Origin of the sequence: Pseudomonas sp. UBA5666, assembly GCF_002420785.1 — a bacterium.
Taxonomy (GTDB): Bacteria; Pseudomonadota; Gammaproteobacteria; order Pseudomonadales; family Pseudomonadaceae; genus Aquipseudomonas; species Aquipseudomonas fulva.
The window spans coordinates 57,274-113,618 of sequence record NZ_DIIQ01000051.1 but is presented as its reverse complement, the minus strand read 5'-3'; the positions used below and the strand labels follow the sequence as shown (position 1 = coordinate 113,618).

General features: G+C 62.8%; 51 protein-coding genes and 2 pseudogenes (1 of these 53 running past the window's edge). 30 read left to right on the top strand and 23 right to left on the bottom strand.

Annotated elements, in window-relative coordinates; genetic code table 11:
• Positions 1–112: 112 nt before the first annotated feature.
• The 6 genes from bglX (at position 113) to B2Y33_RS22275 (ending at position 8,587) form a co-directional block, all read left to right on the top strand.
• Positions 113–2,404 (top strand): beta-glucosidase BglX, encoded by a 2,292-nt coding sequence (gene bglX / locus B2Y33_RS22300; RefSeq protein ID WP_206405675.1) that lies wholly within the window; start codon positions 113–115, stop codon positions 2,402–2,404.
• A gap of 103 nt (positions 2,405–2,507) precedes the next feature.
• On the top strand, positions 2,508–4,265 hold the full coding sequence (locus B2Y33_RS22295) for a sensor histidine kinase (protein ID WP_206405674.1): 1,758 nt from the start codon (positions 2,508–2,510) through the stop codon (positions 4,263–4,265).
• Positions 4,259–5,593: a sigma-54-dependent transcriptional regulator gene (locus B2Y33_RS22290; RefSeq protein WP_206405673.1), complete on the top strand. Its 1,335-nt coding sequence runs from the start codon at positions 4,259–4,261 to the stop codon at positions 5,591–5,593. Before B2Y33_RS22295 ends, B2Y33_RS22290 begins: the two co-directional genes overlap by 7 nt.
• A gap of 242 nt (positions 5,594–5,835) precedes the next feature.
• Positions 5,836–7,155 carry an MFS transporter gene (locus B2Y33_RS22285; RefSeq protein ID WP_023534430.1) on the top strand — a complete coding sequence of 440 codons (1,320 nt, stop codon included), beginning with the start codon at positions 5,836–5,838 and terminating at the stop codon, positions 7,153–7,155.
• Between the two features lie 382 nt (positions 7,156–7,537).
• A complete protein-coding gene (locus B2Y33_RS22280; RefSeq protein WP_206405672.1) occupies positions 7,538–7,864 on the top strand; it encodes a hypothetical protein in 327 nt (108 codons plus the stop codon).
• A gap of 117 nt (positions 7,865–7,981) precedes the next feature.
• On the top strand, positions 7,982–8,587 hold the full coding sequence (locus B2Y33_RS22275; RefSeq protein WP_206405671.1) for a flavin reductase family protein: 606 nt from the start codon (positions 7,982–7,984) through the stop codon (positions 8,585–8,587).
• Here the strand turns inward: B2Y33_RS22275 and B2Y33_RS22270 are convergent, their stop codons facing one another.
• Together B2Y33_RS22270 and B2Y33_RS22265 are read right to left on the bottom strand one after the other, a co-directional pair.
• Positions 8,588–8,821: a hypothetical protein gene (locus tag B2Y33_RS22270; protein ID WP_104926680.1), complete on the bottom strand. Its 234-nt coding sequence runs from the start codon at positions 8,819–8,821 to the stop codon at positions 8,588–8,590. It lies immediately after the preceding gene.
• A 90-nt stretch (positions 8,822–8,911) separates the two neighbouring features.
• Positions 8,912–9,205 carry an antibiotic biosynthesis monooxygenase family protein gene (locus B2Y33_RS22265; protein WP_059183290.1) on the bottom strand — a complete coding sequence of 98 codons (294 nt, stop codon included), beginning with the start codon at positions 9,203–9,205 and terminating at the stop codon, positions 8,912–8,914.
• A gap of 197 nt (positions 9,206–9,402) precedes the next feature.
• Between B2Y33_RS22265 and B2Y33_RS22260 the strand changes: the two genes are divergently transcribed.
• A complete protein-coding gene (locus tag B2Y33_RS22260) occupies positions 9,403–10,323 on the top strand; it encodes an AraC family transcriptional regulator (RefSeq protein WP_206405670.1) in 921 nt (306 codons plus the stop codon).
• Between the two features lie 45 nt (positions 10,324–10,368).
• Here the strand turns inward: B2Y33_RS22260 and B2Y33_RS22255 are convergent, their stop codons facing one another.
• Positions 10,369–11,253, bottom strand: a complete 885-nt coding sequence (locus B2Y33_RS22255) for an MBL fold metallo-hydrolase (RefSeq protein WP_206405669.1) — start codon at positions 11,251–11,253, stop codon at positions 10,369–10,371.
• A gap of 102 nt (positions 11,254–11,355) precedes the next feature.
• Between B2Y33_RS22255 and B2Y33_RS22250 the strand changes: the two genes are divergently transcribed.
• Positions 11,356–12,261, top strand: coding sequence for a LysR family transcriptional regulator (locus B2Y33_RS22250; RefSeq protein ID WP_110607310.1), 906 nt, complete (start codon positions 11,356–11,358; stop codon positions 12,259–12,261).
• 8 nt (positions 12,262–12,269) lie between these two features.
• Here B2Y33_RS22250 and B2Y33_RS22245 read toward each other — a convergent pair whose 3' ends face one another.
• The gene (locus B2Y33_RS22245) at positions 12,270–13,139 is read right to left on the bottom strand and encodes an isocitrate lyase/PEP mutase family protein (RefSeq protein WP_206405668.1); all 870 of its coding nucleotides are present in this window, start codon (positions 13,137–13,139) and stop codon (positions 12,270–12,272) included.
• Between the two features lie 417 nt (positions 13,140–13,556).
• Here B2Y33_RS22245 and B2Y33_RS22240 point away from each other — a divergent pair, with 417 nt between their 5' ends.
• Positions 13,557–15,008, top strand: a complete 1,452-nt coding sequence (locus tag B2Y33_RS22240; protein WP_206405667.1) for an MDR family MFS transporter — start codon at positions 13,557–13,559, stop codon at positions 15,006–15,008.
• 77 nt (positions 15,009–15,085) lie between these two features.
• Here the strand turns inward: B2Y33_RS22240 and ttgR are convergent, their stop codons facing one another.
• Positions 15,086–15,718 (bottom strand): efflux transport transcriptional regulator TtgR, encoded by a 633-nt coding sequence (gene ttgR, locus B2Y33_RS22235; protein ID WP_023534320.1) that lies wholly within the window; start codon positions 15,716–15,718, stop codon positions 15,086–15,088.
• 255 nt (positions 15,719–15,973) lie between these two features.
• Between ttgR and B2Y33_RS22230 the strand changes: the two genes are divergently transcribed.
• The 4 genes from B2Y33_RS22230 to B2Y33_RS22215 all read left to right on the top strand — a co-directional run bounded on the left by B2Y33_RS22230 (position 15,974) and on the right by B2Y33_RS22215 (position 22,427).
• The gene (locus tag B2Y33_RS22230; RefSeq protein ID WP_027914542.1) at positions 15,974–17,140 is read left to right on the top strand and encodes an efflux RND transporter periplasmic adaptor subunit; all 1,167 of its coding nucleotides are present in this window, start codon (positions 15,974–15,976) and stop codon (positions 17,138–17,140) included.
• A gap of 3 nt (positions 17,141–17,143) precedes the next feature.
• Positions 17,144–20,296 carry a multidrug efflux RND transporter permease subunit TtgB gene (gene ttgB / locus B2Y33_RS22225; RefSeq protein ID WP_027914541.1) on the top strand — a complete coding sequence of 1,051 codons (3,153 nt, stop codon included), beginning with the start codon at positions 17,144–17,146 and terminating at the stop codon, positions 20,294–20,296.
• Entirely contained in the window at positions 20,293–21,747 is a 1,455-nt protein-coding gene (locus B2Y33_RS22220; protein WP_027914540.1) for an AdeC/AdeK/OprM family multidrug efflux complex outer membrane factor, read from the top strand. The genes ttgB and B2Y33_RS22220 overlap by 4 nt, the downstream gene beginning before the upstream one ends.
• A 158-nt stretch (positions 21,748–21,905) precedes the next feature.
• Positions 21,906–22,427: a DUF962 domain-containing protein gene (locus tag B2Y33_RS22215; protein WP_104926679.1), complete on the top strand. Its 522-nt coding sequence runs from the start codon at positions 21,906–21,908 to the stop codon at positions 22,425–22,427.
• Between the two features lie 66 nt (positions 22,428–22,493).
• Here B2Y33_RS22215 and B2Y33_RS22210 read toward each other — a convergent pair whose 3' ends face one another.
• The 3 genes from B2Y33_RS22210 to pcaR form a co-directional block, all read right to left on the bottom strand.
• Positions 22,494–23,783 carry an MFS family transporter gene (locus B2Y33_RS22210; RefSeq protein ID WP_023534482.1) on the bottom strand — a complete coding sequence of 430 codons (1,290 nt, stop codon included), beginning with the start codon at positions 23,781–23,783 and terminating at the stop codon, positions 22,494–22,496.
• A gap of 137 nt (positions 23,784–23,920) precedes the next feature.
• Positions 23,921–25,123 carry a 3-oxoadipyl-CoA thiolase gene (gene pcaF / locus B2Y33_RS22205; RefSeq protein ID WP_206405666.1) on the bottom strand — a complete coding sequence of 401 codons (1,203 nt, stop codon included), beginning with the start codon at positions 25,121–25,123 and terminating at the stop codon, positions 23,921–23,923.
• A 184-nt stretch (positions 25,124–25,307) separates the two neighbouring features.
• Positions 25,308–26,183, bottom strand: a complete 876-nt coding sequence (gene pcaR / locus B2Y33_RS22200) for a pca regulon transcriptional regulator PcaR (RefSeq protein ID WP_230396010.1) — start codon at positions 26,181–26,183, stop codon at positions 25,308–25,310.
• A gap of 431 nt (positions 26,184–26,614) precedes the next feature.
• Between pcaR and B2Y33_RS22195 the strand changes: the two genes are divergently transcribed.
• Together B2Y33_RS22195 and B2Y33_RS22190 are read left to right on the top strand one after the other, a co-directional pair.
• Complete coding sequence (locus B2Y33_RS22195) at positions 26,615–26,815, top strand: hypothetical protein (protein WP_027914536.1); 201 nt, start codon at positions 26,615–26,617, stop codon at positions 26,813–26,815.
• Positions 26,816–27,119: 304 nt separating this feature from the next.
• A complete protein-coding gene (locus B2Y33_RS22190) occupies positions 27,120–28,592 on the top strand; it encodes an inorganic phosphate transporter (RefSeq protein WP_023534437.1) in 1,473 nt (490 codons plus the stop codon).
• A gap of 66 nt (positions 28,593–28,658) precedes the next feature.
• Here B2Y33_RS22190 and B2Y33_RS22185 read toward each other — a convergent pair whose 3' ends face one another.
• On the bottom strand, positions 28,659–30,134 hold the full coding sequence (locus B2Y33_RS22185) for a helicase HerA-like domain-containing protein (RefSeq protein WP_027914535.1): 1,476 nt from the start codon (positions 30,132–30,134) through the stop codon (positions 28,659–28,661).
• Positions 30,135–30,301: 167 nt separating this feature from the next.
• Here B2Y33_RS22185 and B2Y33_RS23335 point away from each other — a divergent pair.
• The 5 genes and pseudogenes from B2Y33_RS23335 to B2Y33_RS22165 form a co-directional block, all read left to right on the top strand.
• Positions 30,302–31,318: pseudogene (locus tag B2Y33_RS23335) on the top strand (HAMP domain-containing protein); the annotation flags it as partial.
• A gap of 93 nt (positions 31,319–31,411) precedes the next feature.
• Entirely contained in the window at positions 31,412–32,176 is a 765-nt protein-coding gene (locus B2Y33_RS23330; RefSeq protein ID WP_371259667.1) for a methyl-accepting chemotaxis protein, read from the top strand.
• A 165-nt stretch (positions 32,177–32,341) separates the two neighbouring features.
• Entirely contained in the window at positions 32,342–33,463 is a 1,122-nt protein-coding gene (locus tag B2Y33_RS22175; protein WP_027914533.1) for a glycosyltransferase family 4 protein, read from the top strand.
• The gene (locus B2Y33_RS22170; protein WP_027914532.1) at positions 33,456–34,220 is read left to right on the top strand and encodes a DUF2334 domain-containing protein; all 765 of its coding nucleotides are present in this window, start codon (positions 33,456–33,458) and stop codon (positions 34,218–34,220) included. Before B2Y33_RS22175 ends, B2Y33_RS22170 begins: the two co-directional genes overlap by 8 nt.
• Positions 34,217–35,209 (top strand): lysylphosphatidylglycerol synthase transmembrane domain-containing protein, encoded by a 993-nt coding sequence (locus B2Y33_RS22165; protein WP_088522922.1) that lies wholly within the window; start codon positions 34,217–34,219, stop codon positions 35,207–35,209. Before B2Y33_RS22170 ends, B2Y33_RS22165 begins: the two co-directional genes overlap by 4 nt.
• A 182-nt stretch (positions 35,210–35,391) precedes the next feature.
• On the opposite strand, the gene purU is transcribed toward B2Y33_RS22165, so the two are convergent.
• Positions 35,392–36,243, bottom strand: coding sequence for a formyltetrahydrofolate deformylase (gene purU / locus B2Y33_RS22160; protein WP_027914530.1), 852 nt, complete (start codon positions 36,241–36,243; stop codon positions 35,392–35,394).
• Between the two features lie 280 nt (positions 36,244–36,523).
• Here purU and mvaT point away from each other — a divergent pair, with 280 nt between their 5' ends.
• Positions 36,524–36,901, top strand: coding sequence for a histone-like nucleoid-structuring protein MvaT (mvaT, locus tag B2Y33_RS22155; protein ID WP_023534419.1), 378 nt, complete (start codon positions 36,524–36,526; stop codon positions 36,899–36,901).
• A gap of 69 nt (positions 36,902–36,970) precedes the next feature.
• On the opposite strand, the gene sbcB is transcribed toward mvaT, so the two are convergent.
• From sbcB to B2Y33_RS22140, 3 genes are all read right to left on the bottom strand, one after another.
• On the bottom strand, positions 36,971–38,404 hold the full coding sequence (gene sbcB, locus B2Y33_RS22150; protein ID WP_049696488.1) for an exodeoxyribonuclease I: 1,434 nt from the start codon (positions 38,402–38,404) through the stop codon (positions 36,971–36,973).
• Positions 38,405–38,564: 160 nt separating this feature from the next.
• A complete protein-coding gene (locus B2Y33_RS22145; protein WP_206405665.1) occupies positions 38,565–38,930 on the bottom strand; it encodes a PilZ domain-containing protein in 366 nt (121 codons plus the stop codon).
• Between the two features lie 115 nt (positions 38,931–39,045).
• A complete protein-coding gene (locus B2Y33_RS22140) occupies positions 39,046–39,432 on the bottom strand; it encodes a hypothetical protein (RefSeq protein ID WP_023534272.1) in 387 nt (128 codons plus the stop codon).
• 212 nt (positions 39,433–39,644) lie between these two features.
• Between B2Y33_RS22140 and pyk the strand changes: the two genes are divergently transcribed.
• A complete protein-coding gene (pyk, locus tag B2Y33_RS22135) occupies positions 39,645–41,099 on the top strand; it encodes a pyruvate kinase (protein WP_027914526.1) in 1,455 nt (484 codons plus the stop codon).
• Between the two features lie 80 nt (positions 41,100–41,179).
• On the opposite strand, the gene B2Y33_RS22130 is transcribed toward pyk, so the two are convergent.
• Positions 41,180–42,100 carry an iron-sulfur-binding ferredoxin reductase gene (locus tag B2Y33_RS22130; RefSeq protein WP_206405664.1) on the bottom strand — a complete coding sequence of 307 codons (921 nt, stop codon included), beginning with the start codon at positions 42,098–42,100 and terminating at the stop codon, positions 41,180–41,182.
• Positions 42,101–42,380: 280 nt separating this feature from the next.
• Here B2Y33_RS22130 and B2Y33_RS22125 point away from each other — a divergent pair, with 280 nt between their 5' ends.
• Positions 42,381–43,904, top strand: a complete 1,524-nt coding sequence (locus B2Y33_RS22125) for a fumarate hydratase (protein ID WP_206405663.1) — start codon at positions 42,381–42,383, stop codon at positions 43,902–43,904.
• Between the two features lie 106 nt (positions 43,905–44,010).
• On the opposite strand, the gene B2Y33_RS22120 is transcribed toward B2Y33_RS22125, so the two are convergent.
• Both B2Y33_RS22120 and B2Y33_RS22115 read right to left on the bottom strand, forming a co-directional pair.
• Complete coding sequence (locus tag B2Y33_RS22120; protein ID WP_206405661.1) at positions 44,011–44,880, bottom strand: carbon-nitrogen hydrolase family protein; 870 nt, start codon at positions 44,878–44,880, stop codon at positions 44,011–44,013.
• Positions 44,877–45,467 (bottom strand): GNAT family N-acetyltransferase, encoded by a 591-nt coding sequence (locus B2Y33_RS22115; RefSeq protein WP_110607297.1) that lies wholly within the window; start codon positions 45,465–45,467, stop codon positions 44,877–44,879. Before B2Y33_RS22115 ends, B2Y33_RS22120 begins: the two co-directional genes overlap by 4 nt.
• 115 nt (positions 45,468–45,582) lie before the next feature.
• On the opposite strand from B2Y33_RS22115, the gene B2Y33_RS22110 reads away from it, so the two are divergent.
• Positions 45,583–45,981, top strand: a complete 399-nt coding sequence (locus tag B2Y33_RS22110) for a nuclear transport factor 2 family protein (RefSeq protein ID WP_027914521.1) — start codon at positions 45,583–45,585, stop codon at positions 45,979–45,981.
• A gap of 25 nt (positions 45,982–46,006) precedes the next feature.
• On the opposite strand, the gene B2Y33_RS22105 is transcribed toward B2Y33_RS22110, so the two are convergent.
• The 3 genes from B2Y33_RS22105 to B2Y33_RS22095 are packed head-to-tail and all read right to left on the bottom strand — an operon-like array spanning position 46,007 to position 48,377.
• Positions 46,007–46,585 carry a DJ-1/PfpI family protein gene (locus B2Y33_RS22105; protein WP_206405660.1) on the bottom strand — a complete coding sequence of 193 codons (579 nt, stop codon included), beginning with the start codon at positions 46,583–46,585 and terminating at the stop codon, positions 46,007–46,009.
• Between the two features lie 51 nt (positions 46,586–46,636).
• Positions 46,637–47,794 carry a phospholipase D-like domain-containing protein gene (locus tag B2Y33_RS22100; protein WP_027914519.1) on the bottom strand — a complete coding sequence of 386 codons (1,158 nt, stop codon included), beginning with the start codon at positions 47,792–47,794 and terminating at the stop codon, positions 46,637–46,639.
• Between the two features lies 1 nt (position 47,795).
• On the bottom strand, positions 47,796–48,377 hold the full coding sequence (locus B2Y33_RS22095) for a YceI family protein (protein ID WP_206405659.1): 582 nt from the start codon (positions 48,375–48,377) through the stop codon (positions 47,796–47,798).
• 206 nt (positions 48,378–48,583) lie between these two features.
• Between B2Y33_RS22095 and B2Y33_RS22090 the strand changes: the two genes are divergently transcribed.
• Complete coding sequence (locus B2Y33_RS22090; protein ID WP_196129060.1) at positions 48,584–49,339, top strand: GNAT family N-acetyltransferase; 756 nt, start codon at positions 48,584–48,586, stop codon at positions 49,337–49,339.
• Positions 49,336–50,127, top strand: coding sequence for a lysophospholipid acyltransferase family protein (locus B2Y33_RS22085; protein ID WP_288633428.1), 792 nt, complete (start codon positions 49,336–49,338; stop codon positions 50,125–50,127). Before B2Y33_RS22090 ends, B2Y33_RS22085 begins: the two co-directional genes overlap by 4 nt.
• A 14-nt stretch (positions 50,128–50,141) precedes the next feature.
• Here B2Y33_RS22085 and B2Y33_RS22080 read toward each other — a convergent pair whose 3' ends face one another.
• Positions 50,142–50,738, bottom strand: a complete 597-nt coding sequence (locus tag B2Y33_RS22080; protein ID WP_027914515.1) for an ACP phosphodiesterase — start codon at positions 50,736–50,738, stop codon at positions 50,142–50,144.
• A 144-nt stretch (positions 50,739–50,882) separates the two neighbouring features.
• On the opposite strand from B2Y33_RS22080, the pseudogene B2Y33_RS22075 reads away from it, so the two are divergent.
• Together B2Y33_RS22075 and B2Y33_RS22070 are read left to right on the top strand one after the other, a co-directional pair.
• Positions 50,883–51,184, top strand: a pseudogene (locus tag B2Y33_RS22075) (ArsR/SmtB family transcription factor).
• 16 nt (positions 51,185–51,200) lie between these two features.
• Positions 51,201–52,250 (top strand): alkene reductase, encoded by a 1,050-nt coding sequence (locus tag B2Y33_RS22070; RefSeq protein ID WP_027914514.1) that lies wholly within the window; start codon positions 51,201–51,203, stop codon positions 52,248–52,250.
• Positions 52,251–52,292: 42 nt separating this feature from the next.
• Here B2Y33_RS22070 and B2Y33_RS22065 read toward each other — a convergent pair whose 3' ends face one another.
• From B2Y33_RS22065 to B2Y33_RS22055, 3 genes are all read right to left on the bottom strand, one after another.
• Positions 52,293–53,120, bottom strand: a complete 828-nt coding sequence (locus tag B2Y33_RS22065) for an ATPase (RefSeq protein ID WP_206405658.1) — start codon at positions 53,118–53,120, stop codon at positions 52,293–52,295.
• A gap of 85 nt (positions 53,121–53,205) precedes the next feature.
• Positions 53,206–54,201 (bottom strand): NAD-dependent epimerase/dehydratase family protein, encoded by a 996-nt coding sequence (locus B2Y33_RS22060; protein WP_125921914.1) that lies wholly within the window; start codon positions 54,199–54,201, stop codon positions 53,206–53,208.
• A gap of 50 nt (positions 54,202–54,251) precedes the next feature.
• Positions 54,252–55,142 (bottom strand): LysR family transcriptional regulator ArgP, encoded by an 891-nt coding sequence (locus tag B2Y33_RS22055; RefSeq protein WP_288633425.1) that lies wholly within the window; start codon positions 55,140–55,142, stop codon positions 54,252–54,254.
• Positions 55,143–55,233: 91 nt separating this feature from the next.
• Between B2Y33_RS22055 and B2Y33_RS22050 the strand changes: the two genes are divergently transcribed.
• Together B2Y33_RS22050 and B2Y33_RS22045 are read left to right on the top strand one after the other, a co-directional pair.
• Complete coding sequence (locus tag B2Y33_RS22050) at positions 55,234–55,833, top strand: LysE/ArgO family amino acid transporter (protein ID WP_206405657.1); 600 nt, start codon at positions 55,234–55,236, stop codon at positions 55,831–55,833.
• Positions 55,834–56,084: 251 nt separating this feature from the next.
• A protein-coding gene (locus B2Y33_RS22045) for a superoxide dismutase (protein WP_206405656.1) crosses the window boundary here: on the top strand, positions 56,085–56,345 show its start. It continues 336 nt past the right edge of the window; 261 of the gene's 597 nt are visible here — the first part of the coding sequence; it begins with the start codon at positions 56,085–56,087; its stop codon lies off the right edge, out of view.

The following is a 56,345-nucleotide window of genomic DNA, read 5'->3' as shown; positions in this document are numbered from 1 at the left end:
GCATAATCCGCCGCAGGAAGATCTGCGTGCAAATCGTACAACAACAGCCGCCCGAAAACTTCGCCCGTGCGTGTGTCACCGTTGACCGTGCATCGGCCCCCTTACGGAATTCATGATGAAACTGTCTCTGCTGGGCCTGGCCATGGGCCTCGTCAGCCAGGCGGCTGTCGCCGCCACTTCCGCGCCGCCGCTCGAGAAAAAACAGGCCTTCATCGACCATCTGATCAGCCAGATGACCGAGGCCGAAAAAATCGGGCAGCTGCGCCTGATCAGCATCAGCCCTGAAATGCCCCGGGAGAAAATCCGCGAAGAGATCGCCGCCGGACGCATCGGAGGCACGTTCAATTCGCGCACGGCACCGGAAAACCGGCCAATGCAGGACGCGGCCATGCGCAGCCGGTTGAAGATCCCGATGTTCTTCGCCTACGACACGGTACATGGCGAGCGCACCATCTTCCCCATCGGCCTGGGCATGGCCGCCACCTGGGACATGGACGCCGTCGCCAAGGTCGGCCGCACGGCGGCCATCGAAGCGGCTGCCGACGCACTGGACATGACCTTCGCGCCGATGGTCGACATCGCCCGGGATCCGCGCTGGGGTCGCACCAGCGAGGGCTTTGGCGAAGACACGTACCTGACGGCGAAGATCGGCCAGGTGATGGTCCGCGCGTTCCAGGGCAGCAGCCCGGCCAACCCGGACAGCATCATGGCCATCGTCAAGCATTTCGCCCTTTACGGCGCGGTGGAAGGCGGGCGTGACTACAACACGGTCGATATGAGCCTGCCGAAGATGTACAACGATTACCTGCCGCCCTACCGCGCTGCGATCGATGCCGGCGCCGGTGGGGTGATGGTTGCGCTGAACTCGATCAACGGCGTGCCGGCCACCTCCAACACCTGGCTGATGAACGACGTGCTGCGCAAGGAGTGGGGGTTCAAGGGCGTTACCATCAGCGATCATGGCGCCATCCAGGAGCTGATCCGCCATGGCGTGGCGCGCGACGGTCGCGAGGCTGCCAAACTCGCGATCAAGGCGGGCATCGACATGAGCATGAACGACACCTTGTACGGCGAAGAGCTACCAGGGTTGCTCAAGGCGGGCGACGTGAGCCAGGCGGAGCTGGATCAGGCCGTACGCGAAGTGCTGGGCGCCAAGTACGACATGGGCCTGTTCAAGGACCCCTACGTGCGCATCGCCGCGGCGCAGAACGACCTCAAGGACTACTACGGCGAGGATCGCCTGCACCGCGACGCCGCGCGCGACGTGGCGCGCCGCAGCCTGGTGCTGCTGGAAAACCGCAAGCAGACACTGCCGCTGAGCAAAGACGCCACCATCGCCCTGGTCGGTCCCCTTGCCGACGCACCGATCGACATGATGGGCAGCTGGGCGGCCGACGGGCGGCCCAACCACTCGGTCACGGTGCGCGAAGGGCTGCGCCGCGCCATCGAGGGCAAGGGCAAGCTGGTCTACGCCAAGGGCTCTAACGTCACCGGTGACAAGGCCATTCTCGACTACCTGAACTTCCTCAACTTCGATGCGCCGGAAATCGTCGACGACCCTCGACCACCTGCAGTGCTCATCGACGAAGCGGTCAAGGCCGCGCAGCAGGCGGATGTGGTCGTGGCCGTGGTCGGCGAATCGCGCGGCATGTCCCATGAATCTTCCAGCCGCACCACGCTGCAGGTGCCGGCCAACCAGCGCGCGTTGATCGAGGCCTTGAAGGCCACCGGTAAACCGCTGGTACTGGTACTGATGAATGGCCGGCCGCTGTCCATCGGCTGGGAGCGCGAGCAGGCCGACGCCCTGCTCGAAACCTGGTTCGCCGGTACCGAAGGCGGTAACGCCATCGCCGACGTGCTGTTCGGCGACTACAACCCCTCCGGCAAGCTACCGATCACGTTCCCACGTTCGGTCGGGCAGATTCCGATGTACTACAACCACACCCGTATCGGTCGTCCGTTCACGCCTGGCAAACCCGGCAACTACACTTCGCAGTATTTCGAAGAACCCAATGGGCCGCTGTATCCCTTCGGTTATGGCCTGAGCTACAGCACGTTCGAACTGTCGGGGCTCGCGCTTTCAGGCAACAAGCTCAAGCGCGGGGACACGTTGCAAGCCAGCGTCGTGGTGCGCAATACCGGCAAGGTGGCTGGCGAGACGGTGGTGCAACTGTACGTGCAAGATGTGTCCGCCTCGATGAGTCGCCCGGTCAAGGAGTTGAAGAACTTCCAGAAGCTCATGCTCAAGCCCGGCGAAACACGGACCGTGACCTTCAGCATCAGCGAAGAAGACTTGAAGTTCTACAATGGCCAGCTGCAGCGCGTTGCCGAGCCCGGGACCTTCAACGTCCAGGTGGGCCTGGATTCCGAGGCGGTGCAACAGCAGGGCTTTGAACTGCTGTAAGTGTCGACCCTTGACGGCCATTTCGCGGACAACCGGAGCGGCGGTGCAGCGCTCCGGTTCCGCCAAAGCGGGCCCCTTCCCCACCCATGCGGATCTGCTCCCAATGCCTTTTTCCTTTCGCGCCCTGCGTCTGGGCCTGATCACCCTGGTGATCGTGCTGGGTACCGTGCTTTGTGCCAGTTGGGCCATGCACCAGGCCAAACGCCAGGCCATGGAGGCGGACGCCCGCCGGGCCAGCCAGCAACTGGGGCTGTACGCCAATGCCTTGCACACACTCATCGACCGCTATCGGGCCCTGCCAGCGGTGCTGGCCCTGGACCCGGAACTGATCGACGCGTTGCGCGGCCCGGTCCAGGAGCAAACGCAGGCTGCCCTGAACCGCAAACTCGAGCGCATCAACGGTGCAGCCAACTCCTCCACCCTCGAACTGCTCGACCGCAACGGGCTGGCCGTGGCGGCCAGCAACTGGCGGCTGCCAACCAGTTACGTGGGCTCCAACTACGGCTTTCGCCCTTATTTCAAGCAAACCCGTAGCCTGGGTAACGGCCGCTTCTATGCCGTTGGCGTGACCAGCGGGGTGCCTGGCTACTTTCTGTCCAGCGCGGTGAATGACGAACAGGGCCGTTTTCTCGGCGCCATGGTGGTCAAGCTGGAATTTCCCGAGCTCGAGCGAGAATGGCGCCAGGGCAGCGACATCCTGCTGGTCAGCGATGCCCGTGGCATTACCTTCATTGCCAACCAGGACGGCTGGCGCTACCGGGAATTGCGCCCGCTGGACGGCGCCGACCGGGCCGAACTGGCGCAGACCCGCCAGTACGACAAACACCCGCTGATACCGCTGATGCACCAGGTGCTGACGCGTTTCGCTGAAAACAGCACACTCAGCCGGGTGCAGGCACCGCAAGGCGAGACCGAGTTCCTGTGGGAAAGCCTGCCGCTGGAAAGCGAGCAATGGACCCTGCACCTGCTGCGCAGGCCCCAGGTCGGAACCGACGCGCGCAATGCTGGCCTGGGTGCTGCAGCGGTATGGTTGAGCCTGGTATTCGCTGCTTTGCTGGTTGGCCAGCGCCTGCGCCTGTCGCGCCTGCGCCAACGCAGCCGCGAGGAGCTCGAGCGCCAGGTCGAGGAGCGCACCCGCGAGCTGCGCACGGCGCAGGAAGGCCTGGTGCAAACGGCCAAGCTGGCTGCCCTGGGGCAGATGTCCGCTGCCATGGCGCACGAAATCAACCAGCCCCTCACGACCCAGCGCATGCAGCTTGAAACCCTGAAACTGCTGCTGGACCACGGGCGTTACGACGAGGCTCGCCAGGCCCTGGAGCCGCTGGAGCAGATGTTGACGCGCATGGCGTCGCTGACCGGGCACTTGAAGACGTTTGCCCGTAACAGCCCCGGTGGCTTGCGCGAGCGCCTGGACTTGGCCGGCGTTGTCGACCAGGCGCTGGATTTGTTGCAGGCACGCCTGCATGCCCTGGACGTGCAGTTGGCCCTGTACCTGGCTCGTCCGGCGTGGGTGCGCGGCGACGCCATCCGCTTGGAACAGGTGCTGATCAACCTGCTGAGCAACGCGTTGGACGCCATGGCAGACAAGCGCTACCGGCGCCTGGAAATCCGCATCGAGCCCGATGCGCAGCACTGGCGCTTGAGCGTGCTCGATTCGGGGGGCGGCATCGCGGCCGAGGACCTGCCCAGGATCTTCGACCCCTTCTTCACCACCAAGCCCGTAGGGGACGGCCTGGGCTTGGGCCTGGCGATCTCCTATGGCATCGTGCACGACGCCGGTGGGCAGCTGCTGGCCGAAAACGTACCGGGCGGCGCGCGCCTGAGCATCACCTTGCCTCGCGATCAGGAGCCTGCATGTTGAACTCAGTGATGGTCATAGACGATGAAGCCAGTATCCGTACGGCAGTCGAGCAATGGCTGAGCCTGTCGGGCTTCGAGGTCCAGGTCTTTGCCCGTGCCGATGAGGGCCTGGTGCACATCGGCCGGGACTATCCAGGCGTGATCATCAGCGACGTGCGCATGCCTGGCATGGACGGCCTGCAACTGCTCGAACGGCTGCAGGCCGACGATCCGGACCTGCCTGTGATCCTGCTCACCGGTCACGGTGACGTGCCCATGGCGGTCGAGGCCATGCGCAGCGGCGCCTACGATTTCCTGGAAAAGCCCTTCACCCCCCAGCACCTGCTCGGCAGCCTTCGCCGGGCGTTGGAAAAACGCCAATTGGTGCTGGAAAATCGACGCCTGCATCAGCAGGCAGACCTCAGGACGCGCCTTGAAACCACGCTGCTTGGGGTATCACCAGGCATGCAGCAGTTGCGCCGCCAGGTACTGGATTTGGCCGCGTTGCCGGTGAACGTGCTGATTCGCGGCGAAACCGGCAGCGGCAAGGAGCAGGTCGCCCGCTGCCTGCACGACTTTGGCCCACGCGCCAGCAAACCTTTCGTTGCGCTCAACTGCGCGGCCATTCCCGAAGCCTTGTTCGAGGCCGAGCTGTTCGGCCATGAAAGCGGCGCCTTCACCGGCGCCCAGGGCAAACGCATCGGCAGGCTGGAATATGCCGATGGTGGCACGGTCTTTCTCGATGAAATCGAAAGCATGCCCCTGGCGCAACAGGCCAAGTTGCTGCGGGTGATCCAGGACCAGAAGATCGAGCGCCTGGGTGCGAATCAGAGCATCCGCGTAGACCTGCGCATCATTGCCGCCACCAAGCCCGACCTGTTCGACGAAGCCCGGGCCGGACGTTTTCGCGAGGACCTGGCCTACCGCCTGAACGTTGCAGAGCTGCGCCTGCCGCCCCTGCGGGAAAGGCGGGAAGACATCGTCCTGTTGTTCGAGCATTTCGCACAGGTAGCCGCGTCCCGGATTGGCCGTACGGCCCTGCCGCAGTCGGGCCTGCAGTTGGCTCAACTGCTGACCCATGATTGGCCAGGCAATGTGCGTGAACTGGCCAACGCGGCGGAGCGCCACGTGCTGGGACTTGGTTCGCCCATGCCAGAACAGGCGCCTGCCGGGCAGTCGTTGGCTGAGCGCTTGGAAGCATTCGAGGCGCAGTGCCTGCGTGCTTCACTGCGCCAACATGCCGGTGAGATCAAGGCGGTGATGCAGGACCTGCAAATGCCCCGCCGTACCTTGAACGAGAAAATGCAGCGTCATGGGCTGGTGCGGGACGAATTCGTCAACGCACCGTAAGCGGAAACTCGCCGACGTCTACGCCCTAATGAGCGGGATCTTGCCTATGCAGGTGAACTGGCCTGCCGCGGATCTCTCCCTCAGTGCGTCGCACGTTCGGCTCAACGCCATGATTCATACGGGTTTCACCCAAGCGCGCACCCAAACGAAGCAATCGCGCCTCTTTTTGGCACACCTTCTGCAAAAGCCACTGCAAGCTGCGCCCTGCGCGCTTTCACAACAACAATGAGAAGGTGTCCCTGATGGATAACGCTACCTCCCTGCCTACCGGGGCGGCCGCAACGCCTGCCGCGCCAAGAACCACTGCCAGTCGCCTCAAGTCGATCTTCAGCGGTTCGATCGGCAACATGGTCGAATGGTACGACTGGTACGTCTATGCAGCGTTCTCGCTGTATTTCGCCAAGGCTTTCTTCCCGGCCGGCGATTCCACCGCTCAACTGCTCAACACCGCCGCCATTTTTGCCGTGGGCTTTTTGATGCGCCCGATTGGTGGCTGGCTGATGGGCATGTATGCCGACCGCAAGGGCCGCAAGGCTGCACTGATGGCCTCGGTGCTGCTGATGTGCGCAGGCTCGCTGGTGATCGCCCTCACCCCCGGCTATGAAACCATCGGTGTGGCAGCGCCGGTCCTGCTGGTGGTCGCTCGCTTGATGCAAGGGTTGTCGGTGGGCGGTGAGTACGGCACCTCGGCCACCTACCTGAGCGAAATGGCCAGCAAGGAGCGTCGAGGCTTCTTCTCCAGCTTCCAGTACGTGACGCTGATTTCGGGCCAGCTCATCGCCCTGGCGGTACTGATCGTTCTGCAACAGACCCTGACCACCGAGCAGTTGTACGCCTGGGGCTGGCGTGTGCCGTTCGTGATCGGTGCCCTGTGTGCAGTGGTGGCCCTCTACCTGCGACGGGGCATGGAAGAAACCGCGTCGTTCACCAAGAAGGAGAAAGCCAAGGAAAGCCTGATGCGCACCTTGATGCGCCACCCCAAGGAACTGCTGACCGTGGTCGGCCTGACCATGGGCGGTACCCTGGCCTTCTACACCTACACCACCTACATGCAGAAATACCTGGTCAACACAGTCGGGATGAGCATCAGCGATTCGACCACCATCTCGGCCGCGACGCTGTTCCTGTTCATGTGCCTGCAACCCCTGGTGGGTGGGCTGTCGGACAAGATCGGCCGGCGCCCTATCCTGATTGCCTTCGGGGTGCTCGGTACGCTGTTCACGGTGCCGATCCTCAGCACCCTGCACACCATCCAGACCTGGTGGGGCGCGTTCTTCCTGATCATGGCCGCGTTGATCATCGTCAGCGGCTACACCTCGATCAACGCGGTGGTGAAGGCTGAGCTGTTCCCCACCGAAATCCGCGCCCTGGGCGTTGGCCTGCCCTACGCCCTGACCGTGTCCATCTTCGGCGGTACGGCCGAATACGTGGCCTTGTGGTTCAAGAGCGCCGGCATGGAAAGCGGCTTCTACTGGTACGTCACAGGCTGCATCGCCTGCTCGCTGTTGGTGTACGCCACCATGAAGGACACCAAGCAGCATTCGCGGATCACCACCGACTAAGCCCATCCCACGCTTAGCACTGCTTCGGGCGCCTAGAGGGCGCCCGATTTCGTTTGGCCACGCCGGGCCTCGTCGGATCATCCAGGCGCCAGCCCTCCTCTGCAGGCCCAGCTTGCACCTTCCCTTCCCGCACTGGCACGACGTTCGTCCGACGCGCTTGGCTTAATGGCCCATTAATCACACTCCGGCACATTACCCCATCAGCAAAAGCGCCAGTACCTGCGCCTCGAAACTCCCTGGGCTGCCTGCGTTCCAGCCCAGGTGCGCGCTCCAATCAATCGGATAAATAGATTATTAAGCACGATTTTTAGCGCTTTTTAATCGTATTAATCGGCGTAGCATTCATTTTATCGAAACGACACACCTACTCTGGAGCATCCCCATGAAAAGCAAATTCATCCTGACCCTCGCCCTTTTCGCATTTGCCGCAGGCGCATCCGCCGAAGATGGATTCGATCGCACCCATGCGCATACCTTCGCAGCGGCGCCTGCTCAGGCCACCGGCTATGCCGAGGACGGCTTTGACCGCACAGGTGGTCAGCGCTTCGCAGAAGACGGTTTTGACCGCACCGGTGGCCAGCGCTTCGCAGAAGACGGTTTCGACCGCACCGGTGCCCAGCGCTTCGCCGAAGATGGTTTCGACCGCACCGGTGCCCAGCGCTTCGCCGAAGACGGTTTCGACCGCACCAACGCCCATGGCATTAGCTGATAGTAGCCATGCGCACTCAGCCCGGCTTTCGCCGGGCTCCAGCATTCCCAGTTGGCCTCAGGCTTGGCACACTGGTCGCCTCTCAAACCAGGAGGTGGGCCGGCAAGCCCAGCGCAGATGTATTACTACGAACCCGCCAAAGGCCATGGCCTACCCCATGATCCATTCAACGCCATCGTCGGCCCTCGCCCGATCGGCTGGATATCTTCGCAGGACCAGCAAGGCCATTTGAATCTCGCGCCTTACAGCTTCTTCAACGCCTTCAACTACATTCCACCGATCATCGGTTTCTGCAGCGTCGGGCGCAAAGACAGCCTGAACAATATCGAGCAAACCGGTGAATTCGTCTGGAACCTGGCCACCCGCCCCCTGGCCGAGCAGATGAACCTGAGCTGCTCGGCGGTATCGCCTGAGGTGAACGAGTTCGAACTCAGCGGCCTGACGGCCACGCCGTCGAGCGTGGTACAGGTGCCACGGGTAGGGGAAACCCCTGTGGCGTTCGAATGCAAGGTGACGCAGATCGTGCAACTGCAGCGCGCCGACCAGGCGTTGGTACCGAGCTGGTTGATCCTGGGCGAAGTGGTGGCGGTGCACATCGCCGAGCGCCTGCTCAAGGACGGCATCTACGATACCGCAGCGGCCGAGCCCATCCTGCGTGGCGGTGGCCCGGCGGACTATTTCGAGCTGGGCAATCTGTTCAAGATGCCCAGGCCCAAAGCCTGATCACCAGATCAGCTCACCCGCCTCGCCGACACCTTGCAGGCGTTGCAACTCGCTCGTGGCCGCCTCGTCCGCAGCCACGGCGCCCTTGAACACTTGCCCATCGAGCACCTTGTGAAAGCGCGGTGCACCGCCCATGCCCATGGCCTTGACGGCAATGGCTGCGTGGTAGCCACCGCCTTCGGCCGGCACCATTGCCGACACGGCTTCGAACTGGGGAAACTCTCTACGTGCCATCTTTGCCATACGCCTCGTGGGTGAAACCTGGATGGTACCCACTGGCTCGATGATGCGGCAATCACTGGCCTGGGCGCTCGTAAGGCAGGCTCAACCAAACGTGTGCAGATCCAGACTGCTCACCACCTGGGACTGCACCAACTCGCCGAACACATTCAGCGTCGGCGAAGCGAAGTAGCCATTCATCGCCTGCTGGTCCTGCCAGCTACCGCTCAATAACCACAGGTCGTCATCAGCCTGCGAGCGTTGCACCGAAAAACTCAGGCAACCCGGGGTGTGCAGCGACGGCACCAACAGGTCGCGCAAGCGTGCGCCCAGTTCGGCCGAGCGCCCGCTGCTGGCGCGAATCAAGGCAAGGTGGGTGACCGGTTGTTGTAGCCTCATTGCACACTCTCCCTGAAGCAGCCATCGAATACCTGGCTTGCAAGGCTAGGGCCTGGGCGCGTTGCGCGTTAGGCCATTACTGCACACCGATTGCCTGATTCTGCATCGCGGCAGGATCAGGCAATCGATCTGCAGTATTCGACTAGCTTCGGCGGTTGCCCAAACCTATTCTGCGTCGGTCAGCAGAGGAAAGCCCCATGTCCATCGCCCCGTCCCTTGATCCGCACCTGGAGGTCCAGCGCCAGGAGTTGGCCGACTTGATCGCTCGCCATGCAGGCGACCCTTATGGGCCGGCCTCGGCCATCGACAACCTGTTCCTGGTGCGCTACACCGAGAACATTCGCTCGGTACCTACCCTGGCGCAACCTGCGCTGTGCATTCTGGCCCAGGGCAGCAAAAGCCTGTTCCTCGGGGACGAACAGTACGCCTACGACCCGCTGCACTACATGGTGGTTTCGGTCACCTTGCCGCTGAGCGCGGTCAGGCTCGACGCCAGCCCGCAGCGCCCGAGCCTGGGGTTGCGCATGGACCTGGACCCTGCCGAGATCAGCCAGCTGATCGCCGACAGCGGTCCGATGCTGGTACCCAATCGCCCGTATGGGCGCGGCCTGTACGTGGAAAAAACCGACGGCGCGCTGCTCGATGCCTTGCTGCGCCTGCTCCGCCTGCTCGACACGCCACGCGACATCGCCATGCTGGCACCGCTGGTGCGCAGGGAGATTCTCTACCGCCTGCTGCGCGGCCCGCAGGGCTACCGGCTGTACGAAATTGCCTTGGCCAACAGCCAGACCCACCGCGTGTGCCAGGCCATCAGCTGGCTCAACGACAACTATCAGCGGCCACTGCGCATCGAGGACCTGGCCCGCGAGGTCAACCTCAGCGTTTCCACCCTGCACCATCGCTTCAAGGCGGTGACTTCGATGAGCCCGCTGCAGTACCAGAAGCAACTGCGCTTGCAAGAAGCCCGGCGGCTGATGCTCAACGATGGCCTTGAGGCCGCCGTGGCGGCCTATCGAGTGGGCTACGAGAGCCCTTCGCAATTCAGCCGTGAGTACAGCCGGCTCTACGGCGCACCGCCTATTCGTGACATGGCCAGGCTGCGGTCCAGCGCGGTATAGCAAGACCGAGATCACCGCAGCGCTGCATTGCATACGCGCGCACCGTCACTGGAGGGGCCACTGCATCTCGCCCTTGGCCACCTTGGCGCTGAGCGCCAGCGCACTCTCATCGCCCAACCCCGGATAGCGTCGTTTCATGGCCTCGACCAGCGCAGCCGCATCGTTTGCTGCGCGCGCCTGCGCCTCGAAGGTGCGGATGTAATCGGCGGTAAAGCCAACGGACTGCGGTGAGTAATCACTGGCACCGACGAAGTGCCCGGGCACCACGGTTTGCGGCGCAAGCGCCTGGATGTCCGCCAGGGTTTGCAGCCAATGGGCACGCGAGGACGCCGATTGTGTGTCGGCCATCCACACATGAATGTTCTGCGAAACCACGACCCCGCCAACCACTGCCTTGATCGAAGGTATCCAGACAAAGCTGCGGTCCGGCTGCGGTCCTTCAAGGCCACGCACCTCCAGCACCTGGTCCTCGAGCAGCAGGCGGTTGCCTGTCAACGCCTTGGGCAGCACCAGCCGCTCAGGTTTTTGCGCCCCCATTTCAGGCCCCCAGTACGCCAGTTTGGCCTCCATGGTGTTGCGGATGTGTTCGACCGTGGCGGCCGAGGCCAACACCTCGGCGTCAGGGAACGCCTGGGTCAAGGTTGCCAGGCCGAAGTAATAATCGGGGTCACCCTGGCTGATGTAGATCGTCGTCAAGCGCTTGCCACTCGCACGGATACGCTGCACCAGTTGCCGGGCGTGATCAGTGCCAAATTGTGCATCGATCAACACGGCGTCACGCTGGCCGCTCACGATCACCGAGCTGACCGCAAACGGCGCATCGGCGCCGGGGTTGTACACGTCCAATTGCAAGGGAGCGGCGGCCAGCAGTGGGGCGGCACAGGCCAGGCATCCGAGCACCAGGCCACGCAAGGGAGAAAGGAGTGTCATCGCAGGCATCCGTCAGAGTGGAAATGCCTGCAGCTTAAGGGGCGACACCCTGCAGAAAAATGCCATGCTTGCACATGGTTTGTTTCTGAAATCGGGCAAATGATGGATCGTTTAACAGCTATGCGCGTTTTCGTCACGGTAGTGGACCTTGGCAGTCAGTCGGCGGCGGCCGAGCACCTGCAGCTCTCGCGCCCCGTGGTCTCTCGGTACCTGGCACAGCTCGAAGCGTGGGTGGGCGCGCGGCTGATGCAGCGCACCACGCGCCGGCTCAGCCTGACTGCCGCAGGCCAGGACCTCCTGCCGCGCTGCAGGCAATTGCTGGAGTTGGCCAGCGAACTGCAAGGAGCCGTACAACAGCAAGACCAGACACCGCGGGGGACATTGCGTATCAGCGTCAGTACGTCATTTGGACAGGCGCAGCTGGCCGATGCCGTGGCCGCCTATGTGCGTCAGTACCCATTGGTAAAAGTCGACCTGCAGATGCTCGATCGCACTGTGAACCTGGTGGACGAACGCATCGACCTGGCCATCCGCAACAGCAACGACCTGGACCCCAGCCTGGTTGCCCGCCGCCTGAGCGTATGCCGCTCGGTGATCTGCGCCGCGCCCGCCTACCTGGCCGAGCACGGCACACCCGAGCGGGTCGAGGACCTGTCACACCACAATTGCCTGACGCACAGCTATTACGGCAATGGGGTGTGGCAGTTCGAGGTCAACGGCCAGCAGGTTGCGGTGCCGGTTCAGGGCAACATCAGCGCCAACGAGTCCCTGACATTGCAAAAGGCGGTAGCAGCAGGCGCCGGCATCGCCCTGCTCCCCACCTATCAGGCGGCTGCCGCCCTGCGCAGCGCAGAACTGGTGCGCCTGCTTCCCGAGGCCAGGCCGCAGACCCTGGACCTGACGGCGGTCTATACCTCACGCAAGCACATGCCCGCGACCTTGCGCACCCTGCTGGACTTTCTCGTCCAGCGCTTCGAGGAGGAGCCGACCTGGGACCGGGACCTGTAAGCGCCTGCTTACTCCTCGACGCTCATGTATTCCTTGGCCCAGCGGATGTAGTCCTCGGGCTGGGTGTAGGTATGCGAAAGCTCGGTGGCGCTCAAGTTATCGGACTTGTGCTGCTGGCCACGCTGCTGGCGCAGGCAGTCGTACGTCGCCTTGATGGCGGCGAAGTAAGCCGCGTGACCGTCGACGGCGATGCGCACGCCCAGGCTTGCCAGACGCGCGTCATCATGCAGGTTGGGGTTGCCGTAGGTCACCAGCATCAAGGGTACGGTCAGGTGGCTGGCGATCTGTTCGAGCTGGTCGAAGTCCTTTACCCCTACCATGCAGATGCCGTCGGCACCCGCTTTCTGGTAGCTCTGAGTCCGCACGATCACTTCCTCGGTGCTGAGCACGCCGGCGTTGGTACGGGCGATGATCGACAGGGACGAATCGACGCGCGCCTCGAGCGCCGCGCGGATCTTGCCCACGCCTTCTTCTACCGATATGAGATCGGTGGACTTGCGCCCGAACTGGGCCGGCAACAGCGTATCCTCGATCGTCAACGCCGCCACGCCGGCACGCTCCAGCTCCGTGACAGTGCGCATCACGTTCAGCGCATTGCCGTATCCGTGGTCGGCGTCTGCCAACACCGGCAACTGGGCCACGCGACCAATTCGCGTGGCTTGCTCGACGAATTCGCTCAGTGTGATCAGGGCAAAATCCGGCGCAGCCAGTACCTGCAGCGATGCCACCGAACCTCCGAGGATGCCGACCTCAAAACCCAGGTCCGCGGCAATGCGCGCAGACATGGGGTCGAACACCGAGGCGGTGTGGCAGCACGAACCTGAAGCGAGCAGCTCGCGGAAGGCAATACGCAGATCTTGGTGGGAAGCCTTGGGCATGATCACTCCGCAATTGTAGAAATTTCTGAACGGTAACTACCGGCCTCTGTATCGGGCGTACCTGCACAATTCATGGACCACTCAAGTCGCGGTCATGCTCCACATGCAGGCAGAGGAATAAAGGTGTAGGAGCCAGGGGAATCCGATTAACCCCCGAGAGGTCGCACCAAGCTAGTGCAAACAGGGGCTTAGCGCGGGATTGGCATACCAAAGATATCACGGGGCCAGCCTCTGCTGGATGAATGCGTTGATGCCGATCGTGCATAGGCGATGCTCAGAGTACATAGGAAGCTACGTAACTCAGGTTACACTGCCATGCTTTCACTGCCCCTGTGCAGGCGTGCCCTGGTCTAGATGGCGCGTAGCTGTAGCCTGCGGGATCGTTCGGATGAAGCCCACTCAAACCAAGGAACTGCCGTGCCCCCTGCCCTGCCTGCGATTGCCCTGCGCCAGATCCTGACCGCCTTGATGCTGGCCATCTTTCTCGGCGCACTGGATCAAACCATCGTGGCAGTGTCATTGCCTGCGATCTCCGCGCAGTTCAATGATGTCGGTCTGCTGGCCTGGGTCATTTCCGGCTATATGGTTGCCATGACAGTGGCCGTCCCGATCTACGGCAAGCTGGGCGATCTCTATGGGCGGCGTCGCATGATCCTGACCGGAATCGGCGTGTTCACTGTCGCCTCGATCGGCTGTGCGCTGGCTCAGGACATGCCGCAACTGGTGCTGGCCAGAGTGCTGCAAGGCATCGGCGCAGGCGGCATGGTATCGGTGAGCCAGGCGATCATCGGCGACTTCGTGCCCCCGCGCGAACGAGGCCGTTATCAAGGCTATTTCAGCAGCATGTATGCCCTGGCCAGCGTGGCGGGGCCGGTACTGGGCGGCTGGCTGACCGAGTACCTGTCCTGGCGCTGGGTGTTCTGGATCAACGTGCCGCTGGGCATCGCCGCGCTCTGGGCTATCCACCGCGCCCTGGCCGGTCTGCCCGTGCAGCATCGGCCCGCACAAGTGGATTATCCGGGCGCGCTGCTGCTGATCGTGGGCTTGGGCAGCCTGCTGCTCGGGATCACCCTGGTCGGCCAGGGGCAGGCCTGGACGGCGCCCGCCGTGCTAGGCCTGTTCACCTGCGCCGTGATCGCCATGATCCTGTTCATCCTCCAGGAGCGCCGCTGCGTCGAGCCACTGCTGCCGTTGACGCTATTCGGCAATCGCGCCGCGGTGCTGTGCTGGGGCGTGATTTTCTTCGCCAGCTTCCAGGCCATTTCCCTGACCATGCTGATGCCCTTGCGCTACCAGGGCCTCACCGGTGCCGGTGCCGACAGCGCCGCCTTGCATCTGCTGCCGTTGGCCATGGGGCTACCCATCGGTGCTTTTACCGCAGGACGTCTGACAACGCGGCTTGGCCGCTACAAGCCGCAGATCCTTACTGGCGCCCTGCTGATGCCGGTGTCTATCTTCGCCTTGGCGATCACGCCGCCGCAGGCCGGGCTGGCCAGTGCACTGTTCATGCTACTGACAGGGATCGCGTGCGGGATGCAGTTCCCAACGTCACTGGTAGGCACGCAGAATGCCGTGCAGGTCCAAGACATGGGGGTCGCCACCAGCACCACCAACCTGTTTCGGTCCCTCGGTGGCGCCATGGGCGTGGCCTGCATGTCGAGCCTGCTGCTGGCCTTGCTGCACCAAGGCGGGTTCGCGTTGCTGGACAATCCGTTGCTGGGTACCTTCAAGGCCAACCAGGTGAGCCCTGAACTGCAGGCACACTTGGCGATCACTTTCCGGCATCTGTTGATGGCCAGTGCAGGGGTCGGCGTCATTGCACTGGTGGTGGCGGTGCTGCTGCCGGATCGGCCACTGCGCGGGCATTGAGGTGGCCCGCAGGGAAGCTCAGGTGCTGATCACTGGCACGTCCCTGGGGAATAGCCCTCACAAACCTTCACAAAGTCTCATTTGCGCATCGCCGGGCTCAAGCGCAGCATATCCAACCCGGCGTCGACCCATTTCTCGGCGTTGCCCAGCAGGTCCACGCTGTCGGGCAGCAACAGCCAGCGCCTGATCAACCCGTCAACGTAAGAAAACATGGCCACCGCTGCCCGCTCCACATCCAGCTCCACCGGGAGTTGGCCACGGCGCACTGCATTGGCCAGGGCCAGGGTAATGCCTGTGTGGCAGTCCACTACTGCCACCTGGCGCTGCTGGCGGATTTCGCACATGTCATCGGTGAACTCGCACTTGTGATGCAGAATCTCATTGATACGGCGTGTCCTGGCGTCGCGCACCAGGTCGTTGAACACTTGCAGCAGCAATTTGCGCATGCAGTCGAGCGGGTCGAGTTCGTCCTCGCTTTCGCTGGCGCGCGCAAGATGGTCATGGGTTTCATGCAAGCTGTCGAGCAGTGCCTGCACCAGTTCGGCCTTGTTATTGAAGTGCCAGTAGATTGCACCTCGCGTGACGCCCGCCTGTTCGGCGATGTCCGCAAGGGTGGTTCGCGCAACCCCGCGCTTGTAGAAAGCCCTTTCTGCCGCCTGGATGATCTGGGCGCGAGTTTCCTGGGCTTCCTCTTTGGTTCGACGGACCATGGCAGTACAACCTCATCTGGCCCGAACGCGGCGACGCGTGCGGGAAGGCTCCGGGGCGCCTCTAGGGGCACCTGGCGGATCAAGCTAATCAAGGGCTGTGGCGGTAGCCATGGACAACCCGGCGGTATTTACAAACAACCATGAATGTAAGTATATTCCTTAGCAAGCTATTTATCCACCGGATAGCCATTTATCCAGATCAAGACATTCCATTACTCTTGAGCGTCTCCCTGCTCCTGCGATCCGAGGATTCTCATGCAATTCAAGCCAGCCGTTACCGCCCTGGTTTCAGCCGTAGCCCTCGCAACCCTGCTCAGTGGCTGCAATAAAGAAGACCAAGCCGCGCAGCAGCAACAGCAGCAGCAGGCGCCTCAAGTCGGCGTAGTGACCCTACAGCCGCAGGCCTTCACCTTGACCACTGAGCTGCCAGGCCGCACCAATGCCTACCGGATCGCCGAAGTTCGTCCACAGGTCAACGGGATCATCCTCAAGCGCCTGTTCAAGGAAGGCAGCGAGGTCAAGCAGGGCCAACAGCTGTATCAGATCGACCCGGCCGTCTACGAAGCCAACCTGAGCAAGGCCCAGGCAGACCTGCAGGCTACCCGCTCTCTGGCTGATCGCTACAAGCAGCTGATCGAGGAACAGGCGGTTTCCCGGCAGGAATACGACGACGCCAATGCCAAGCGCCTGCAAGCCGAGGCCTCGCTCAAGAGTGCGCAGATCGACCTGCGCTACACCAAGGTCCTGGCCCCCATCAGCGGCCGCATCGGTCGTTCGGCGGTAACCGAAGGCGCGCTGGTCAACAGCGGCCAGACCAATGCCATGGCCACCATCCAGCAACTGGACCCGATCTACGTCGACGTGACCCAGTCCACTGCCGAGCTGCTCAAGCTGCGGCGCGAGCTGGAAAGCGGCCAACTGCAGCGCGCTGGCGACAACGCAGCGTCGGTGCAACTGGTGCTCGAAGACGGCACCCTGTACAAGCAGGAAGGGCGCCTGGAGTTCTCCGAAGTGGCCGTGGACGAAACCACCGGCTCGGTCACGCTGCGTGCCATCTTCCCCAACCCTGACCACACCCTGTTGCCTGGCATGTTCGTGCATGCACGGCTCAAGGCGGGCGTGAACGCCAATGCCATCCTGGCACCGCAGCAGGGCGTGACGCGCGACCTCAAGGGCGCCCCTACCGCGCTGGTGGTGAACAAGGACAACAAGGTCGAACTGCGCCAGCTCAAGGCCAGCCGTACCGTGGGCAGCGACTGGCTGATCGAGGAAGGCCTGAACCCAGGCGACCGCCTGATCACCGAAGGCTTGCAGTACGTGCGTCCAGGTGCCGAGGTCAAGGTCAGCGAAGCCACCAACGTCAAGAAGCCGGACAGCCCCAACCAGGGCAACGCAGCGAAAGCAGACGCCAAAGCGGAGTAAACCATGTCGAAGTTCTTTATTGATCGCCCGATCTTCGCCTGGGTGATCGCCTTGGTGATCATGCTGGTCGGCGCCTTGTCGATCCTGAAGTTGCCGATCAACCAGTACCCCAGCATCGCCCCACCGGCCATCGCCATTGCCGTGACCTACCCGGGCGCTTCGGCGCAAACCGTGCAGGATACGGTGGTGCAGGTGATCGAACAGCAGCTCAACGGTATCGACAACCTGCGTTATGTGTCGTCGGAAAGTAACTCCGACGGCAGCATGACCATTACTGCCACCTTCGAGCAGGGTACCAACCCCGACACCGCCCAGGTGCAGGTGCAGAACAAGCTCAACCTGGCCACCCCCTTGCTGCCGCAGGAAGTGCAGCAACAGGGTATCCGCGTCACCAAGGCCGTGAAGAACTTCCTGATGGTGATCGGTCTGGTGTCCGAAGACGGCAGCATGACCAAGGACGACCTGGCCAACTACATCGTCTCCAACATGCAGGACCCGATCTCGCGTACGGCCGGTGTGGGTGACTTCCAGGTGTTCGGCGCCCAGTACGCCATGCGCATCTGGCTCGATCCGGCCAAATTGAACAAGTTCCAGCTGACCCCGGTGGACGTCAAGACCGCCGTGGCTGCCCAGAACGTTCAGGTCTCCTCCGGCCAGCTCGGCGGCCTGCCAGCCGTGCCTGGGACGCAGCTCAACGCCACCATCATCGGCAAGACCCGCCTGCAGACTGCCGAGCAGTTCGAGAAGATCCTGCTCAAGGTCAACAACGATGGCTCCCAAGTACGCCTGGGCGATGTGGCCCAGGTCAGCCTGGGCGGCGAGAACTACGCCGTCAGCGCCCAGTTCAACGGCAAGCCCGCCTCGGGCCTGGCCGTCAAGCTGGCCACGGGCGCCAACGCACTGGATACGGCCAAGGCCCTGCGCCAGACCATCGCCGACCTGGAGCCGTTCTTCCCGCCAGGGGTCAAGGCGGTATTCCCGTATGACACCACGCCGGTGGTCACCGAATCGATCAGCGGGGTCATCCATACCCTGATCGAAGCCGTCGTGCTGGTGTTCCTGGTGATGTACCTGTTCCTGCAGAACTTCCGCGCCACCATCATCACCACCATGACCGTACCGGTGGTATTGCTGGGCACCTTCGGCATCCTTGCCGCCGCAGGCTTCAGCATCAACACCCTGACCATGTTCGCCATGGTGCTGGCCATCGGCCTGCTGGTGGACGATGCCATCGTGGTGGTGGAAAACGTCGAGCGGGTGATGTCCGAAGAAGGGCTACCGCCCAAGGAGGCGACCAAGCGCTCCATGGAGCAGATCCAGGGCGCGCTGGTGGGTATCGCCCTGGTGTTGTCGGCCGTATTGCTGCCCATGGCGTTCTTCGGGGGCTCCACCGGTGTGATCTACCGCCAGTTCTCCATCACCATCGTCTCGGCCATGGGCCTGTCGGTGCTGGTGGCGCTGGTCTTCACCCCGGCGCTGTGCGCCACCATGCTCAAGCCTTTGAAAAAGGGCCAGCACCATGAGGCCAAGGGTGGGTTCTTCGGCTGGTTCAACCGCAGCTTCGATCGCAGCGTCAACGGCTACGAGCGCAGCGTGGGGACCATCCTGCGCAACAAGATTCCGTTCCTGTTGGGCTATGCCCTGATCGTGGCCGGCATGATTTTCCTGTTCACCCGCATTCCAACCGCGTTCCTGCCCGAGGAAGACCAGGGCGTACTGTTTGCCCAGGTGCAGACGCCGGCCGGCTCCAGTGCCGAGCGTACCCAGGCAGTGGTCGACCAGATGCGCGAATACCTGCTCAAGGACGAAGCCGACACGGTGTCCTCGGTGTTCACCGTCAACGGCTTCAACTTCGCCGGCCGCGGCCAGAGCTCGGGCATGGCGTTCATCATGCTCAAGCCCTGGGGTGAGCGTACGGCGGAAAACAGCGTGTTCGGCCTTGCCCAGCGGGCGCAGCAGCACTTCTTCAGCTTCCGCGACGCCATGGTCTTCGCGTTCGCCCCACCAGCGGTGCTCGAGCTGGGTAACGCCACAGGCTTCGACGTGTTCCTGCAGGACCGCGGCGGTGTCGGCCATGCCAAGCTGATGGAGGCCCGCAACCAGTTCCTGGCCAAGGCTTCGCAAAGCAAGATCCTCAGCGGTGTACGCCCCAATGGCCTGAACGACGAACCGCAGTACCAGCTGACCATCGATGACGAGCGTGCCAGCGCCCTGGGCGTGACCATCTCGGACATCAACAACACCCTGTCGATTGCCTTCGGTGCCAGCTACGTCAACGACTTCATCGACCGCGGCCGGGTCAAGAAGGTCTACATCCAGGGCGAAGCCAATGCCCGGATGAGCCCGGAAGACCTGCAGAAGTGGTATGTGCGCAACGCCGATGGCGAAATGGTGCCGTTCTCTTCGTTCGCCAAAGGTGAATGGACCTACGGCTCGCCCAAGCTCTCGCGCTACAACGGCGTAGAAGCCATGGAAATCCTCGGTGCGCCTGCCCCTGGCTACAGTACCGGTGAGGCCATGGCCGAGGTCGAGCGCATCGCCGGCGAACTGCCAAGCGGCGTAGGTTTCTCCTGGACGGGCATGTCCTACGAGGAGAAGCTGTCTGGTTCGCAAATGCCGGCCCTGTTCGCCCTGTCGCTGCTGTTCGTGTTCCTGTGCCTGGCAGCGCTGTACGAAAGCTGGTCGATTCCGATCGCCGTGGTGCTGGTGGTGCCACTGGGCATCATCGGTGCGTTGATCGCTACCAGCCTGCGCGGGCTGTCCAATGACGTGTACTTCCTGGTCGGCCTCTTGACCACCATCGGCCTGGCGGCCAAGAACGCCATTCTGATCGTCGAGTTCGCCAAGGAATTGCACGAGCAGGGCCGCAGCCTGTACGACGCGGCGATCGAGGCGTGCCGCATGCGTTTGCGCCCGATCATCATGACCTCGCTGGCCTTCATCCTCGGCGTGGTACCGTTGACCATCGCCAGCGGCGCTGGCGCCGGCAGCCAGCACGCCATTGGTACCGGCGTGATCGGCGGCATGATCAGTGCGACCGTGCTGGCCATCTTCTGGGTACCGTTGTTCTTCGTCGCAGTGTCGTCGCTGTTCGGCAGCAAAGAGCCGAAAAAAGATGACACCCCTGAAACTCCACGTTATGAGGCTGGGCAATGACCAAGTCTTTGTTGTCCCTGGCAGTCACCGCTTTCATCCTCGGCGGCTGCTCGCTGATCCCCGACTACCAGACCCCGGAAGCACCGGTGGCTGAGCAGTGGCCGCAAGGTCCGGCCTACTCGCCCACCCAGTCGGCGGACGTCGCTGCCGCTGAACAGGGCTGGCGGCAGTTCTTCAACGACCCGGCGCTGCAGCAACTGATCCAGACCGCGCTGGTCAACAACCGGGACCTGCGCGTCGCGGCGCTGAACATCGACGCCTACCGCGCCCAGTACCGCATCCAGCGTGCGGACCTGTTCCCGGCGGTGTCGGCCAACGGCAGTGGCAGCCGTCAACGCATCCCGGCGAACATGTCGCAGACTGGCCAGTCGGGCATCACCAGCCAGTATTCGGCAACCCTGGGCGTCAGTGCCTATGAACTCGACCTGTTCGGCCGCGTGCGCAGCCTTTCGGAACAGGCGCTGGAGACCTACCTGTCCAGCGAGCAGGCGCGTCGCTCCACCCAGATCAGCCTGGTGGCGAGCGTGGCGAACGCCTATTACACCTGGCAGGCCGACCAGGCGCTGTTCAAGCTGACCGAGGAAACCCTGAAGAACTACCAGGAAAGCTACAACCTCACCCGGCGCAGCAACGAGGTGGGCGTGGCGTCGGCGCTGGACCTGAGCCAGGCCCGCACGGCTGTCGAAGGCGCCCGGGTCAAGTACTCGCAGTACCAGCGCCTGGTCGCCCAGGACGTGAACAGCCTGACTGTCCTGCTGGGGACCGGCATCCCCACAAACCTGCCTGAACCGCTGCGCCTGGACGCCGATCAACTGGCCGAAGTACCGGCAGGCCTGCCGTCGGACCTGTTGCAGCGCCGCCCTGACATCCAGGAGGCCGAGCACCTGCTCAAGGCGGCCAACGCCAACATCGGCGCTGCCCGCGCGGCCTTCTTCCCCAGCATCAGCCTGACGGCCAATGCGGGCACCTTGAGCACCGACATGGGCGGGCTGTTCAAGGGTGGGTCGGGCACCTGGCTGTTCCAGCCGCAGATCAACCTGCCGATCTTCACCGCCGGCAGCCTGAAAGCGAGCCTTGACTACGCCAAGATCCAGAAGGACATCAACGTCGCCCGCTACGAGAAGTCCATCCAGACTGCGTTCCAGGAAGTATCCGATGGGCTGGCCGCGCGCAAGACCTTCGAGGAGCAGTTGCAAGCTCAGCGGGACCTGGTGCAAGCCAACCAGGACTACTACCGCCTGGCCGAGCGTCGGTACCGTATCGGCATCGACAGCAACCTGACGTTCCTCGACGCCCAGCGCAACCTGTTCAGTGCGCAGCAGGCGCTGATCGGTGACCGCCTTTCGCAGCTGACCAGCGAAGTCAACCTGTACAAGGCACTCGGTGGCGGCTGGTACGAGCGCACCGGGCAGGCCAATCAGCAGGCCTCGGTACAGACGCCCCGCGGCTGATACCCGCCCGCTTGCTCACCACCCGCCAGGCCTCGACAGACGCGGTGGGTGATGAGCAAGGCGCGGCCCTGGCATTCGCCAGGCTGATGATGATGGTGACCACAGCTATCCTGGGCTATATCGGGCACACCCCGGCAAGCCCACCAGGAGGCAGCACCATGAGCACCCTCGCCGAGCACCTGATCCGCTACGCGGGCTATCACCGCGACCCACGCAACATCGTCACTCATTTCGTCGGCATACCCCTGATCGTCCTGTCCGTGGCCATCCTATTGTCTCGGCCAGGCGGGTCGCTGGGCGGCATTTGGCTGTCTCCTGCCCTGCTTGTCTCGGCGGCGGCCACCTGGTTCTACCTGCGCCTGGAGCTTCGCTTCGGCCTGGTGATGGGCGCCCTGTTGGGCCTGTGCCTGTGGTTAGGTCACCTGCTGGCGGTGCAGACCACGGCGCTGTGGCTGTCGGTGGGCGTGGGTGCGTTCGTGGTGGGCTGGATCATCCAGTTCGTCGGTCATCATTACGAGGGGCGCAAGCCAGCGTTCGTCGATGACATCAGCGGCTTGATCATCGGGCCGCTGTTCGTGGTGGCCGAAGCGGCCTTCATGATGGGCCTGTGCCCTGCCCTCAAGCGTCAGATCGAGCGCGCCGCCGGCCCGGTGGCGGTGCGTAAGGCCGTGCGGCAGTGACAACCTCGACAGGCCGTCCCGATACCGCGGACGGCCCGCCGCGCTTCACGCTCTGTGTCGAGCTCGTCAATGATCGTGGTGCAGGTACTTGGCTTGTTTTGGCAAGCGCAGGCTGAACAGGAAAGCGATGGCCATCATGGCGGTCACGTACCAGTAGAACGTGTTTTCCATGCCCAAGGTCTTGAGCCCCAGGGCCACGTACTCCGCCGACCCGCCAAACACGGCGTTGGCCACCGCGTAGGCAAGCCCCACGCCCAAGGCCCGCACCTGGGGCGGGAACATTTCGGCTTTCACCAGACCACTGATGGAGGTGTAGAAGCTGACGATGCACAACGCCAGGCTCACCAGCACGAACGCCATGAAGGGGCTGCTGACCGTCTTGAGCGCCATGAGCAATGGCACCGTGAACACCGTGCCCAGCGCGCCGAACAACAGCATGGAGTTACGCCGGCCGATGCGGTCGGACAGCATGCCGAAGAACGGCTGCATCACCATGAACAGGAACAGCGCCCCGGTCATTGCGTAGCTGGCGTGCTTGGCGGTCATGCCAGCCGTATTGACCAGGTACTTCTGCATGTAGGTGGTAAAGGTGTAGAAGATCAGCGAGCCGCCAGCGGTGTAGCCCAGCACCGTGATGAAGGCCGCCAGGTGATTGCCGAACAAACCGCGGATACTGCCGGCGTCCTTGTCCTGGCGCGTTTCTGCGCTGCTGGTTTCGTGCAGGGAGCGGCGCAGCATCAAGGAGATGACGGCAGCGATCGCACCGACCACGAAGGGAATTCGCCAGCCCCAGGCGCGCAGCTCGTCTTCGGTCAGCAACTGCTGCAGGATCACCACCACCAATACTGCCAGCAACTGGCCGCCAATCAGGGTCACGTACTGGAACGACGCAAAGAAGCCCCGCTGGCCACGCAGCGCCACTTCGCTCATGTAGGTCGCCGTGGTGCCGTATTCACCCCCCACCGACAGGCCCTGAATCAAGCGCGCCAGCAGCAGCAATGCCGGCGCCCATGTGCCAATACTGGCGTAAGTGGGCAGGCAGGCGATGGCCAAGGACCCGAAGCACATCATCAGTACCGAGATCATCAGCGAGTTCTTGCGACCGTGGCGGTCGGCCAGACGGCCGAAGATCCAGCCGCCGATAGGCCGCATCAGAAAGCCCGCGGCAAACACGCCGGCGGTATTGAGCAGTTGCACGGTCGGGTCATCTGAGGGAAAGAACGCCGGAGCAAAATAAATGGCGCAGAAGGCGTAGACATAGAAGTCGAACCATTCCACCAGGTTGCCTGAAGAGGCGCCGACGATGGCGAAGATGCGTTTGCTACGCTCCTCGCCAGTGTAGTGAGGGGTGGTCATGTCAGTCGTGCTCCTGGAGGAATACAAGGTAAGTCTAGACATACCTGGTTACACAGTCGTTCCGCGTGGTGTGCAATCAAGTGCAGCGAGGCGCTGCCGGCTGCCCTCATCTCTGAGGCACCCGGGCGCAGGCTCCCTCAAAGCCGTTCAATGGCCAGCGCCAGCCCTTGACCGACACCTACGCACATCGTGGCCAAGCCTTTGCGCCCTCCTGTGCGCTCAAGGTGGTGTAGCGCCGTCAGTACCAGGCGCGCACCACTCATGCCCAGCGGGTGGCCCAGTGCGATGGCACCGCCGTTGGGGTTGACCTGGGGCGCATCGTCCGCCACCCCTAGCGCGCGAAGAACGGCCAGCCCCTGGCTGGCGAAGGCCTCGTTGAGTTCAATGACATCGAATACGCTGATGTCGATGCCCAGTCGCTCGATCAGCTTGCGTACCGCAGGCACCGGCCCGATGCCCATGACCCGCGGGGCCACCCCCGCACTGGCCATGCCCAGTACCCTGGCGCGAGCGGTCAGGCCATGGGTGTGCACGGCCTCGGCAGACGCCAGGATCATCGCTGCCGCGCCATCGTTGACCCCCGATGCATTGCCCGCCGTCACCGTTTTGCCCACGCCATTGACGGGGTTGAGCCTGGCCAAGGCCTCAAGGGTGGTATCGGGTCGCACGTGCTCATCGTGCTCTACCCAGGTCTCACCCTTCTTGTGCGCGACGCACACCGGCACGATTTCCTCGGCGAAAAACCCGGCAGCTTGCGCCGCTGCGGCCTTGTGCTGACTGCGCAAGGCAAACGCATCCTGGTCGGCGCGGGAGATGCCATGGTCGTCAGCTACGTTGTCCGCCGTCTGCGGCATGGCATCCACACCGTATTGCGCTTTCATGAGCGGGTTGACGAAACGCCAGCCGATGGTGGTGTCTTCCAGTTGCATGGTACGTGAATAAGCGCTTTGCGCTTTGCCCATGACAAACGGCGCTCGGGACATCGACTCCACGCCGCCCGCGATGGCCAGCTCCATTTCGCCACAGGCGATGGCGCGGAACGCCGCGCCGACGGCCTCCATGCCCGAAGCGCACAAGCGGTTGAGGGTGACACCCGGCACGCATTCAGGCAGCCCGGCCAGCAGCAACGCCATGCGTGCCACGTTACGGTTGTCTTCGCCCGCCTGATTGGCACAACCGAAAAACACCTCGTCCAGGTGCGCCCAGTGCACACCCGGGTTGCGCGCGATCAATGCCTTGAGCGGTACCGCCGCCAAGTCGTCAGCCCGGATGCTGGCAAGGGCGCCACCAAACCGGCCAATGGGCGTGCGAACGGCATCACAAATATAGACCTCGCGCATCTTGCGTCTCCTGCAGTGACCATGGGCGCCGGCGATACAGGCACAATCGGGTCACTGCAACCTGTCCGCCGGGTGGGCATCAGGTTAGGGACAAAGGCGGGGCCGTCACAATTAGCTCAAGGCTGAACTGGGCGATTATCGAACGCTTTGTCAGCAGGCTGTAATGATCCTAAAGCCTTCGCGCTTATCCAAACAGCTGATGGCTGAGCTCTTGGCTGGCTTCCAGTAGTACGGGAAGAAACCGCTGTTCCAGTTCACTGCGCGGTACACGCCCGACGTGGGTACTGACGTTCAGCGCCGCCAGTACCTGGCCTGAGGCGTCGTAGACGGGCACGGCCACCGAGCGCAGGCCTTGTTCGAGTTCCTGGTCGACCACGCACCATCCCTGGCTACGCACTTGCTCGATGCAGGCGAACAGCGACGGGGCGTCGTGCAGGGTACGGCTGGTGCGGGCCTTGAGGTCGGCACGATCGAAGTATTCGCGCAAGCTGGTGTCGTCCATGGCCGCCAGGAGGATGCGGCCCATGGACGTGCAATACGCCGGGAGCCGTCCACCGACCGACAGGTCTACCGAGATCAGGCGCTCTACCGTCGCCGAGCGGGCGATGTACAGAATGTCGTCCCCTTCGAGGGTCGCCATGTTGGCCGCCTCGTGCAACTGGTCGCTGATACGGTCCAGGTAAGGCTGCGCGGAAATGGCCAGGGGTGTCGATGACAGGTACGCATGGCCGAGCGTCAGCACTTTGGGCAGCAAGGAGTAGGTACGCCCGTCGGTGGTCGCGTAGCCCAGCTTCATCAGCGTATGCAGGCATCGGCGCACTGCCGCCCGAGGTATTTCGGTGCGATGGCTGATTTGCGCGATGGTCAGGTGCCGCTTGCGTTCCTGAAATGCCTGTATGACGGCAAGCCCACGCGCCAGGGAGGTCATGAAGTCAGGATCGCCGGTGAACGCCTGAATGCGTTTGGCCGGCGATGCCACGATTGGCGGGGCCAGGGCGGGTGCCGGACTGCGTGCTGCTTCGGGCAGAGCACTGTCACGGGCTGTTTTATCGTCATTCATCGCACACCTCAACAAAATCGCCGACTTGTGCGATTATCGAACAACCGGCCGATAATCGCAATTGACCGGCGACACGTTTGCTTATACCTTTCCAGTGCCACTTGTGGCTTCTTTGGAGAGACTGGTCAGGTACCCACCGTAGAAGTCCCAGGCAACGGCCCTGCCAATTGGTGGGGCCGTTTTGTTTTTGCGGTGTGCATCACGTGCGATATCGAACTTTCACACGTTGTGGTTTTCTTAATATCGACATGTCTTTGATTGCCCGTCGGGCCAATCCCATCACACTGGCCTTATTCGAGTGTTGATATACTCCGGTCGTCTAGTTGGACGACGCGTCGATCCAGGTCCCGCCGGCAAGTTAAGTGTCGATATCGTCTAACGGTTTACGCCGACAGGGCGGTCCTCTTTCCAATTCAATTCAGGTACTGCATGTGACAAAAGAAGAACTGCGCGCAGAACTCGAGCGCCAGGCTGAGCGTTTCAAGGATGTGTATGGCGGCGAAGTGACCACCTATGCGGCACAGCCGGAACCGGAACGCAAACCCTGGCGCAAACGCGCCAACATGCGCGACCAGGCGTTCAGCCAGGAGCTGGAACGCATGGAGAAGGAATTGCGCAGCGCTAACCCCTAGCCCTTTGCCCAATCGTCAAAGCGCTAGGGGTGCCCAGAGCGCGTAATTGCTCTGGCGCAATGGTTGTAATGGAATTTCACAAATTTCATACGGGCGTTTAAAACGATTAACCGCCTCACCTTCCGCGCATTTTGCTGATTTTTCGCTGACGTTGAACTCATTTGGCTTCGATAATGTTGACCGACGTGCAGTGGCAGACGGCAATTTCTGACCTGGGCGACATGATCAGCGGCTGCCGCGGGTGCATCGATTGCCAACGTTTTCTGGCATAATCCGGCCCCCCTACGACCGCCAGACAACCTTCATGATCGATTTATTCAGCGGACTGGATGCCTGGGTATTGGTGAGCTTGCTGCTCGCCTTGACCTTCGTGCTCGCCTTCGAGTTCATCAATGGCTTTCATGACACCGCCAACGCGGTAGCCACCGTCATCTACACCAAAGCCATGCCACCACACCTGGCCGTGTTCTTCTCCGGCGTGTTCAACTTCCTTGGCGTTCTGCTGGGTGGGGTCGGGGTGGCTTATGCCATCGTGCACCTGCTTCCGGTAGAGCTGCTGATCAATGTGAACACCGGGCACGGCCTGGCCATGGTCTTCTCGCTGCTGGCCGCAGCTATTACCTGGAACCTGGGCACCTGGTACTTCGGTATTCCTGCGTCCAGTTCGCATACCCTGATCGGCTCGATCCTGGGCGTGGGCCTGGCCAACGCGCTCATCAACGACATTCCGCTGGGTGACGGCGTCAATTGGCAGAAAGCCATCGATATCGCCATGTCCCTGGTGGTTTCGCCGATCGCCGGGTTTGCCGTGGCCGCGCTGGTCCTGCTTGGCCTGAAATGGTGGCGCCCGCTGTCGAAGATGCACAAGACGCCTGAGCAACGCCGCAAACTGGACGACAAGAAGCACCCGCCTTTCTGGAATCGTCTGGTGCTGGTGATTTCGGCCATGGGCGTGAGCTTCGTGCACGGCTCCAATGACGGTCAGAAAGGCATTGGCCTGATCATGCTGGTATTGATCGGCATCGTACCGGCCAAGTTCGTGCTCGACCTGAACAGCACCACCTACCAGATCGAACGCACCCGTGATGCCACGTTGCACATGAGCCAGTTCTACGAGCGCAACGCTGCCACGCTGGGCGAATTCCTGGCGCTGGGCAAGGCCAAGGCCAGTGACCTGCCTGAACAGTTCAGCTGCAATCCCCAGCAGACCGAGCCGACCATCGCCGCGCTGCAGTCCTCGCTGCAGGGCGTGACCGACTACAGGGCCCTGGACGCGGACAAGCGTGTAGAAGTACGCCGTTACCTGCTGTGCCTGGACGACACCGCGAAAAAGGTTGGCAAGTTGCCGGGCCTGGATGCGCGTGAAAAGTCCGACCTGGAAAAGCTGCGCAAGGACCTGACCGCCACCACTGAGTACGCTCCGTTCTGGGTGATCGTGGCCGTTGCCCTGGCCCTGGGCCTGGGCACCATGGTTGGCTGGCGCCGCGTGGTGTTGACCGTCGGCGAGAAGATTGGCAAACAGGGCATGACCTATGCCCAGGGCATGTCGGCGCAGATCACCGCGGCCTGCGCCATTGGCATGGCCAACGTGTTCGCGCTGCCGGTTTCAACCACGCATGTGCTGTCTTCCGGCGTTGCCGGCACCATGGTCGCCAACAAAAGCGGCCTGCAGGGCGGTACGGTGAAGACCATCCTGATGGCGTGGGTGCTGACCCTGCCCGCCTCGATGGGGCTTGCCGCCGGCCTGTTCTGGTTGGCGTCCAAGGCAATCGGCTGACCTCAGCCCATAGAAAAAGGCGCCGTCGGGCGCCTTTTTTATGGGCGATGGTTTCACACCGCGCAGCTACTTCTTTTTCCCGCCCAGCAACGAGCCCATCAGCCCGCGCACCAGCTGCCGCCCCAGTTGATTGGCAGCCTGACGCATCGCCGACTTGATCGCCTGCCCGGCCGCGCCTTGCAGAAATTCGCCCGCCTTTTCAGCGAAACTGCTGTCATCAGCCTTGGGTTGCGGCGCGGGCTCCACCGCTTCGCCCTTGCGTTGGTTGAGCCTTTCGTAAGCCGACTCCCGGTCTATGGGTTTGTCATAACGGCCAACCAAGGGGGACCGCGCAATCAGTGCACTGCGCTCGGCCTCACTCAACGGGCCGATGCGCGATTGCGGTGGGGCGACCAGCACTCGCTGCACACTGGCAGGTGTTCCCTTGTCCTCGAGCGTGCCGACCAGTGCCTCGCCGATGCCCAGCTCGGTCAGCGAGGACAATGCATCGAATGAAGGGTTGGGGCGAAAGCCCTCGGCTACGGCGCGTAGCGCCTTCTGCTCCTTGGCCGTATACGCCCGCAAGCCATGCTGGATTCGCAGGCCCAACTGGGCAAGGACTGCATCGGGCAGGTCGGCTGGGGACTGGGTGACGAAATACACCCCGACCCCTTTTGAGCGAATCAGCCGCACCACCTGCTCCAGGCGGTCTTGCAAGGCCTTGGGCGTGTCCTTGAACAGCAGGTGCGCTTCATCGAAGAACAGCGCCAGCACCGGTTTTTCGGCATCACCACGCTCGGGCAGTTGCTCGAACAGTTCGGCCAGCAGCCACAGTAGAAACGTGGCGTAGACCTTGGGTGCCTCATGCACCAGGCGGCTGGCGTCGAGCAAATGGATGCGCCCTCGCCCATCCGGGTCGGGCCGCAGAATGTCTTCGAGCTGCAATGCCGGCTCACCAAACAACGCCTCTGCCCCCTGCTGCTCCAGGGTGGCCAGCCGGCGCAGCAACGCCTGGACGGACGCGCCGGTAACCAGCGCACTGTCTTCGCCCAGCACCTGCGGGTTGTCCTTCAGGTGGCCAAGCAGCGCTTTGAGGTCCTTGAGGTCCAGCAACAGCAAGCCTTCGCGATCGGCCACCTTGAAACTGGCATACAGCGCCGCCTGTTGGCTATCGGTGAGCTCAAGCAAGTTGCCTAGCAGCAAAGGCCCCATTTCGCTGATCGTGGTACGCAACGGATGCCCCGACTGGCCCGCGATGTCCCACACGCTGACTGGGTAGGCCTGTGGCTGGTGGTGCAACCAAGGCATCCCTGCGATGCGCTCGGCCACCTTGCCCTCAGGCGCGCCTTTGGCGCCTAGCCCACACAGGTCGCCCTTGACGTCGGCCGCGAACACCGCCACGCCGGCATCACTGAAAGCCTCGGCCAAGTGTTGCAGGGTCACGGTCTTGCCGGTACCGGTGGCCCCCGCCACCAACCCGTGCCGGTTGGCAAGCCGCATCGCTTGCCCTACGGGCTGGCCATCAGGGCTTGATCCTACAACGATAAATGAAGATTCCGACATCTCTTTAATCCTCTGCTCAAGCTTTGTCTTACTTCGGCCGATACCTCTGGGTGATATTCGCCTTACTCAGAGAGAACAACCGAAAAAGGACTTTTCGGGATGTTGCACTGGCTGGGCCCTACAGCTGCGAACGCCTGATACAAAACCTTAGCGGACCCGATGATTTCATGAACAAAAGCCTTCGTTTCAGCCACAAGATTCTGCTGGCAGCATCACTGATCGTGATCCTCGCATTCAGCCTGTTCACCCTCTACAACGATTACCTGCAGCGTAATGCGATTCGCGAGGACCTTCAGGACTACCTGACTGAGATGGGCGCCTCTACGTCGACCAACATCCGCAGTTTGTTCGAGGGACGTATCAAACTGGTCGAGAACCTAGCGCAGAATATCGCCCAGCAACCGGCCAATGCTGAAACCCTGATGGGCCAGCAGGCGCTGATATCGAGTTTCCTTACCGTTTACCTGGGCAGGGTCGATGGCAGCTTCAGCGTGCGCCCGGATGCAAAGATGCCTGACGGGTACGATCCCCGCACACGCCCCTGGTACAAGGATGGCATGAGTGCCAGCGGCACCCTGCTGACCGAACCCTACATCGACATGACCACCAACAAGATGGTGATCGGCATCCTCGACAAGGTGGCCGATTCGGTGGGAGTGGTCGGTGGTGACCTGGCACTGGACGGCCTGGCGCAAATCATCAACTCGCTGAACTTCGGCGGCATGGGGTATGCCTTCCTGGTAAACGACCAAGGCAAGATCCTGGTCCACCCGGATCAAGGCCTGGTGATGAAATCATTGTCAGACCTGTTCCCCGAGCGCACACCGAAGCTCACCCCTGAGCTGACCGAAGTGCAAAGTGACGGCCATGCCCGCCTGCTGACGTTCACACCGGTGACCGGCTTGCCTTCGGCCAACTGGTACATCGGCCTGTCGGTGGACAAGGACAAGGCCTTCGCGATGCTCAGCACGTTCCGCACCTCCGCCGTGATCGCCACCGTGGTGGCCGTGGTGATCATCATCGCCCTGCTGGGGCTGCTGATCCGTGTGCTGATGCAGCCGCTGCACACCATGACACGGGCCATGGAGGACATCGCCGAGGGCGAAGGCGACCTCACCAAGCGCCTGCGCATCCACCATCACGACGAGTTCGGCATCCTGGGCAACGCCTTCAACCGCTTCGTCGAGCGTATCCACGGCTCGATCCGTGAAGTGTCCTCGGCCACCGAGCAGGTGAACGAAGTCGCGTTGCGTGTGATCAGTGCGTCCAATTCGTCGATGACCAATTCCGACGAACAATCCAACCGCACCAACAGCGTGGCGGCCGCCATCAACGAGCTGGGCGCTGCCGCCCAGGAGATCGCCGGCAATGCGGCGCAGGCTTCTCAGCATGCAAGTTCTGCACGGCGTCTGGCTGAAGAAGGCCAGCAAGTGGTCGATCGCAACATCGCCGCCATGAACCGGCTTTCCGACTTGATCGTGACGTCCAGCGCCCACATCGAGACGCTCAACAGTAAAACCGTCAACATCGGCCAGATTCTCGAAGTGATCACCAGCATTTCCCAGCAGACCAACCTGCTGGCGCTCAACGCCGCCATCGAGGCCGCGCGTGCCGGTGAAGCGGGTCGTGGTTTCGCAGTGGTGGCCGACGAAGTGCGTAACCTGGCCCATCGCACCCAGGAATCCGCGCAGCAGGTCCAGGGCATGATCGAGGAGCTGCAAGTGGGCGCCCGCGAGTCGGTCGATACCATGGACCAGAGCCAGCGCCACAGCCTGGACAGTGTGCAGATCGCCAACCAGGCCGGTGAGCGGCTGGACAGTGTCACCGTGCGTATTGGCGAAATCGATGGCATGAACCAGTCCGTGGCCACGGCCACCGAGGAGCAGACGGCCGTGGTCGAAGCCATCAATATGGATATCAACGAAATCAACATGCTCAATCAGGAAGGCGTCGAAAACCTGCAGGCGACGCTGCGTGCCTGTTCCGACTTGGAACAGCAGGCCAGCCGTCTGAAACACCTGGTCGGCACCTTCCGTATCTGAAGCCGGCACCGACCCGCCGAGCGCCTTTGCCTGGCGCTCGGCTGCCGGGCGATCAACCGCACAAGCTGATCGAACAAACTATCCTTCTGAAAGGTCAACTTCATGGCATGTCAACGCCGGTTTCGTTACCGCGCGATGACAGACCCGAAAGACGATCCCGGAGGGATGCAGATCGTGCACATTGCCGACATCACCATGTTCTACGCCCCGGCCAGCGGCGGCGTACGCACTTACCTTGATGCCAAACACCACCGCCTGGATGCCCTACAAGGTGTCCGTCACAGCCTGTTGATCCCCGGCGCCAGCGCTCGGCATGAAGGCGGTGTCTATCATGTGCCTGCACTACCCCTGCCCTTTGGCAAAGGCTACCGCTTTCCGGTACGCCTGGCGCCATGGTGCAACACGCTGCGCACGCTAAAGCCAGACCTGATCGAGGTCGGCGACCCGTACCTGACCGCCTGGGCGGCGCTTGAAGCGCGCCGTCAGCTGGACGTACCGGTCATTGGTTTCTATCACTCCGACCTGCCGCTGTTGGTGAGCAACCGCATGGGTAATTGGTTCACGCCCAACGTCGAGGCCTATGTCAGCAAGTTGTATGGCAATTTCGACCGCGTGCTCGCACCGAGCAAGGTCATGGCAGACAAGCTCCGCCGCCTGGGGGTACGTGATGTTCACGTGCAGCCGCTGGGCGTGGACCTGGAAACCTTCAACCCCGCACGCCGCGATCCACAGGTGCGGGCCGAACTGGGCATCGCCGACACCTGCCGGCTGCTGATCTATGCAGGCCGAGGCTCTCGGGAGAAGAACCTGCCCGTGCTGCTCGACTGCATGCGGCAGCTGGGGCGCGGGTATCACCTGCTGCTGGTGGGGTCCAACATGCCCGCCAATGTGCCCGACAACGTCAGCGTGATCGGCCAGTTCTGCCCACCTGACCAGGTGGCTCGCCTGATGGCCAGCGCCGACCTGTTGGTGCATGCCGGCGACCAGGAAACCTTCGGCCTGGTCATCCTCGAAGCCATGGCCAGTGGCACGCCCGTGGTTGCAGTGCGTGCCGGCGCCTTCGGCGAAATCGTCAACGACCAGTGCGGGCGCTTGTGCCAACCCAATGATGCCCGAGCAATGGCCCTGGCGGTGCGCGAGGCGTTCGAAGCCGGGGCGCGCAAGCTCGGTGCACAGGCCAGGCGACATGTAGAGCAGCATTACTCATGGGACAACGTGGTCAATGGCCTGCTTGAGCATTACCAGGCTGTACTTGGCCATCAACAGCAGGTGCGGGCACATGCTTGAGTCCGGTACCCGTTCCCGTAGCGTGATGCTGGTGCTGCATGATGTGGCCCCAGAGACGTGGCCAGATTACGAGCCGTTCGTGCAGGCGGTCGATGCATTGGGTAACGTGCCCATGACCTGGCTGGTGGTGCCCGACTTTCATCGGCGCAACCTGCTGACTCAGTCTCCCGGCTTCTGCCAGTTGCTCGATCGCCGTCTGGCCGCGGGTGACGAGCTGGCCCTGCACGGTTATGCCCATGCCGATGAGGGCCCCACGCCGCGTACGCCCGTGGACTACTTCATGCGGCGGATCTATACCCATGAAGGCGAGTTCTACGCGCTGGACGAACACCAGGCCATCGCCCGGCTACAAGACGGCCTGGCGTTGTTCGACCGTCAAGGCTGGCCCGTAGCAGGCTTCGTGGCCCCCGCGTGGCTGATGAGCCAGGGCACGCGGCAAGCGCTGCGCCAACTGCCGCTCAAATACACCAGCACCCCGCAGCACCTCTATCGCCTGCCGGACTTTACCGCCATCGATGCACCCGGTTTGGTCTGGAGCGCGCGCAGCGCCTGGCGCCGTGGTGTGTCGCGGGTGCTCAGCGACTGGCAATGTCGACGCTGGCAAGGTGCTAACACCCTGCGCCTGGGGCTGCACCCGGTGGACATGCGCCATCAATACTCACGGGACTACTGGCTGCGCACCCTTGAAAAACTGATCGAAGACGGGCGCGAACCCTTGACCAAGTCAGCCTGGCTGGAGCGGCAGGTGGCAGCATGAACCGCTGGCTGCTGCTGGGCTTGGCGCTGCTGGGCGCAGCGTTGGTGCCGGCACTGTTGGGCGGCAGCGAATTGCTGCCCAAGCTGAGCCGCTTCGACCCGCAGCTGTTGATGACGCTGGTGGGCATGATTCTGCTGTGCTGGGTGATCAACGCCTGCCGGATGCGCCTGCTGCTAGGCGATCAGGCAGTGCGCGTGTCGCGGGTGCGCACCTTGGGTGTGGTCATGGCCACCGAATTCGCCATCTGTACCACTCCAGGTGGTGGCGGCGGTCCCCTGACCCTGATGGCCTTGCTGGCCCGCGAGGGCATCAGCGCAGCCCGCAGCGGCGCGGTGTTCGCGATGGATCAGCTCAATGACTTGGTGTTTTTCTTCTGCGCCATGCTGGCGATCGCCGGCTATGCGTTGTTTCACAGCCTGGGGCGCAGCCAGGAAAGCATGTTGCTGGGCAGTGCGGCACTGCTGTGCGCGGCGCTGGCAGGCGTGGTGGCGTTGCTGCGCTACCGGCGCAAGGTGATGCGGCTGAATGGCAGGCTGCTGCAGCGCCTGGGTACCAGCGCACCGCGCAAACGGCGCTGGGCCCGTAAGCTGCTTCGTTTCGTGCAGGCACTGGCGCAAACCTGGCAGCTACCCAAGCGCACCCTGTTTCTGGTGTTCAGCCTGACGTGCGTCCACTGGGGGCTGCGCTTTAGCGTGCTGTACCTAGTGGTCAAGGGCCTGGGCGTGGAGCTGGCCTGGATCCCCAGTTTCCTGGTCCAGATGCTCTCGCTCAGCGCCGGTCAGTTCAGCATGATGCCCGGCGGCGCAGGCGCTGCCGAGCTGACCTCGGCCAGCCTGCTGACACCCATGGTGGGCAGCTCGACGGCGGCAGCGGCGATCCTGATCTGGCGCGCAATCACTTACTACCTGTATCTGCTCGCCGGAGGGCCTGTGTTCGTGTGCCTGCTGGCACGTCCGCTGCTGGAGCGCTGGCGGCGTCAGGTGGGTTGAGCGCTTGCCAAAGCGCAGCGGCACCGGGGAAGTCGGTGCCGTCGGTGTCCTGCAACGCGTCTGGATCGTAGCGGGCCAGGCAACCCTGGCCCACTACAGGGGGTGGAGAGGCTGTAGGCGTACCGCGCCGTCCCATTGGTCGATCCTCACGTTGCTCAAGAGGGTTGATAGCAGCCCTGCTATCAGTCGAACACCACTGTCTTGTTGCCGTGCACCAGAACCCGGTCTTCCAGGTGATAGCGCAGGCCGCGGGCCAGCACCATTTTCTCCACGTCGCGCCCGAAGCGGACCATGTCCTCGATGCTGTCGGCATGGGTAACCCGCACCACGTCCTGCTCGATGATGGGGCCGGCGTCCAGCTCTTCGGTCACGTAGTGGCAGGTCGCACCGATCAGCTTCACGCCACGCAGCGCCGCCTGATGGTACGGCTTGGCGCCGACGAACGATGGCAGGAAGCTATGGTGGATATTGATGACCTTCTCAGCATAGTCCTGGCAGAGTTGCGGCGGCAGAATTTGCATGTACCGCGCCAGCACGACCACATCGGCTGCGTGTTCCTGCACCAGGCGTGACACCTCGGCAAACGCCGGGGCTTTATCCTTGGGGTCTACTGGAACGTGGAAGAACGGAATACCGTGCCACTCGACCATGCTGCGCAGGTCGTCGTGGTTGGAAATGACGCAGGGAATGTCGCAATCGAGCTCATCGCTGTGCCAGCGGTGCAGCAGGTCGGCCAGGCAGTGGGATTCGCGGCTGGCCATCAGCACGACGCGCTTTTTCTGGGCAGAATCGGTCACGCGCCAGGTCATGGAGAACTCTTCGGCGATGGGCGCGAACGCTTCGCGGAATGCCTCGATACCGAAGGGCAGCGACTCGGCGCGAATTTCATGACGCATGAAGAACCAGCCAGTCTGCTCGTCGGAGTGATGGCTGGCTTCGGTGATCCAGCCGTTGTACAAGGCCAGGAAATTACTGACTTTCGCCACGATGCCGACACGGTCGGGGCAAGCGATCACCAGACGGTAGGTGCGCATGAATAAGACTCCAGAACTCGCAAAGGCGCTTATTCTAGCGGCACGCTGAGAAAAACGCAGTAATGATTGCGACGTGCTGCATAGGGCCGCTGTGCCTATCAGGCGGGAATCTTCCGACAAGGTTTATGGATGAAACGGCAACCTATGTAAATTTTTGTTCACGTGGAAAATTAGTGTCACAGCTAATCAACTGTTAATACATCAATCATATGTTTACTTGCGAGAATTGCCTGTTTACTATTGCTCCACACATTTCCGAACACGCATTAAGGAACACTCCATGTCCCTGATCAACGAGTACCGTGCTACCGAAGAAGCCATCAAGGAACTTCAGGCCCGCCTGGCCAACCTGTCTCAGGATGACAAGCTGAAAAAAGAACTGGAGTTCGAAGGCAAACTGCGCACCCTGATGGGCGAATATTCCAAGTCGCTGCGTGACATCATTGCCCTGCTCGACCCTGATGCCAAGATGAGCAAACTGCCGCGTGGCGCCGTGAAAACCACTGGCACCAAACGCGCGCGCAAGGTCAAGCAATACAAAAACCCGCACAACGGTGAAGTCATCGAAACCAAAGGTGGCAACCACAAAACCCTGAAAGAGTGGAAAGCTCAATGGGGCGGTGACGAGGTAGAAAGCTGGGCAACCCTGCTGGACTGATTGTCCATTGCTCGCTATTTGATATACGTAAAAAACGCCGGTTTATAACCGGCGTTTTTTTATGGGCTTTCAATTGACGGCAAACCGCGTTTGCAACGCGTTGGCATGCAGTTGCCAGGCTGTCAGCACTTGCTGTCCTGCTTCACCCGCGCCAGGCCAGGCTGCGGCCAGGGCCTGGGCGAAATCACCTAGGGTATTGGGCGCACCCCAGCGGGGGTCAGTCAGACGTTGCCTACAAAAATCCTGCCATCGCGCCCTGTCTTCATCGTTCAAGGTGTCGGGAAAGTTACGTGCACGGTAGCGAAAGAGCAATTCGGCCAAGCGTGGATCATCGAACATCCACTGCCCGGCGCCCAACTGGGCGGGCGCCAGCGAACGCACTTGATCGCATAACCGCCGGTCACGCTCGCCGAGAAACCGCTCATACAATTGCTGTTCAGGATCGTCACTGGCCGCAAAACCGTCTTGCGTATAAATAGGTGCCAGTTTTTCCTGCCATTGATCCTGTTGACGGACCAATGCCTCGGCGCGTCGTTGTAATGCGTCCAGGTCAATCCCCAGACGCGCTTGATCAGCCGGTCGTAATACAGAAAGGGGCGCCACCACCGGGCAGCGGTTGATCTGGATGAGTTTGAGCGGTACAGGGAGCTCGCCTTCGCCAAGGGCTTCTCGACGGGTATAGAGCCGCTGGCGCAAAGTTTCGGCGCGCTCTTCAATCAGCGGCAGGGTTTGCTGATGCAGATCGCAAACAATCAATGCATTGCGGTTTTTAGGGTGCCAGGCCAAAGGCAACACGACGCCCAAGTAATGACGCGCAGCACTGAAACGTCCAGAAATATGCACCATCGGCTGCAGCAGCCGTATCTGCTCCATGACCTTGTGCTTGCTGCGAAGCTGAAACAACCAGTCGTACAACTTTGGCTGCTTCTCGCGTATCAGCCGGGCAAGGGCAATGGTCGCCCGAACATCGGAGAGTGCCTCGTGTGCGTGGCCATGTTCGAGGCCGTTGGCCTTGCTCAACAACTCAAGGCGCAGACTGATGCGCCCTTCCTGCTGGGGCCATTGAATGCCATCGGGACGCAACGCGAACGCGGTCCTGACGATATCGATCAGGTCCCAGCGACTGTTACCGCCCTGCCACTCGCGTGCGTAAGGGTCGAAGAAGTTGCGGTATAGGCTGTAGCGCGTGACTTCGTCGTCGAAACGCAGCGTGTTGTAGCCGGCACCGCAGGTACCGGGTTGCGCCAGTTCGGCATGCACGCGCGCCATGAACTCGGCCTCGCCGAGTCCTTTTTCGGCCAACTGTTGCGGCGTGACGCCCGTCACCAGGCAGGCAGCAGGATGCGGCAATATGTCATCCGACAAGCGGCAATAGAGGTTGATCGGTTCGGCGATTTCATTCAGGTCGAGGTCGGTACGCACCCCTGCCATCTGCACGGGCCGGTCGCAGCGCGGGTTGATGCCGGTGGTTTCGTAGTCATGCCAGAAAATGCTTGAAGTCACAGGGCCGTCCTGTTGCAGGTTCGCCCTGATTCTAACGCGTTGAGCCGGGCCTGACGTCGGGCCAATGAAGCGACTTGGGGCCAGTAGGCCGTGCTACACAGCCCCTACTGACCCGGACCGATCTCATGGACGGGCATCAGCAATCGGCAATACCGACCTGTCAAACCGAGGTAGAGGAGGCGCGAAAACTGAAGTACTCCTGCAAGGAGCGCACAAAGTCGTCGTATTCGCGAGGCGCCTGCAACAACATGAAGCCCGAATCGTAGTACCCAGGCGTCTGGTCCTCGCGGCACCACAGACAACTGGCCGTAAGGTTGACGAACTGATGCCCACCCCCCGTCAACGGCAGGCGCAACTGCAATTCGTAATCGGGGCCCACCATGACCGGCAGCTCGCTGATCAGCATCATGCCATTTTCAGAGGCATTGCCCAGCTGGCCCATCTCCTGCCCATTGAAGCGATTGAATACCTTCAGGACAAAGGGCAACTGGTGGCGGTCGATATGTCGTTTACTGAATAGCGTCAAGGTCAGTCCGTCCGCGATGCCAGGAACGCCTGGTACTGGCGGTTGTTGTATCAGTTGAGTTACAGGTTAGCGCACGCTGCGACAAATCTCCCCGTCAATACAGCACACCTTGGCATTAGCGCCAAGGTACGCTCGTCGCTGGCCTGGTCACGGCCGGCTCGCCACCCCGGTAATGACCCAGCTTCTCCAATGTTTGCAGACGCGCCTGGGCACGGTAGGCATATTCATTGCCCGGATAGCGCTGGATCAGGTACTGGTAGGTCTGTGCGGCATCCACGTACAACGCTTGCCGCTCCAGGCACTGCCCGCGCAGCAACGCCACTTCCGGGTGGATGAAAGGCCGGGCGCGGCTGGTGCGGTCGACCTGGGACAGCTCCAACATTACCCGCTGGCAATCACCGCGATCATAAGCGCGGTAGGCATTGTTGAGATGGTGGTCCATGGACCAGCGGGTACACCCGACGGCACTGGCCGCGAGGGCTAAAACGATCAGCATGCGCATGGGAGTCTCCTTTGCTGAACAGCATATCGGCCGGCCCATTGGATTCTTCAACGATCGGCACGTATCGCGTGCAGTGGCTCGACCACGCCAGCCAGCAAACGCGCGCGACTGTCACCTGCACAGTTTTCCAAAGCCAGGTAGTGCAACCTAACGATGACTACAGCCCGATTCAGGAGTAGCCTCTCGTTGCGCTTCACTATAGGAGTCTGTGCATGACCATCCGCCGTACCAAAATCGTCGCCACCCTTGGCCCCGCCAGCAATTCGCCGGAAGTGATCGAACAGTTGATCCTCGCCGGCCTGGACGTGGCTCGCCTGAACTTCTCTCATGGCACTCCGGACGAGCACAAGGCACGCGCCCGCCTGATCCGTGAAATCGCTGCCAAGAATGGCCGTCACGTGGCCTTGCTCGGCGACCTGCAGGGTCCGAAGATCCGCATCGCCAAGTTCGCCAACAAGCGCATCGAACTGAAAGTCGGTGACACCTTCACCTTCTCGACCGCTCATCCGCTGACCGAAGGCAACCAGGACATCGTCGGTATCGACTACCCCGACCTGGTCAAGGACTGTGGCGTTGGCGACGAACTGCTGCTCGACGATGGCCGCGTGGTCATGCGCGTCGAAACCGCGACCGCCGACGCCCTGCACTGCGTGGTGATCATCGGTGGACCGCTGTCGGACCACAAGGGCATCAACCGCAAAGGTGGCGGCCTGACTGCACCGGCCCTGACCGAGAAGGACAAGGCCGACATCAAGCTGGCTGCCGAGATGGATCTGGACTACCTGGCCGTGTCGTTCCCGCGTGACGCCAGCGACATGGAATACGCCCGCAAGCTGCGTGACGAGTCTGGTGGCAGCGCCTGGCTGGTGGCCAAGATCGAACGCGCCGAAGCGGTTGCCGACGACGAAACCCTCGACAAGCTCATCGCAGCCTCCGACGCCGTCATGGTTGCCCGTGGTGACCTGGGCGTGGAAATCGGCGACGCCGAGCTGATCGCCATTCAGAAAAAGATCATCCAGCACGCCCGCCGCAACAACAAGGCAGTGATCGTCGCGACCCAGATGATGGAGTCGATGATCCAGAACCCGATGCCGACCCGTGCCGAAGTGTCCGACGTGGCCAACGCCGTGCTCGACAACACCGACGCCGTGATGCTGTCGGCCGAAAGCGCCGCCGGTTCATACCCGATCGAAGCCGTCCAGGCCATGGCGCGCATCTGCCTGGGTGCCGAGAAACACCCGACTAGCCAGCGCTCCAGCCACCGCCTGCACACCACGTTCGAGCGCTGCGACGAAAGCATCGCCCTGGCAGCCATGTACACAGCTAACCACTTCCCAGGTGTGAAGGCGATCATCGCCCTGACCGAGAGCGGTTATACCCCGCTGATCATGTCGCGCCTGCGCTCGCACGTACCGATCTTCGCCCTGTCTCCGCACCGCGCTACCCAGGCCCGTGCCTCGATGTTCCGGGGTGTGTACCCGATCGATTTCGACCCGGCATCGCTGCCGGCCGACAAGGTCAGCCAGGCCGCCGTGGACGAGCTGCTCAAGCGTGGGCTGGTCGAGCAAGGTGACTGGGTGATCCTCACCAAGGGCGACAGCTACCACACCATCGGCGGGACCAACGGCATGAAGATCCTGCATGTCGGTGATCCGCTGGTCGGCTGATCGGCTGACGAGCCAGGGTCGCTTCGCGCGCGTTCCTCCGTGAGCAAGCGGCCCTGTGCAGGCACTGCAGACACGTCGGCTCAGACGTGCTCGACAAAGCTGTCTGCGAACACCTGCCCCCTCGGCACGCCGGCGATGAACAGCCTTCGGGCAAACCGTTCGACGCTGGCGGGCGCGCCGCACAGCAGGGCCAAGGTCTGTCTCGATGAAGGCCGCAGCGCCGCCAGTGTTTCCTCCAGCTGCGCTGTCACCACCAGTTCCACGCTCACACCTGGCAACTGCTGCAACGGTGCTGCCAGGTAGTGCCCTGCGCGGTCGCGGGCCACGTGCAGCAACCGGATCTCCCCCTGATGCCCTTGACGCAACGCTTCGCGCACGATGCCCCACAGCGGTGCAAGCCCGGTACCGGCAGCCAGTAGCCATAATGGCCGGTCCTGCCAGTCAAGGTCGTAATGCAATGCCCCACCCCTGACTTCGCCAAGGCGCAACGCATCGCCCACCCCCAGCGCCCGTGCCTGGTCACAGAAAGCACCGGGGCGATGGCAATCGATATGAAACTCCAGGCAATCATCCTCACCCGGCAGGCTGGCCAGTGAATAAGGCCGCGCCACCCCACCCAACCAGAGCACCGCGTGTTGGCCTGGCTGGTAGCGGACGCTGCGCTCGGTCCGCAGGCGCAACCGCAACACATCACCGAACCAGTCCAGTTCGCTGACAACGCCGCCTACGCCGTCGCGCAAGGGATCGAACACGTCCACGCGCAAGTCTTCGACCACGCGGCACTGGCAGGCCAGGCGCCAGCCCAAGGCATGCCTGTCCAACGCCAGGGCTTCTGGCAGGGCATCGAGGGGCAACCCGTGCTCGCACCGTACCAGGCACGCATGGCAGCGCCCTGCACGGCAGCTGTAGGGCACATCAAGCCCTGCCTCGTTCAAGGTATCGAGCAAGTTGGCGCCAGTCGGCACTGTCCAACAACGCGTGCCCACGCTAAGTTCGGGCATGTTCACTCACCTCTTCAAACCCCTTGTGCCGATGGACGCGACCGCGTGCCCGTCGATTCTAATGCCCTGTACTGTGCCGAGCAGCAAAAAGGATGCCGGCCACCGGCCAGACCATGGTCCTGACCACTCGCAGGTGTTTCACCGGGGCAGGCGCGCTATACTGCCGCGCCTTTTTTGCGTCGGCAGGCTGTCGGCGCGCCTTTGCAAGGCGTTTCGACAGGCTGGTCGGCTCCGTCGAACGTCTCACTGAATGTTCCCGTCTTTAAGAGGAGCGCGCTGCATGACCGTGATCAAGCAAGACGACCTGATTCAGAGCGTTGCCGACGCCCTGCAATTCATCTCGTACTACCACCCCGTCGATTTCATCCAGGCCATGCACGAGGCCTACCTGCGCGAAGAGTCGCCGGCTGCGCGCGACTCCATCGCCCAGATCCTGATCAACTCGCGCATGTGTGCCACCGGTCACCGGCCTATCTGCCAGGACACCGGCATCGTCACCGTGTTCGTGCGCGTGGGTATGGATGTGCGCTGGGACGGCGCCACCTTGAGCGTGGACGACATGATCAACGAGGGTGTGCGCCGCGCCTACAATCTGCCTGAAAACGTCCTGCGCGCATCGATCCTGGCCGACCCGGCCGGCGCCCGCAAAAACACCAAGGACAACACCCCGGCCGTCATCCACTACTCCATCGTCCCCGGCGACAAGGTCGAGGTCGATGTTGCAGCCAAGGGCGGCGGTTCGGAAAACAAGTCCAAGATGGCCATGCTCAACCCGTCCGACTCCATCGTCGACTGGGTGCTCAAGACCGTTCCGACCATGGGCGCTGGCTGGTGCCCGCCTGGCATGCTGGGCATCGGCATCGGCGGCACCGCCGAAAAAGCCGCGGTCATGGCCAAGGAAGTGCTCATGGAGTCCATCGACATCCATGAGCTCAAGGCACGCGGCCCGCAGAACCGCCTGGAAGAAATCCGTCTGGAGCTGTTCGAGAAGGTCAACCAGCTGGGCATCGGCGCCCAGGGCCTCGGTGGCCTGACCACCGTGCTCGACGTCAAGATCATGGACTACCCGACCCACGCCGCCTCGCTGCCGGTGTGCATGATCCCAAACTGCGCGGCCACTCGCCACGCCCACTTCGTGCTCGACGGCACGGGCCCGGCGCAGCTGGAAGCGCCGTCGCTGGACGCCTACCCCGAGATCGTCTGGGAAGCCGGCCCAAGCGCCCGACGTGTCAACCTGGACAGCATCACGCCCGAAGAAGTGGCCAGCTGGAAACCGGGTGAAACCATCCTGCTCAACGGCAAGATGCTGACCGGCCGGGATGCCGCCCACAAGCGCATGGTCGAAATGCTCAACCGCGGCGAAGCACTGCCGGTGGATCTCAAGAGCCGCTTCATCTACTACGTTGGCCCGGTCGACCCGGTAGGCGACGAAGTGGTCGGCCCTGCTGGCCCCACCACCGCCACGCGCATGGACAAGTTCACCCGCCAGATCCTGGAGCAGACCGGTCTGCTGGGCATGATCGGCAAGTCCGAGCGCGGCCCGACTGCCATCGAAGCGATCAAGGACAACAAGGCCGTTTACCTGATGGCCGTAGGTGGCGCCGCCTATCTGGTCGCGCAAGCCATCCGCAAGTCCAAGGTCCTGGCCTTTGCCGAGCTGGGCATGGAGGCCATCTACGAGTTCGAGGTCAAGGACATGCCAGTGACCGTGGCCGTGGACAGCAACGGTGAGTCGGTGCACATCACAGGCCCCGCCTTGTGGCAGAACAAGATCGCCCAGAGCCTGGCCGTCGAAGTGAAGTAACCCAAGGCAACAGCGACGGCGCTGTCACCGGCCGCTCGCGTGCGCAGTCAATGCGCAGCCAACCTGCAGCGGCGGTCCTTGATGCCAGGGCCCGCCGCTGTTGCGTTCAAAGACGTTCGAATTGTTCGGGCCAGTCCCTGCGTGTGAATACCTGCCCCTGCTGCCTGACCCGGCGCACGGCCTCCAGATCCAGGTCACACACCAGCCAACGGCTGCGCTGCGGGTCGAGCGATTCGCTCAATGCCATCACCCCATCCCCCGGCATGCCACGATCAGGCGGCACGAACAGCCCTGCCCGGCCCAGGTTCTCGTCCAGTGCCGGCGACCAAGGGGCCAGCCCCACGGTCGGGCTCTGCAACACGGCCAGCTGGTTCTCCAACGCGCGTGCTTGAGCCCCGATCCGTACACGGTGATAGCCGGCTTCGGTATCGGTGCAGCTCGGCGCCAGGATCAGGTCGGCGCCACGTTCTGCCAACCGACGGGCCAAGAGCGGGAACTCATTGTCGTAACAGACCAGGATGCCAAGACGGCCCAGATCGGTGTCGAACACCGTCAGCCCTTGGCCTGCGGCAATGCCCCACTGCTCCCGCTCGAAGCGGGTCATCATCAGCTTGTCCTGATGCCCTAGGGCACCCTTGGGGCCAAACAGCCAGGCGCGGTTGCGGTAGGCACCGTCGCTGTCCAGTACCGGCAGCGTGCCTGGTTGCAGGTAGATGCCCCAACGCCTGGCCAGGCCCGCACACAAGGCCTTCCACGGCTCGATCAACGGCTGGATGCCTGCAATGGAAGCGTTCAGGTCCCCCCGCTGCTCGGGTGTCAGCTGCCCACTGAGTGCCAGCCCTGCATACTCGGGCAGCAGCAACAGACGCGCGCCAGCCTCCACCGCCTCTGCACACAAACCTTGCAGGTGGTCGGCATAGGCCTCCCAGGTTTCGTGCAGCTCAATGGCGTACTGGCAGGCCGCGACACGGATCAAAAGGGCAGTTCCTTGAGCCAGAACGACATGAGTTTGTCCGAGCTTTCCTGCTCGTCCAGGTCGCGCCAGGCATACCGGGTACGCAGGGACGGGTCATGCAGAAAACCACGGTTGCGCCAGAACCCATGCAAGGGCTTGTAATCGGTTGGACGGCGCGGATGTACACCGGGCCGCTCCACGGCGCAGAACGCGCAGTAATCGAACTCGGCCAGTTTATGGGCGTAGGATTCGCGTTCGATGAAAAAGCGTACCCCAAGCCCCTGCCCTCGGTATTGCGGCAGAACCACGGACTCGCCGAAATAGTAGACGCTGGCCGGGTCGCGACCCTGGGCCACGAACGGCTCCTGAAACTCGGGCGCGACGTCGACCAGGGGCAGGCTCGTCGACGCGCCCACTACCTTGTCCTCATCCACGGCCAGCACCACCAGGCTGCGACCGGAACGGGCATAGGTGGCCAGGTAGTCGGCTTCGTACTCGGGCGAACCGTCGTAGAGGTAGGGGAACTCGCGGAACACGGTCAGGCGCAGACGAGCGAGGTCATCGATATAAGGCGCGATGGCGGCGCCGTGCAGTAGGCGTATTTGCATGCTTGGCGGTCGTTTTGTCGATGTGGATGACGCGCTCGGCTAAGCCGGGCTTGAGGGGAAACCCTATCATCCAGGCCAACGACACGCCTTTTCCCTACACGACAGGTAATGTTCCATGACCGCTACCGAATTGGTAAACGCTTACTACGCTGCCTTCAACGCAGGCGACATGCCAGGGTTTCTGGCCCTGCTCAGCGAGGATGTGATTCACGACATCAACCAGGGTGAGCGGCAGATGGGCAAGGCCAGGTTCGCCGCTTTCATGGACAAGATGAACCGGTGTTACCGCGAGCGCCTTGCCGACATCGTGGTGATGCAAAATGCCGATGGCAGTCGCGCAGCGGCGGAATTCACCGTGCACGGCCAGTACGTGGCCGATGACGAAGGCCTGCCTGCGGCCACCGGCCAGACCTATGTCCTGCCGGCCGGCGCGTTCTTCTATATCCACTGCGGCAAGATCGCCCGCGTGACCAACTATTACAACCTCAACGACTGGGTCGAGCAAGTCGGCTGACCCACGGGCCGGTCGGCCTGTTGGGTCAGAGGATACGGGTGCCCAGCACCTTCAGAAACGCCGCCAGCCACGCAGGGTGTGCCGGCCAGGCGGGCGCGGTGACCAGGTTGCCGTCCACATGGGCCTGGTCCACCGCAATGTCGATATAGGTGCCGCCTGCCAGGCGCACCTCCGGAGCGCAGGCCGGGTACGCACTGCACTCCCGGCCTTTGAGCACACTGGCGGCGGCCAGCAACTGGGCGCCGTGGCACACGGCGGCGATGGGCTTGCCTGCCTGGTCGAACGCTCGCACCAGGTCGAGCACTTTCTCGTTCAGGCGCAGGTACTCAGGCGCCCGCCCGCCCGGGATCACCAGGGCATCGTAACTTTCGGCACGGGCCCTGACGAAATCCTGATTCAGGGCAAACTGGTGCCCTGGCTTTTCGCTGTAGGTCTGGTCGCCTTCGAAGTCGTGAATAGCCGTGCGCACGGTCTGGCCCGCTACCTTTTCCGGGCACACGGCGTGCACGGTATGCCCGACCATACTCAGCGCCTGGAAGGGCACCATGACCTCGTAGTCCTCGACGTAATCGCCCACCAGCATGAGTATCTTCTTAGCCGTCATCCCATCCACTCCATCGATTGCCTGTGAACCGTCATTGCACGATAGCTGCGCTCAGTCGCGCCGGTCGAGCACGTTGGCCACCAACCGGTCCAGCCATCCCCAGATGCGCTGTTTGACCCGGCGCCAGAACGGCCTGGCGTTCCAGTGCGCGAGGTCGACTTCCTCGCTCAGAGCAAAATCGCGCTCGAAACTGGCGACCACTGCGGTCGTCAGCGGCAGGTCCAACGCTTCTATATTGGCCTCCAGATTGAAGCGCAGGTTCCAATGGTCGAAGTTGCAGGAGCCGACGCTGACCCAATCGTCCACCACCACCATCTTCAGGTGCAGGAAGCACGGCTGATACTCGAAAATTCGCACTCCGGCGCGCAGCAGGCGTGGATAGTACCGGTGGCCGGCATACCGTACCGAAGGGTGGTCGGTGCGCGGGCCGGTGAGCAGCAACCGCACATCGACGCCCTTGCCCGCTGCGCGGCGCAGCGAGCGGCGTACGCTCCAGGTCGGCAGAAAATAAGGCGTGGCCAGCCAAATGCGCTGCTTGCCGCTGTTGAGGGCACGCACCAATGCATGCAGGATGTCCTGATGCTGACGGGCGTCGGCGTACGCCACCCGGCCCATGCCCTGCCCTTGCGCAGGCACCTTGGGCAGGCGCGGCAGGCCGAAGCCCTCGGCAGGGCGCCAGGCCGTGCGGCGATGGTTGGCCTGCCACTGGCGATCGAACAGCAATTGCCAGTCGCTCACCACCGGGCCTTGCATCAGCACCATCACCTCATGCCATTCGCTGCTGGGCTGGCCCGGTTGCCAGAACTCGTCGGTCACCCCGGTACCGCCGACCACCGCCCACTGCTCGTCGACCACCAGTAACTTGCGATGGTCGCGGTACAGGTTGCGCAGCCCGCGTTTCCAGTGCAGCCGGTTGTACCAGCGCAGGTACACGCCGGCATCCACCAGACGTTGCCGCAGCTTGGCGCTCAAGGCCAGCGACCCGTAATAATCGAACAGGCAGCGCACCCGCACCCCGCGGCGGGCCGTCTGTTCCAGCGCCTGGACCACAGCCTCGGCGCAGGCCCCGGACTCGACCAGGTACAGCTCCAGGTCTACCTGCGTCTGGGCATGCTCGATGGCCGACAGCATGCGGGGAAAGAAGTGTGGCCCATCGATCAGCAGCTCGAACTGGTTGCCATCCCGCCAGGGGAAGACCGGGCCCGGCATGTCAGCGCGCAGTGAAGATCAGTACCGCATTGACCGGTACGGAAGGGTTGATGGCCGTAAGGTTGGCGGACTTGCGCAGGGCTTGCAGCCCTGGCATCAGGCCGAAATCCTCGGCGCGCAGCACCAGAGGCTCCAAGGTCACGACCTGAAACCGCCGCTCGTCCAGGCGAGTGGCCAGCAGCAAGGCCTCGTAACGATGGGACTGGCCGTGCAACGTTACCGTCAGCGGCAGGCGCAGTTCGATCTGCGCCCCGTTGGCCAGGTCGTTGATCGGGCGCAGATCCAGTTGCGCCTGCACGGTCGCTTCGGCAAACCGCGCGACGTCGAACAACGCGTCACGCATGCGTTCATCACGCAGCGGCACGCCACTGCTGACCGAATCCATCTCGATACGAAGGCTCGCGGCGCCCTTGCGGTCCACCGTGCCATGCAGCACCAGGAAGCGGTGCACCTGCGCCGCTTCGCCATTGGTACCGGTGATGAACGACAGGCGAGACGACTCGCCATCAAGGTGCCAATTGGCGTGTGCGGGCAGGCACAACGCAAGCAGCAGTGCGGACCATAGGCGGAGTGACTTCAGCATGAGGGGTCTCGAAAATGCAGGCGGCTCACCTTACCGCGCAGGTCTTTGGCACAGCAAGCGCCAGCACGTTCGCCGCCACGCCCAACGGGCGGTTCATGCAAGCATCATCGAACCTTCATCGCCGTGACATCCCATGTTTCTAGCCTGAACGTGCACATAAACGCCTACCGGCCACCTTTGCATGGCTGGTTTTATGGAGACTCGTAATGACGCGAATCGCTCATGTTGCCGACACCTGCACCGGACACCGCCTGCACGCCGAGCGCCTGATGGGTCACGCCGCGTTGCAGGAGGCCCAGGCCCTGCGCTATCAGGTCTTCAGCGAAGCGTTCGAGGCAAGGTTCAAGGGCGCTGAGCACGGCCTGGATCAGGACGAATTTGACGCGCACTGCCGCCATATCGGCGTACGCGATGTCACCACTGGACGACTGGTGGCCACCACCCGCCTGCTCGACCACGAGGCGGCCAGCAGCCTGGGTCGCTTCTACAGCGAGGAAGGGTTCCGCCTGCAGGGGCTGCTGCAACTTCAGGGCCCTATCCTGGAAGTGGGCCGCACCTGCGTGGCCGCGCCGTACCGCAACGGCGGCACCATTGCTACGCTCTGGAGTGAGCTGGCCGAAGTACTCAACGAAGGCGGTTATCGCTACCTGATGGGTTGCGCCAGCATCTCGATGCAGGACGGCGGGGTGCAGGCGCATGCGGTCATGCAGCGCCTGCGCGAACGCCACCTGTGCACCCAGGATCTGCGTGCCGAACCCCGCAAACCGCTGCCACCGCTGACGTTGCCGGATAACGTGAGCGCCCAGATGCCGGCCTTGCTCAAGGCCTACATGCGCCTGGGCGCCAAGGTCTGTGGCGAACCGTGCTGGGATGAAGACTTCCAGGTCGCCGATGTGTTCATCCTGCTCAAGCGCGAGGCGCTGTGCCCGCGCTACGCCCGTCACTTCAAGGCCGCTGTGTGAGGGGCCGTCTGCGGCAGGTGGGGCGCCTGGCTCACGTGCTGCTGGTGGTGGCGCTGGGGCTGCTGATGGCCAGCCTGCTCGTCATCGGGCGGCACCTTGGCATCAAAGCGTCGCTCGCGCGCCGGCAACGCTGGACACGGCTGTTCATGCGGCGCTTGGTGGCAGCACTGCCGTTCGACGTCTGCGTGACGGGGAAGCTGTCGAGCAGCCCCATGCTGTGGGTCAGCAACCACGTGTCCTGGACCGACATCCCACTGTTGGGCATGCTAGCCCCTGTGTCATTTCTGTCCAAGGCCGAGGTCCGGCACTGGCCGCTTGCCGGGTGGTTAGCCGAGCAGGCAGGCACCTTGTTCATCAAGCGCGGTGCCAGCGATGGCCAGCAGCTGCGCGTGCACATCGGTCAGCGGTTGGTCACAGGTCACCCCCTGTTGCTGTTTCCCGAAGGCACTACCACCGACGGGCACCAGCTCGGGACGTTCCATGGGCGCCTGCTGGCGGCAGCCATCGACCAGGGCATCGCCGTGCAACCGGTGGCAATCCAATACCAGCGGCGGGGCCAGATCGACCCCTTTGCACCCTTCGTGGGAGATGACGATCTGCTGTCACACCTGCTGCGGTTGCTCGCGCAACCTCGCGGTCAAGTGCGCATTCACCTGCTCGAGCCACTGGCAAGTCATGGCAAGGGCCGCACGCTGCTGGGGCTCCAGGCACAGCGTTCGATCCATCAGGCGCTCTACGGCACACCAGAGCCACCGGCACTTCGCAGGCAGTGTGCGACTGCTGCCTGAATGCAGCAGATCCGTCAATCAACGCACGGGCTGGCCTGTGCCCGATGACTGGCAGCGAACGCTTGTACCAGCGGGTAGAATTCGCGGAAATCATCGAGCAACGGCACGTACAGGCGATCAAGCTCGTCCATGACCCCTACCAGGCCTTCAGGCCGCGACAAGCGCCGGGCGATCCCGGCAAACACCTGCTCCAGCGTGGCAAAGTCAGCATACGAGCCCAGCCAATCAGACTGCGCCATGGACGGCGCGATGTGGGCTAACCGGCCCGGCAGGGCGGGCTCGGCTAACAGCACCTGATAGAACGCCTGGGTGAACTGACGCAGCGGCTGGCGCCCATACTCGGGCCAGTGCCGCGCCAGGCAGTGGTCGAAAAAGACGTCCAGAGCGATCCCCGCAAACCGCCGCCGCACCCGCGCAAAGCGCGCCAGGGAAGCGAGCACCACAGGGTGGGCGTCGGTGAAACTGTCGATGTGTCGATGCAGTCGGATGGACGCTTCGAGCTGCGGCGGGAACCGCCCTTCCAGCGAACCTTTGACGAAGTCCCCGTAGAGGCTGCCCAGCAATTGCTGCGGAGCCGACCCTCCCAGGTGCAGGTGTGCAAGATAATTCATGGCGCCAGTCTATCACTTGCTCGGGACATATCGCCGCCGAGCGATATACCGTCTGGCTACTCGCTCGGAACACTTGAATCTTTGTGTATCGAAAATCACGATGTAGGGTTCGCGCTGACCCGATGCACCGCTGCGAGATGAGCCATGCCGCTTGACCTGGACGACATCATGAAAGCCCTCGCCCACCCGGTGAGGCGGGAAATACTCGGCTGGTTGAAAACGCCGGCAGCCCAGTTTCTCGAGCAGGTCCACAGTACTGACCAAGGGGTTTGCGCCGGCAGATCGAGCGGCGCTGCGGGTTGTCCCAATCGACTGTGTCGGCGCACCTGGCGATCCTGCAGCGAGCAGGCCTGGCCATCCGCCAGAAAATCGGCCAATGGCACTTGTTCAAGCGCAACGAAGTCATCATCGAAGCATTGCTCGAACAATTGCGCGACTCCCTTTGACTTTCAGGTATACGTCATGACCACGCTATTCGATCCAATCACCCTGGGCGATCTGGAACTGCCCAATCGTATCATCATGGCCCCACTCACCCGTTGCCGCGCAGACGCCGGCCGCGTGCCGAATGCACTGATGGCCGAGTACTACGTACAACGCGCCAGTGCCGGTCTGATCATCAGTGAGGCGACGTCGGTCAGCCCCATGGGCGTGGGCTACCCGGACACACCGGGCATCTGGAGTGCTGAACAGGTCAGGGGCTGGACCCACGTCACCCATGCCGTGCATGCCGCAGGCGGCCGAATCTTCTTGCAGCTGTGGCACGTGGGCCGCATTTCCCATCCACGCTACCTCGATGGCCAGTTGCCGGTCGCACCCAGTGCCATCCAGCCCAAGGGGCACGTGAGTCTGGTTCGCCCGCTCAGCGACTACCCCACGCCTCGGGCCCTGGATACCGAAGAGATCAGCGACATCGTCGAGGCCTTCCGCACTGGCGCCGAAAACGCCAAGGCCGCAGGCTTTGACGGTGTCGAGATCCATGGCGCCAACGGCTATCTGCTCGACCAGTTCCTGCAAAGCAGCACCAACCAGCGCACCGACGCGTACGGCGGCTCGCTGGAAAACCGGGCGCGCCTGCTGTTGGAGGTCACCGATGCCGTAGTCCAGGTATGGGGGGCGCAGCGCGTTGGAATGCACCTGGCGCCGCGCGCCGATGCCCATGACATGGGCGATGCCGACCGTACCCAGACCTTCACGTATGTGGCGCGAGCGCTGGGCAAGCGGGGCATTGCCTTCATCTGCTCACGGGAGCGGGAGCGCGACGACAGCCTGGGCCCTGCCCTCAAAGACGCATTTGGTGGCGTCTATATCGTCAACGAAGGTTTCGACAAAGCCAGTGCCAATGCGGCCCTGGCCGATGGCAAAGCCGATGCCGTGGCCTTTGGTGTGCCGTTCATCGCCAACCCGGACCTGCCTGCACGCCTGGCTGACGATGCCCCACTGAACGAAGCTCATCCGGAAACGTTCTATGGCCAGGGGCCGGTGGGGTATATCGACTACCCACGCCTGTAAGGCCTGAGACAGGGGCCAGGACCCGGCCCCTGCCCTTCCCAGTCATGGCCTGGCGTTGATCTGCTGTTGCAGGTTCTGCAGCTGGCTCTGGACGTTGTTCAGGTTACGGGTCATCTGACCACGAAACGCGTCGAACTCCTGCACCGATGCGCCCCCGCCGGCCGCCGTGTTCGGGCGGTTGTCCAGCTGGCTTTTGAGCACCAGCACATCCTGCTGCAGGCTTTCGATGGCGGCCGTGGGATTGCCTTGTTTTTTCAGCGCGGCCACCTCCTCGCTCAGACTCTTGAGTTGCCCGTCGAGCTTGCCCCCATCGACCTGGCCCGACTTGAGCGCTGCCAACTCGCCGTTCACCGCCTTCAACTGTGCCTGCAACTGCGTTTGCAGCTCGGTGACCGCTCTTTGCTGTTCACGGGTGTCCGCCAGAACCTGCTCCAGGCGCTTGCCCAGGTCCCCGGCCTGGCCCGCTACACCTGCCTGCTGCTTGCCTTGCTCGGCCAGACTGGCCTGCAACTGGCTGATCTGCTGTTTGAGGGCTTCACTGCCACTGTTGCTGGACGACGCGCTGGCTTCGACCTTGCCGCTGATTGCCTGCAAACGCCCTGCCGCGTCTTCGCTGATGCGCGCGAAGCTCTCCTGAGTGGCGACCAGCTGCTGCTCCATCAGGGAGATCTGCCGATAGCTCCACCATCCCAGACAGCCCAGGGCGATGAACGCGGCCACCAGCATCGCCCACAATGGGCCGGTGCTCGGCGCCCTGGCCGCTTGACGGCGACTGCGCGAGACATGAACTGGCAGTAACTCATCGTCATCCTGCGTCCCTGCGCGCAAGGCCGGTACATCATCGAAATCATCGCGAGCATCAAAGCGCATGAGCATCCCACCCCACAGGTTGCAAATAAGCCGGATTATAAACCGCGCGCGCAGCCCGGTGATGCCCGACGTCGAGCTGAACGCTTTACCGGCCAGGCGGCTGGTGTTTCCACCACGTGCAGAATTCATCCAATGCCGCCCATACGCTGGTGGTGGGCTGATAGTCCAGGTACTGACTGGCGCGGGTGATGTCCAGGGTGAAATCGCGACTCATCACCTGCATGGCCAGGCGTGACAGCGTAGGCTCCGGCCGCCCCGGCCACAGGGTGCACGCTGCCTCGTTGAGCGCGGCCAAGCCGTAGGCCAGCCCATAACCTCGGTAGCGGGTGACCTGAGGGAGCTGAAGCTGGCGCAGGACATAGTTGATCACATCCCACAGCGGCAAGGGCTGGCCATTGCTGATGTTGTACGCTTGCCCAAGCGCGCGCCCGTCCGCGAACACTGCGCTGTACAGCGCCTCGTTCAGGTTGTGAACACTGGTGAAGTCGACTTTGTTCAAGCCGTTGCCGATGATCGCCAGCCTGCCTTTGCGTTGCAGGTGCACCAGCCGCGGCAGCAGGCTCGTATCGCCTGCGCCGATGACGAAACGCGGGCGCAGCGCCAACACTTCGAGGCCGAACTCCTGGGCGCCGAACACCTTCTGTTCGGCAATGAACTTGGTCCTGGCGTAGTGATTGGCAAACCGGCCGGGCACCTGATCCTCGCCAATGGCCACGCGTGAACGGCCATTGAAGTAGATCGAAGGCGATGACAGGTGCACGAGGCGACGCACGTGTTCCTTCAGGCAGCCTTCGACGACGTTCTCGGTCACCACCACGTTGCCCTGGGCAAACGCCTGATAGGTTCCCCAGTGCCCCACTGCACCGGCGCAATGCACCACGGCCTCGACGCCCTGGCACAGGCGCCGGGCCAGCTCCGCGTCGCCAAGGTCGCCCGGAATGAACTGCGCGCCACGCCGCACCAGATGCTCCACACCTTCGGCGCGCCGGCCACTGACCCGCACATCCAGCCCCCGCTCCAGGGCCAGCCGCGCAAAACGCCCGCCGATGAAGCCACTTGCGCCAGTGACCAGAATTCGCATGTAACACTCCGCCTTGCCTGATGTTCAGAAGCCTTTGACGCCCTTAGGCGCTACAACGGCACCAGCCAGTGCCGGGCGCTGTGGCGCAGGTGGTCGGTCAGCTGTGCCAGCAGTTGCCCGCCGTTACGCCAATGATGCCAGTACAACGGTACATCGATCGGGGTATCGCTGCAGATTTCCACCAATTGGCCGCTGGCCAGTTGCTCGCGGGCCTGCAACTCGGGCACCAGCCCCCAGCCCAACCCCGCTTCGGTCATGCGCAAAAAGCCTTCGGATGAGGGGCATAAATGATGCAGAAAACCGTCCTGCATGCCCAAAGAGGCCAGGTAGCGGTGCTGCAGGAAATCGTCGGGGCCGTAGACGATCGCGGGCGTGCGGGCCAGGCGACGGGCATCGAATCCCTGGACAAAATGCTGCTTCATGAAGGCAGGGCTGGCCAAGGCCCGATAGCGCATCGCCCCCAGCGCCAGACTGCGGGCGCCGGCCACTGGGCGTTCGCTGCCGCACAGGCAGGCGGCCACGTCGCCGGCGCGCATGCGCTTGAGGCCCACTTCCTGGTCCTCGACCACCAAATCGGTAAGCACCTTGTGCTCGGCGCAGAATTGCCCCACGGCGCCGGCCCACCAAGTGGCCAGGCTATCGGCATTGAGCGCGATGCGCAGACGCTCCGGCATGCCCCCGTCTTCGAGCGCGGGTACCTGACGCTGCAGGTCGCGCTCAAGCAGGCGTACCTGCTGCACATGGTTGAGCAACTGCCGGCCTACCTCCGTCGGGCCAGGCGGCGCGATGCGAACCAGTACCGGCTGCCCCACGCGCGCCTCCAGCAGCTTGATGCGCTGCGACACGGCCGATTGAGACAGGCCCAGCACCTGCGCGGCGCGCTCGAAACCGCCTTGCTCGACGACAGCAGCAAGCGCCGCGAGCAACTTGTAGTCGAACATCGATTTTCCTAATGCCCAGTGAGCTTTATTGATTTTTCTTATAACCCGTAACTTGTCACACTGGCCAGCATCTTTCGAGGAGTCGTCTTCCATGTGGCAGAGTTATCTCAATGGCCTGCTGGTCGCCCTGGGCCTGATCATGGCCATCGGCACGCAGAACGCATTCGTCCTGGCGCAAAGCCTGCGCCGCGAGCATCACTTGCCGGTGGCAGCGCTGTGCATCCTGTGTGATGCCCTGCTGGTCGCCGCAGGTGTGTTCGGCCTTGCCACGGCCCTGGCCCATAACCCGACGCTGCTGAGCGTTGCCCGCTGGGGGGGCGCGGTGTTCCTCATCTGGTACGGGGCCAAGGCGCTTCGCAGCGTCTTTTCCGACCAGAGCCTGCAGCACCAGCAGGGCCATGGCATGCGCTCACGGCGCGCCGTGCTGCTCAGTGCACTGGCGGTCACCTTGCTCAACCCCCACGTTTACCTCGACACCGTGCTGCTGATCGGCTCGCTCGGGGCCCAGCAGACGGCGCCGGGCGCCTACGTGGCCGGGGCTGCCAGTGCTTCGCTGCTGTGGTTCTCGACCCTGGCGATCGGGGCGGCCTGGTTGGCGCCCTGGCTGGCACGGCCAGGCACCTGGCGACTGCTGGACCTGATGGTGGCCGTGATGATGTTCGCCGTGGCAGCGCAACTGATCTTCAACTGATCGTACGGGCTCGTGGGTGCCAACGGGCGACTTACCTGCCTGTCCGGTCTGGAAACGACTGCCACCGGTCGCTGCCCGCCAAGGCGCCTGGAACCTCTAATCCCTATGTTTGTTGCGTGGTTATGCGCCAAGGCTTGGTGCTATGATCCAGCCCTTGCGTCGCAAAGAGTACAAACTCGCCGACGCACATAGGGCCGCCCGTGATCGGCCCTGCGCAAACCGCGAACTAGACCTGAATCAGGAGATCTACCATGGCTTTTGAATTGCCGCCGCTGCCCTACGCCCACGATGCCCTGCAGCCGCACATCTCCAAGGAAACCCTGGAGTATCACCACGACAAGCACCACAACACCTATGTCGTGAACCTGAACAACCTGGTCCCGGGCACCGAATTCGAAGGCAAGACCCTCGAAGAGATCGTCACCTCTTCGTCGGGCGGCATCTTCAACAACGCCGCTCAAGTGTGGAACCACTCCTTCTACTGGAACTGCCTGTCGCCAAACGGCGGCGGC

Coding starts and splice junctions, on each gene's coding strand:
- bglX (WP_206405675.1), top strand. CDS start 113: ATGATGAAACTGTCTCTGCTGGGCCTGGCCATGGGCCTCGTCAGCCAG.
- B2Y33_RS22295 (WP_206405674.1), top strand. CDS start 2,508: ATGCCTTTTTCCTTTCGCGCCCTGCGTCTGGGCCTGATCACCCTGGTG.
- B2Y33_RS22290 (WP_206405673.1), top strand. CDS start 4,259: ATGTTGAACTCAGTGATGGTCATAGACGATGAAGCCAGTATCCGTACG.
- B2Y33_RS22285 (WP_023534430.1), top strand. CDS start 5,836: ATGGATAACGCTACCTCCCTGCCTACCGGGGCGGCCGCAACGCCTGCC.
- B2Y33_RS22280 (WP_206405672.1), top strand. CDS start 7,538: ATGAAAAGCAAATTCATCCTGACCCTCGCCCTTTTCGCATTTGCCGCA.
- B2Y33_RS22275 (WP_206405671.1), top strand. CDS start 7,982: ATGTATTACTACGAACCCGCCAAAGGCCATGGCCTACCCCATGATCCA.
- B2Y33_RS22270 (WP_104926680.1), bottom strand. CDS start 8,821: ATGGCACGTAGAGAGTTTCCCCAGTTCGAAGCCGTGTCGGCAATGGTG.
- B2Y33_RS22265 (WP_059183290.1), bottom strand. CDS start 9,205: ATGAGGCTACAACAACCGGTCACCCACCTTGCCTTGATTCGCGCCAGC.
- B2Y33_RS22260 (WP_206405670.1), top strand. CDS start 9,403: ATGTCCATCGCCCCGTCCCTTGATCCGCACCTGGAGGTCCAGCGCCAG.
- B2Y33_RS22255 (WP_206405669.1), bottom strand. CDS start 11,253: ATGACACTCCTTTCTCCCTTGCGTGGCCTGGTGCTCGGATGCCTGGCC.
- B2Y33_RS22250 (WP_110607310.1), top strand. CDS start 11,356: ATGGATCGTTTAACAGCTATGCGCGTTTTCGTCACGGTAGTGGACCTT.
- B2Y33_RS22245 (WP_206405668.1), bottom strand. CDS start 13,139: ATGCCCAAGGCTTCCCACCAAGATCTGCGTATTGCCTTCCGCGAGCTG.
- ttgR (WP_023534320.1), bottom strand. CDS start 15,718: ATGGTCCGTCGAACCAAAGAGGAAGCCCAGGAAACTCGCGCCCAGATC.
- B2Y33_RS22230 (WP_027914542.1), top strand. CDS start 15,974: ATGCAATTCAAGCCAGCCGTTACCGCCCTGGTTTCAGCCGTAGCCCTC.
- ttgB (WP_027914541.1), top strand. CDS start 17,144: ATGTCGAAGTTCTTTATTGATCGCCCGATCTTCGCCTGGGTGATCGCC.
- B2Y33_RS22220 (WP_027914540.1), top strand. CDS start 20,293: ATGACCAAGTCTTTGTTGTCCCTGGCAGTCACCGCTTTCATCCTCGGC.
- B2Y33_RS22215 (WP_104926679.1), top strand. CDS start 21,906: ATGAGCACCCTCGCCGAGCACCTGATCCGCTACGCGGGCTATCACCGC.
- B2Y33_RS22210 (WP_023534482.1), bottom strand. CDS start 23,783: ATGACCACCCCTCACTACACTGGCGAGGAGCGTAGCAAACGCATCTTC.
- pcaF (WP_206405666.1), bottom strand. CDS start 25,123: ATGCGCGAGGTCTATATTTGTGATGCCGTTCGCACGCCCATTGGCCGG.
- pcaR (WP_230396010.1), bottom strand. CDS start 26,183: ATGAATGACGATAAAACAGCCCGTGACAGTGCTCTGCCCGAAGCAGCA.
- B2Y33_RS22190 (WP_023534437.1), top strand. CDS start 27,120: ATGATCGATTTATTCAGCGGACTGGATGCCTGGGTATTGGTGAGCTTG.
- B2Y33_RS22185 (WP_027914535.1), bottom strand. CDS start 30,134: ATGTCGGAATCTTCATTTATCGTTGTAGGATCAAGCCCTGATGGCCAG.
- B2Y33_RS23330 (WP_371259667.1), top strand. CDS start 31,412: ATGACCAATTCCGACGAACAATCCAACCGCACCAACAGCGTGGCGGCC.
- B2Y33_RS22175 (WP_027914533.1), top strand. CDS start 32,342: ATGCAGATCGTGCACATTGCCGACATCACCATGTTCTACGCCCCGGCC.
- B2Y33_RS22170 (WP_027914532.1), top strand. CDS start 33,456: ATGCTTGAGTCCGGTACCCGTTCCCGTAGCGTGATGCTGGTGCTGCAT.
- B2Y33_RS22165 (WP_088522922.1), top strand. CDS start 34,217: ATGAACCGCTGGCTGCTGCTGGGCTTGGCGCTGCTGGGCGCAGCGTTG.
- purU (WP_027914530.1), bottom strand. CDS start 36,243: ATGCGCACCTACCGTCTGGTGATCGCTTGCCCCGACCGTGTCGGCATC.
- mvaT (WP_023534419.1), top strand. CDS start 36,524: ATGTCCCTGATCAACGAGTACCGTGCTACCGAAGAAGCCATCAAGGAA.
- B2Y33_RS22140 (WP_023534272.1), bottom strand. CDS start 39,432: ATGCGCATGCTGATCGTTTTAGCCCTCGCGGCCAGTGCCGTCGGGTGT.
- pyk (WP_027914526.1), top strand. CDS start 39,645: ATGACCATCCGCCGTACCAAAATCGTCGCCACCCTTGGCCCCGCCAGC.
- B2Y33_RS22130 (WP_206405664.1), bottom strand. CDS start 42,100: ATGCCCGAACTTAGCGTGGGCACGCGTTGTTGGACAGTGCCGACTGGC.
- B2Y33_RS22125 (WP_206405663.1), top strand. CDS start 42,381: ATGACCGTGATCAAGCAAGACGACCTGATTCAGAGCGTTGCCGACGCC.
- B2Y33_RS22115 (WP_110607297.1), bottom strand. CDS start 45,467: ATGCAAATACGCCTACTGCACGGCGCCGCCATCGCGCCTTATATCGAT.
- B2Y33_RS22110 (WP_027914521.1), top strand. CDS start 45,583: ATGACCGCTACCGAATTGGTAAACGCTTACTACGCTGCCTTCAACGCA.
- B2Y33_RS22105 (WP_206405660.1), bottom strand. CDS start 46,585: ATGACGGCTAAGAAGATACTCATGCTGGTGGGCGATTACGTCGAGGAC.
- B2Y33_RS22100 (WP_027914519.1), bottom strand. CDS start 47,794: ATGCCGGGCCCGGTCTTCCCCTGGCGGGATGGCAACCAGTTCGAGCTG.
- B2Y33_RS22095 (WP_206405659.1), bottom strand. CDS start 48,377: ATGCTGAAGTCACTCCGCCTATGGTCCGCACTGCTGCTTGCGTTGTGC.
- B2Y33_RS22090 (WP_196129060.1), top strand. CDS start 48,584: ATGACGCGAATCGCTCATGTTGCCGACACCTGCACCGGACACCGCCTG.
- B2Y33_RS22080 (WP_027914515.1), bottom strand. CDS start 50,738: ATGAATTATCTTGCACACCTGCACCTGGGAGGGTCGGCTCCGCAGCAA.
- B2Y33_RS22070 (WP_027914514.1), top strand. CDS start 51,201: ATGACCACGCTATTCGATCCAATCACCCTGGGCGATCTGGAACTGCCC.
- B2Y33_RS22065 (WP_206405658.1), bottom strand. CDS start 53,120: ATGCGCTTTGATGCTCGCGATGATTTCGATGATGTACCGGCCTTGCGC.
- B2Y33_RS22060 (WP_125921914.1), bottom strand. CDS start 54,201: ATGCGAATTCTGGTCACTGGCGCAAGTGGCTTCATCGGCGGGCGTTTT.
- B2Y33_RS22055 (WP_288633425.1), bottom strand. CDS start 55,142: ATGTTCGACTACAAGTTGCTCGCGGCGCTTGCTGCTGTCGTCGAGCAA.
- B2Y33_RS22050 (WP_206405657.1), top strand. CDS start 55,234: ATGTGGCAGAGTTATCTCAATGGCCTGCTGGTCGCCCTGGGCCTGATC.